This is a genomic window from Amycolatopsis sp. NPDC058278 (genome assembly GCF_042881395.1).
Taxonomy (GTDB): Bacteria; Actinomycetota; Actinomycetes; order Mycobacteriales; family Pseudonocardiaceae; genus Amycolatopsis.
Genome location: NZ_JBHVXZ010000053.1, coordinates 1 through 56,372, shown reverse-complemented (window position 1 = coordinate 56,372; position 56,372 = coordinate 1). Strand labels below are relative to the sequence as shown.

Here is a 56,372-nt window from a genome sequence, read left to right as displayed (position 1 = left end):
GCTGTTCGGCCGCGTCCTGCCCGCCCACCTCGCGGAGCGCGCCACCCGCGGCGACGAGCTGCTCGACTAGCTCACTCGACTGGATCAGGAGCCTGGCCCGTGCCTTTCGACTCGACCGGCAAGATCTCGTTCGACCACATCTACACCGCGCCCGACCCGCGTCCGTTCTTCGGCACGCTGAAGCGCGTCGGCTACCACATCCCGCAGCTGGCGAAGCCGTACTTCGCGCGGCTGATCGCCGAGCACCCCGCCGAGCGGCCGACCGTGCTCGATGTCGGCTGCTCGTACGGCGTCAACGCGGCCTTGCAGCGCTGCGAAGCGACGATGGACGACCTCTATGCCCACTACACGGATCCGGCCGTGCGCGCGCTGGATCACGCGGCGCTGGTCGAAACGGACCGGGCGCGCGTCCGAAGTGGCAACCCGCGGTTCTACGGCCTGGACAGCTCGGCCCCGGCGCTCGAGTACGCGCTTTCCGCCGGGTTCCTCGACGAAGCGATCCACGCGGACCTCGAACGCGACGACCCGGACGGCACCCAGCAGAAGCTGCTGGACGACGTCGACCTCGTGATCTCGACCGGCTGCGTCGGGTACGTCACCGAGAAGACCCTCAACCGGGTCGCCCGCGGCGCGCGGCCGTGGATGGCGCACTTCGTGCTGCGGATGTTCTCCTACGAGCCGATCGCCGAAAGCCTGGCCGAGCTGGGGTACGAGACGACGAGCGTCGAAGGCGTCTTCCGGCAGCGGCAGTTCGCCTCCGCCGAGGAGCAGACGCAGATCCTGGACACGTTGAGCGCGGCCGGGGTCGACCCCACCGGACTGGAGTCCGACGGGTGGCTCTACGCGCAGCTGTATGTATCCCGTCCTGCAGGCTTCCCCGAACTGTGACATTCGGGGCTTCGCCCCGAGCCGGGGGCTTCGCCACCCGGACCCCCGCAAGAAGTTTGAGACTCCCCCGATCAAAAGGATGACCGTGAGCAGTCCGGAATGGTCCACCCGCACCTTCGGCAACGAGGACCGGCTCCCCCGCGTCCCCGTCCCCACCTTGGAGGACAGTGGCCGTCGCTTCCTCGAGTGGTGCGCTCCGCTGCTGACACCGGAGGAGCTGGCCGAGACCGAAGCCGCGGTCGCGGAGTTCCTGGCGGGGCCCGGGCCGGAGCTGCAGGTCCGGCTCGAGGAGTACGACCGCTCGCCGGGCGTGCGCAGCTGGCTCGACACGTTCTGGCCGTACCGCTACCTCGGCCGCCGGGACCGGATCGCGCTCAACGCCAACTTCTTCTTCCTGTTCCAGGACTCCCCGCTCGGCCAGGTGGAGCGCGCGGCCGAGCTGACGGCGTCCGCCGTGGACTACAAGCTGAAGCTGGACCGGGAACTCGTGCCGCCGGTGCTCCTGCGCGGCACGCCGCAGTCGATGGTGCAGCACAAGTACCTGTTCTCGGCGACGCGGATCCCGGGCGAGCTGCTCGACACCGCGCGCACGCGGTTCCCGTCGCCCGAGCGGCACATCGTCGTGTTCTCGAAGGGCACGCCGTTCCGGATGGACGTCCTCGCCGAAGACGGCCGGCCCCACTCGCCGGCGCAGCTGGCCGACGGGCTGCGCGCGATCCTCAAGGACGACCACGTCACCGACGTCCCGGCCGGGCCCCTCACGACGAAGGCACGCGCGGAGTGGGCCGCTTCGCGGGCCTCGCTGCTCGAAGCGGGCAACGCCGCCGCCTTGGAGACCATCGAGACCGCGTTGTTCTGCCTGTGCCTGGACGACTTCACGCCGGCGGACGCACTGGAAGCGGCCGACCGGCTGCTGTACGGCGACAACCGCTGGTACGACAAGGCCGTGTCGCTCATCGTGTTCGAGGACGGCACCGCGGGGATCAACGTCGAGCACTGCGAACTCGACGGCACGACGATCCTCGGCTTCACCGACGCGCTGTTGAGCGGTTCCCGCGAGGAGCGCGAGCCGGCCGACGGGGTCCCCGGCCACGAGGTCGTCGAGTTCACGCTGACCGACGCCCTCCGCGAAGACGCGCGCGCCGCCCGAGAAGCCTTCAAGGCCTACGCGGACGCGACGGCGACGGCGACCGTGTCGTTCGACTTCGGGGCGAACCGGGCCAAGGAGCTGGGGATGTCCCCGGACGCCTTCGCGCAGATGGCGTACCAACTGGCCCACCGCCGTGCGAAGGGCCTGACCGGCGCGACGTACGAATCGATCGCGACCCGGCAGTTCCAGAACGGCCGGACCGAGGCCATGCGGGTCGTGACACCGGAAGTCGTGCGCTTCGCCGATGTCATGACCTCCGACGCCTCCGCGGAAGAGAAGCGCGAAGCGTTCCGGGCCGCGGCGGCGAAGCACGTTGCCCGCGCGAAGGAGTGCCAGGCCGGGGACGCACCGGAGCAGCACCTGTGGGAGCTGCAGCTGATCGGGAAACGGCGTGGGGACACCGAAACCCCGGCGCTGTACACCTCGCCGGGCTGGCTGAAGATGCGCGACGACTACCTGAGCACCAGCTCGGCGCCGTCGGTCAACATCCGGTACTTCGGCTTCGGCTCGACCAGCCCGCAGTGCATCGGCATCGCCTACGTGCTGCTGCCGGACCGCTGGAACATCTACCTGAGCACGCCGAAGCACGTCTCGGCGGAGATGGACCGCTTCGCCCGCGAACTGACCCACGCGGTGGACGAACTGCAGGGACTACTGGCCTGAGAGGTTCGGAATGAGTCGGCGTGTCGTCTTTGCGTGACCGGTGCGTCGCCCTTTCACGCGGGCAAGGTGGCTTTCGAAGTCACGGTGCGCAGCGCGCCCCGCAGCAGCCGGGCGATCTGGGGAGACGTCCAGCCCGTGCGGGTGGCTAGTTCGGCCGTCGTGAGGTGGTCCACCGCCGTCGACCACAAGGCGAAGCGCTGGCGCGGCGGCAGCAGCGTCACTTCGTCGAGCAGCACCGCGTCCCGCAGTGCCGCGTCCAGCCGTGGCCGATCGATCCGCCGGCCCAGGTCCGCGCGCAGCTCCGTCAGGACGCGGGCGCGCACCTGCCGTCCGGCGTCCGCGACCGCCCGCGATTCGGTGGCATCCGGCTGTGCGCAAAGGATCCGGGTGCACAACGTGGCACTCGTCCGCCGGGAATGGCCGGTCTGGCAGGCGACCCGGTAGACCAGCGTCAGCATCCGGCCGGGCAGATCGACCTCCGCGGATTCCCACGCCGGCGCCGGGTCGGCCGTCGAGGGCCGGGAGTGGCTCCCGGCCGTCACCCGGTCACCTTCGGCCGCGCCGGATCCGCCGGCAGGTGCTCCAGCAACCAGACGAGTTCCGCGGCGTCGATGATCCCGGCGTCCGCGGCGCGGATCCAGGCGTCGGCCGCCCGCCGGCTGAACTCGCGGGTGATGAGGGGTTTCGTCGTGTTCTGGACGCTGGTCATCAGCTGCTCCGGGTGGGCGGGTGACGCGTGTTCGGCCACCGGGGTCCGGGGTTGCCGCGACGTGCTGCTCTTGAAGAATGGTAGGCCGACTTCCGCCGGGGAGCGATTCGGTGACCGATAGTCCGCCTCCGGCGGAAGTCGGGGCTGGTGCGCCCGACGTTTCGCCTCGCGGCCGGGTTCAGCCGAATGGGGCAATGATATCACTTTTTGGGGGTGGTGAGCCCGGAAGATTGGTCTCTTCGGCGTAGTTGATGTGACGCAAGGCCCTAGCTGTCACCCACGCTCGGACCGGATGCTGGGAACACGGAGAGCAACACGCAGAGGGCGTGTGGAGTTGCCACACTGCTTCCGCGCCGCTGGGGGCTCAGCCGCGCGTCGTGCTCGCCGCTTCCGAGTATCTCCGGCTCCTGACCGATTCCCCTGATTCACGAGTTCATGAAGGAGTCACCGTGGTCACCCAGCACTATCCGCGCGGTCCGGATCTGTTCGCCGGACTCGGTTCCGGCAAACGTCAGCAGGCCCGCAACGCCGAGGCGAACCGTCGCGTCGATCCGGTCTTCGTCGATCCGAGCGGGCGCCGGCGGCTGCTGGTTCGCGGTTCGGCCGGGGTACTGGCCGTCGCGGGGGTCGCGTTCATCGCCGGTACCGGGCTGTTGCTGGCCAACCAGCCGGCGACCTCCGCCTCCGCCGACGCCCGGGCGAATTCCGCACCGGGCGGCCTTCCGGCTGCCCCGGGTGCGGGGTACCAGCCGGCCGCCGGCCCGGGAGAGAAGCAGTCGCCGGGGACGGGCCGGAGCTCCGGGCCGCAGATCGCCATCCCGGCGAACGTGCTTCCCCTGTCCCCGGTGGCGAGCGGCAACGCGCCGGAGGGAAAGCAGCCCGCAGGCGGAGCGCAGAGCGGCACGAGCGGGCCCGCGGCCGCGGTGCACCAGCAGCCGGAGAACCCGGCAGCCGTCGGCCAGGCGCCGGTGAACCGGGCCGATCCCGTTCAGCCGGCGCGGCCGGTAGCGGTGGTTCCGCCGGTAGCGGTGGTTCCGCCCGTGGTCGTGCCGCCGCCCGCTCCGGCAGCGGTGGCGCCGGTCGTGTCCGTCGTCCCACCCGTGCTCGAGGTCGTCGGCGACGTGGTCGCACCCGTGACCGGGGCTGTCGGGTCGCTTCTCGGTAACCTGCTGTGACCGGGCGCCGGAGGTGGCGAGGCCGCCTCCGGCTGCCTTGGGTGTTCGCGGGCATCGCGGTGGCCCTGCTGTCGGTGATGCTCGTCATCGCGGGCCTGGCGAGCTCTCAGGTCAGCAACGACGCCAAGGCGCACGACCCGGTGGGCACCGCGTCGGTGCCCACCGCGGTGATCAACGGTGGCGCGGTGGTCGACGCGACCCGGTCGCCGGTGGCCTCGCGGGCACCGGCCGCCAAGACCATCGCCCTGACCTTCGACGACGGACCCGATCCGACCTGGACGCCCCAGATCCTCTCCATCCTGCGCAAGCACCAGGTGCCCGCGACGTTCTTCGTCGTCGGCTCGATGGCATCGCGCCATCCGGAACTCCTCCGCAGGATCCACGACTCCGGTTCGGAAATCGGGCTGCACACCTTCACCCACCCCGACCTGGTGGACGTCTCCCCGTGGCGGATGGACCGGGAGCTGGACCAGACGGAAATGGTGCTCGTCGGCAGCACCGGCCTGACGACCAACCTCTTCCGCCCGCCGTATTCCTCCGGCGTCTCCGCCGTCGACGATCTCGGCTACCGCACCGTGCAGTCCGCGGCCGCGCGCGGTTACCTCAGCGTCTTCACCGACACCGACAGCGACGACTGGGCCCGGCCGGGGGTCTCGGCGATCGTGCACAACGCCACGCCGCCCTCGGACGCGGGTTCGATCGTGCTGATGCACGACGCCGGCGGCGACCGGTCCGAGACGGTCGCGGCACTGGATCAGCTGATCCCGCGGCTGCAGGAGCAGGGCTACCACTTCACCACCGTCACCGCCTCGGTCGGGATGGCCCCGGCCAACCAGCCCGCCACCGCCCGGGACCGGGTGACCGGTGAGGTCCTGCTGGGCGCCATCGGCGTTTCCCTCGCCGTGGTCGCCTGGCTGCAGTGGATCCTGCTGGGCGTCGGCGTGCTGGTGATCGTCCGCCTGCTGCTGATGCTCTTCTACGCGGGCAGGCACGCCCGGCAGCGCCGCCATCCGCGCTGGAGCTGGGGACCACCGGTGACCGAACCGGTCTCGGTCGTCGTGCCCGCCTACAACGAGTCGGCCAACATCGAAGTGGCGCTGCGGTCCATCCTGGCCAGTGACCACCCGGTGGAGGTCGTGGTCGTCGACGACGGGTCCACCGACGGCACCGCCGATCTCGTCGAAGCGCTCGAGCTGCCCGGGGTACGGGTCCTCCGCCAGCGCAACCAGGGCAAGGCGGCCGCGCTGAACGCCGGGGTCGCGCAGGCCCGGCACGACCTCATCGTGATGGTCGACGGGGACACCGTGGTCGAGCCCGCCACCATCCGGCGCCTGGTGCAACCCTTCGCCCAGCCCGGGATCGGGGCGGTGTCGGGCAACGTGAAGATCGTCAACCGCGACACCTTCCTGACCAGGCTGCAGCACATCGAGTACGTCATCGGGTTCAGCGTGGACCGCCGCATGCACGACCTGACCGGGTCGATCTGCACGATTCCGGGCGCCGCGGGCGCGTTCCGGCGTGCCGCGATCGCCGATGCCGGCGGCGTGAGCTCGCTGACCCTGGCCGAGGACACCGATCTGACCATCGGGATCGGCCGTGCGGGCTGGCGGATGGCCTATGTGGACGACGCGGTCGCCTGGACCGAGGCCCCGGCGACCCTGCGGCAGCTGTGGCAGCAGCGGTTCCGCTGGACCTACGGCACGATGCAGTCGGTGTGGCGGCACCGCCGGGCGGTCCTCCAGCGGGGCACGGCGGGCCGCCTGGGCAGGTTCGGGCTCCTGCACGTCCTCGCGTTCCAGATCGTGCTGCCGGTGACCGCACCGCTGATCGACGTCTTCTTCGTCTACGGGCTGTTCTTCCTCGATCCCGGCACGACGCTCGTGCTTTGGCTGTCGGTGATGCTGCTGCAGAGCGCGGGCGCCGCGTACGCCTTCCACCTCGACGGCGAGCCGAAGAGCGCGCTGTGGCTGATCCCGATGCAGCAGCTGGTCTACCGCCAGCTGATGTACGTGGTCCTCATCCAGTCGCTGGGCGCGGCGGTGTCCGGAATTCTCGTGCGCTGGCAACGGATGCACCGCATCGGTGCCCTGCGGGCCACCGTGCGGGCCGAGGTGGCGCCCGCCGAGCCGGTCGAGCAACGGGTCGCTCCGGCCGCCGAACCCTCGCCGCCGGGGCGCCGGGACCGCTGGCTCGACAGCCTGCGCGCGGTCGCGCTGGTGCGGGTCGTGCTCTACCACGCCACGGGCTGGGGGTGGCTGAGCCTCGTCTTCCCGTCCATGGGCGTGATGTTCGCGCTCGGCGGCTCCCTCATGGTGAGCTCACTGCGCCGCACCCCCGCGGTGGACGTCGTCGGCCACCGCATCCGCCGGCTGCTGCCCCCGCTGTGGCTCTTCGGTCTGGTCGCGGTCGGGCTGATGCTCGCGCACGGCTGGGCCCAAGACACCGGCGACGTCGCCCTGAGCTGGCCGCGGATGGTGTTCTGGGTGTTCCCGATCCTGGACCCGCCGGGCAGTCTCTGGGGTGCGGACTTCACGGTGGCGCTGTGGTACCTCCGCGCCTACCTGTGGTTCGTGCTGCTCAGCCCGGTGCTGCTGCTCGCGTTCCGCCGCCGTCCGGTCGTCACCGTGCTCGCCCCGCTGGTCTTCGTCGCGGTGGACGCCGTACTGGGCTCCCCGCTGACCGATTCGGGGCCGGTCGGCGAGGGCGTGCTGGATTTCGTCACCTTCGGGGCGTGCTGGGTGCTGGGCTTCGCCCACCGGGAAGGGTTGCTTCGCCGGATCCACCCGGCCGTGCTGGCGGGACTGTTCGCCGCCGCGGTCGGACTGGGCGCCTGGTGGACGGCGGGGCACCCGCTGCCGGACGGGACGTTCGACCTCAGCGACATCCCGCTGGGGCAGGCGTTGATCTCCGCCGCCGCGATCCTCGTGTTCCTGCGGGTGTCGCCCCAGCTAGCCTGGCTCGACCGGGCGCCGGTGCTCGGCCGGCTGGTGACCCTGCTCAACGCGCGTGCGGTGACGATCTTCCTGTGGCACAACGTCGCCATCGACCTGTCCTATCCCGTCGACGACTGGCTCGGGTGGTCGTCCCAGCCGGTTCGGCTGGCGACAGCGGCGGTCCTCACGGTCGTGGCCGTGCTCGCCTTCGGCTGGGTCGAGGACCTGGCGGCCCGCCGTCCCCCGCAACTGCTTCCCGGTGCCCGCCGGAAGCCGGTCGTTCCCGCGGTCGTTCCGGCGGGCGTCTGACGATTCTCGTGGTGCCGGTCCTGTCTCGTTTAGTCCATGAGTCCGCAGGGAATCCAGGCGAAGTAGTGAACATGTGGTCGCCCCAGCCCCCGGCGCCATGACTGGGAAGGACTTCCATGGTTGCGTCTCCGGAGAGCGTCGACGTCGGCGTTCGCGCGAAGTCGCGAAACGACTTCGGTGATCTCGCTCGCCTGGTACGGCGAGAAGGTCTGCTGGACCGGCGGTATGGCTTCTACGCGGTGAAAATCAGCCTCACGGTGCTGGCGCTGGCCGGCGGGTGCGTGGCGTTCGCGATGCTGGGTGATTCGTGGTGGCAGCTGGCCACCGCGGTGTTCTTCGCGGTGCTGTTCGCCCAGATCGCGTTCCTCGGCCACGACGCCGGCCACAACCAGATCTTCCGGACCGGACGTGCCAACGACCGCGCCGGCTATGCCTTCGGCGGCCTCATCGGGATGAGTTACGGCTGGTGGATGGGCAAGCACAGCCGTCATCACGCCAACCCCAACCACGAAGGCGACGATCCCGACATCGACATCCCGCTGCTGGCCTTCACCCGGGGCCAGTCGGTCGAGAAGAGTGGATTCGTGCGCTGGACTTCGAAGCACCAGGCGGCACTGTTCTTCCCGTTGCTGCTGCTGGAAGGGCTGAGCCTGCACTGGGCAGGCATCCAAGCGGTGTGGCGCGGCGAAGTCAAAGCGCGTTGGCTCGAAGCGGGATTGCTGCTCGCGCACGTCGCCGTTTACCTCGGTGCGGTGTTCGTGGTGTTGTCCCCGCCGGTGGCGGTCGCGTTCATCGCGGTGCACCAGGGATTGTGGGGGGTCTACATGGGGTGCTCGTTCGCGCCGGGCCACAAGGGCATGCCCACCTTCACCGACAAGACACAGCTGGACTTCCTGCGCAAGCAGGTGCTCACCAGCCGCAACGTCCGCGGCGGCCCGTGGGTCGACTTCACGCTCGGCGGGTTGAACTACCAGATCGAGCACCACCTGTTCCCGAGCATGCCGCGCGCCAACCTGCGCCGCGCGCAGCCCCTCGTGCGCGCGTTCTGCGCCGACCACGGGATCGACTACGCTCAGTGCGGGCTGCTGAAGACCTACTACTACGTCCTGCAACACCTGCACGACGCGAGCGCGCCACTCCGCGCGAAGAGCGCACCCGCCCGGTAGCTTGCCGGGCTGAGGAGGTTCGGACCGCGCCCACGATCAGCGAACGAGCCTTCAAATGGGGAGTCGTGGGCCGGGCGGACGAGATGGTTCCGGCCCAGTCGGGCCGGCGGGCCTGCCGGCGAGGGGAGTGCGCCTGGCGTGGGCGAAACCGCGGCGGTCGTCGAAGATGTCGCGGCTCATCTCGGCGAGTTCCCGAACCCGGTAGGTCGACTGCTGGTGAGGATCTTGAAGTTCTTCATCCGGGACAGAACGTGCTCAACGCGAGCGCGGACCTCGGCGATGCCCGAGTCGCGGTGGACGGTGCAGTCGCGCGGCTGCCCGGCTGCGTATCGCCGGTGGCGATGACCAGCCGGGTTTCGGCGTCGATGGCCACCTGCACGTTGGTCGAGTAGCGGTGGTTCTTCGACGGTGTCGCCAGCCGACGCCCTCACCGGGTTACGAGACATCCCTGAGCAGGCGCCGCAACCAGGTCAGCCGGGCGGCGACGGCCGCCCGGCTGAGCGCCGCCTCGGGCACCAGCGCGTCGAAGCCGTGGAAGCCGCCCGGCCACACGTGCAGCTCGGCGTCGCCGCCCGCCTGCCAGATCCGGCTCGCGTACGCGACCACCTCGTCGCGGAACGTCTCGGCCGTGCCGACGTCCAGGAACGCCGGCGGCAGGCCGGAAAGGTCCTCGGCGCGGGCCGGTGCGGCGTAGGCCGGGACGTCACGGCGGTCACCCAGGTACGCCGTCCAGCCGACGTGGTTCGCCGTCCGGTCCCACAGGCCGCGGCCGTCGAGGTCGACGGCCGACGCCGAGTCGTTGCGGTCGTCGAGCATCGGGCAGATCAGCAGCTGCCCGATCGGGAGCGGGCCGCCGCGGTCGCGGGCCAGCAGGGTCGTCGCCGCGGCCAGGCCGCCGCCCGCGCTGATCCCGGCGATCACCGGGACGCCCAGCCGTTCGACCGTCCACAGCAGACCCGCGTAGCAGTCCTCGACGGCCGCCGGGTACGGGTGCTCCGGCGCCAGCCGGTACCCGGGCGAGACGACGGCGAGGCCCAGTTTGCCGGCCCAGCCCAGCAGGTTCGGCACGTCCGGGCCGAGGTGGCTGCCGACGATCAGGCCGCCGCCGTGCACGTGGTAGACGACGCCGGCCGGGGCCCGGTCCGCCGGGGTGACGACCAGCAGCGGCACATCGCCGGCGCGTTCCTCGCGGAAGGTGAATCCGGGGTGCGCGGCCGCCAGCTCTTCGACGGTCCGGAAGTCGGCCGCGACGACCTCGCGGCGCGCGGGGATGTCGGCGAGCGTCACCAGCGGGCTCCGGCCGGCGCGCAGCTCGTCGACGACCGCGGCCAGCTCCGGGTCGAACGGCGGCGGGGTCACGCCGTGGGGTCCGAGACGACGAGGACGAGCGAGCCCTCGAACGTCGGCTGCTCGCGCAGCTTGCCGTAGCGGCGTTCCCACGTGCCGTCGTCGAGGTCGTGCTGCAGTTCCGCGGCGAAGCGGTGGTGCACGCGGTCGTCGACGAAGCTCCACGCCGAGCACGACAGCCGCGCGCCCGGGTCGAGGAGGCGTTCGGGGCGGGCGTAGTAGGCCTCGTTGAAGCCGTCCGTGCAGTCGATCGGGATCGGCACGCCGACCACCGAGGTGTGCCCGCCGAGGCCGTCGGCGATGTCGTCGACCGACGGGTAGCGCCGGGCCTCGGTCTCGATCACTTCGGGCGCGTAGTCGAGCAGCCAGAAGCGGCGCAGCAGCTGAGGGTCGCAGGTCAGGATGGCGATCGGGCCGCGCGTGACGCGGCGCATCTCCTTGAGACCGGCCCACAGGTCGTTCCACTGGTGCACGCTGAACGTGCTCATCGCGCCCTCGAACGCCCGGTCCGGGAACGGCAGCTTCTCGGCCACGGCGTCGACCGCCGGCGACAGGCCCGCCGGGCGCTGCGCACGCATCGAGGCCGACGGCTCGACAGCCGTCACTTCGCGGTCTTCGGGTTCGTACGCGCCGGCGCCCGCGCCGACGTTCAGCACGGTCCGCGCGTCACCCAGCGCGTCGACGAGGTACTGGCCGATGCGGGGATCCGGCTTGCGGTAGTCGGTGTAGACCCCGCCGATGGCGCCGTAGTCGGCGTCCCCGGCGCTCCCGTCCGCACGTCGCTGGCTCATGTCCAGAAACTAGCAGCGGAACGCGGCTGCCCGGTCGTTGCTCCGCGGGAGGTAAGCGAGCGTCGGACATCCGGCGCAGCCGTCAATTCCTGTCGCAAACTTGCGTAAGTTCGTTCAACTATTGCGATTTCTTGTCCGGGATTCGTATGATCCCCGTCACAGAGGTCCCCACCTGCTGCGGAAAGGCCAGTGCCGCCCATGTCTCCCAGCTCTGTCTTCAGCGCGCCCGAATTCAGGTTCGGCGCCCTCGCCACGGCGGTGATCGCCGCCGCCGGACTCACGATCGCCGCCGGTCCCGCGGGAAACGCGGCCCCGGCCGCCGGCCGGGGCGCGACGGTTCCCTTCCTCGAACAAGAAGCCGAAACCGCCGCCACCAACGGTTCGGTCATCGGCCCGAACCGCGCCGCGGGCACCCTCGCCGGCGAAGCCTCCGGCCGGAAGGCCGTGACGCTGTCCGGCCAGGGCCAGTACGTCGAGTTCACCCTCACCGCACCGGCGAACTCGATCGACTTCCGGTACAGCGTCCCGGACTCCGCGAGCGGGACGATCTCGCTCTACGTCGGCGGTGCCCACAACCGGGACATCCCGCTGACGTCGAAGTGGGCCTGGTACTACGGCTCGTACCCCTTCACCAACAACCCGGGTGACGGTCACGCGCACCACTTCTACGACGAGGCCCGCGCACTGCTCGGCACGTCCTACCCGGCCGGGACGAAGATCAGGCTGCAGGCCGACGCGGGCGACGTCACGCCGGTCACCGTCGACCTCGCCGACTTCGAGCAGGTCGGCGCGGCCGCGACCCGGCCGGCGAACTCGGTGTCCGTCACCGACTACGGCGCCACCGCGGGCGACACGAGCGACGACGCCGCGGCGTTCGACGCGGCGGTCGCGGCGGCACGCAGCCAGGGCAAGGAAGCCTGGATCCCGTCCGGCACCTTCACCCTCGGCCACCACATCACGGTCGACCAGGTGACGATCCGCGGTGCCGGACCCTGGTACTCGGTGCTGACCGGCCCGCGCGCGGGCATCTTCGGCAAGGGCGAACCGGAGAGCTGCGGAACCCCGACGTATCCCGGCAATCCCGCCGTGCCCGGTGTCAGCAGCGCGGTGAAGCTCTACGACTTCGCGATCATCGGCCAGGTCGACGCCCGCGTCGACTGCGACCAGTCGAACGCGATCGGCGGCGCGCTGGGCGGTGGCTCGGTCGTGCAGAACCTGTGGCTGCAGCACACGAAGGTCGGGCTGTGGCTCGACGGGCCGTTCGACGGGCTCACCGTGACCGGCAACCGGATCCTCGACCAGACCGCCGACGGGCTGAACCTGCACCAGGGCATCAGCAACGTCACCGTGACGAACAACTTCCTGCGCAACACCGGCGACGACGGCCTGGCGATGTGGTCCGAGCACCAAGCCGACCACCACAACACGTTCTCCTTCAACACCGTGCTGCTGCCGATCCTGGCCAACAACATCGCGATCTACGGCGGGCACGACAACACCGTGTCCGACAACGTCGTCGCCGACAACCAGGACCAGGGCGGTGGTCTGCACGTCGCGAACCGGTTCAGCGCGGTGCCGCTGTCGGGCACCACGACGGTGGCGCGCAACACCGCGATCCGCACCGGCGTGCTCGACTCGAACTGGCAGTTCGGCGTCGGCGCGCTGTGGTTCGACGGCCGCGACTCGGCCATCACCGGCCGGATCGACGTCACCGGCAACGACCTGCTGGACAACAGCTACGAGGCGATCCAGTTCATCGACGGCGCCACCACGGACGTGCACTTCAGCGACATCCGGATCAGCGGCGCCGGCACGTTCGCCTGGCAGCTGCAGGCGAAGCCGTCGGGGTCGGTGAAGAACGTCGTCGCGACCGGGGTCGGCCGGGCGGGTGTCTACAACTGCATGGGGCCCGACGCGATGAGCGGCCTGGCCGACCAGGGCGGCAACTCGGGCTGGACCACGACCTACTGCGGCTCGTGGCCGGCACCCGTCTACGGCTCGGACAACGGCGGCACGACGACTCCGCCCACCACCACGCCGCCCACCACCACGCCGACCCAGCCGGGCGGGAACCTGGCGCTGCACAAGGCAGTCGGCGCGTCCGGCGCCCAAGGTGGTTTCCCGCCGGGCAACGCCGTCGACGGCGACGCGAACTCGTACTGGGAGAGCACGAACAACGCGTTCCCGCAGTCGCTGACCGTCGACTTCGGCAGCACGGTCACCGTCTCGCGGCTGGTGCTGAAGCTGCCGCCGTCCTCGGCGTGGGGCACCCGCACGCAGACGATCTCGGTCGACGGGGTCAAGGCCGCGGCGGGCTACACCTTCGCCCCGGCGTCCGGCAACACCGCGACCGTGACCTTCCCGGCGGCGTCGGTGCGCACCCTCCGGCTGACTTTCACCGGCAACACCGGCTGGCCCGCGGGTCAGCTGTCCGAGCTCGAAGCCTATTCGTCCTGAACCCCGTGAGAAAGGTGACGACGATGTCCCCCATTCCCCGGCGCCGCGCGGCGCTGCTGGCCGCGGCCCTCGCCGCGGCCGGCCTGACCGTGCTGGCCGGCGGCACCCCGGCGGCCGCGGCGACCTGTCCCACCACGGCGTCCGGCGGCGCGAGTGTGCCGTTCCGGACCGTCGAGGCCGAGTGCTCGGCGACCAACGGCTCGGCCGTCGGCCCCGACTACACGCAGGCCGGCTTGGCTTCGGAGGCCTCCGGGCGGCAGGCGGTCCGGATCGGCACCGGCCAGTACGTCGAGTTCACGCTGCCCGCGGCGGCCAACTCGATCAACGTCCACTACAGCGTGCCGGACGGCTCGTCCGGCCGCCTCACGGTGTCCGTCAACGGGACCAAGCTGGCGCTGCCCGTGACCGCGCACTATTCCTATGTGGACACCAGCTGGATCCCCGGCGCCAAGACGCACCACTTCTTCGACGACGCCCGGCTGCTGCTGGGCCAGAACCTGTCCGCCGGGGCGAAGGTGCGGGTGCAGGCCGACTCCGGTGACGTCGGCCAGGCGACCATCGACCTCGCCGACTTCGAGCAGGTCGGCGGCGTGGGCACGAAACCGGCGAACGCCCTGTCGGTCACCGACTACGGCGCCACCGCGAACGACTCCTCGGACGACACGCAGGCGTTCCGGAACGCGCTGGCGGCGGCGCGCTCGCAGGGCCGCGAGGTGTGGGTGCCGTCCGGGCGCTTCGAAATCTCCTCGGCGCTGCAGATCGACCAGACGACCGTCCGGGGCGCGGGCCAGTGGTACACCGTGCTGCACGGCAACAACATCTTCAACAACGGCGGCGCGTCCGGGAACATCAAGCTGTACGACTTCGCGGTCTTCGGTGACGTGACCGAGCGCAACGACGGCAGCCCGGACAACGCGTTCCACGGCGTCCTCGGCACCGGCTCCGTCGTGAGCGGCCTGTGGATCCAGGACACCAAGTGCGGGCTGTGGCTGATGAACGGCGCTTCTTCGAATCTCACCATCGAAAACAACCGCATCCTCGACACCCAGGCCGACGGCGTGAACTTCGACGGCGCCGTGACGAACTCGACGCTGCGCAACAACTACCTGCGCAACAACGGTGACGACGGGCTCGCGCTGTGGTCCAACGGCCAGGCCGACGCGGGCAACACCATCGCGAACAACACCGTCGTGCAGCCCAACCTGGCCAACGGCATCGCGCTGTACGGCGGGTCGAACAACACCGTGAGCGGCAACCTGGTCCAGGACACCAACGCCCTCGGCGGCGGCTACCTGGTGGCGAACCGGTTCAACTCGGTGCCGCTGTCGGGCACGGTCACGCTTTCGAACAACACCGCGCTGCGGGCCGGGGCGCTCGACCCGAACTGGCAGTTCGGCGTCGGCGCGCTGTGGTTCGACGCGCGCGACCAGGCGATCACCGGCGTCACCATCCGCGTCACCGGGTTCACCGCGATCCAGAGCCCGTACGAGGCCATCCAGTTCATCGACGGCAACGGCGCGGGCAAGCCGATCCAGGGCATCACCATCGACGGCGTCTCCGTGCAGGGCGTCGGCACCTTCGTGGCGCAAGCGCAGACGCAGGGGTCGGTGTCGATCAGCAACCTGACGGCGTCCGGCGTCGGCGTCACCGGGACGTACAACTGCCCCTACCCGGCGTCGATCCCCCGCATGACCTTCGGCGGGTCGGGCAACAACGGCTGGACCGGCACCTGGGGCGACTGCTCGACCTGGCCCGCGCCGAACTCGGGTCCGCCGCAGCCGCCGCGGCCCGGCACCGACCTCGCCCGCGGGAAGGCGATCAGCTCGTCGTCCCAGCAGGGCGGGTTCCCGCCGTCGAACGCCAACGACGGCGACGCCAACAGCTACTGGGAGAGCGCCAACAACGCGTTCCCGCAGACGCTGACGGTGGACCTGGGCACGGCGTCGTCGATCAACAAGGTGACGCTTCGCCTGCCGCCGTCCTCGGCCTGGGGCGCGCGCACCCAGACGGTGACGATCTCCGGCAGCACCGACGGCGGCTCGTACACGACGCTGGTGGGGTCGCGCGGCTACTCGTTCGACCCGGCGTCCGGCAACACGGCCTCGGTGTCCTTCGCGACGACGTCCCAGCGGTTCGTGCGGCTGACCTTCACCGGCAACACGGGCTGGCCCGCCGGCCAGGCGGCCGGATTCGAGGTGGCGGCGGCCTGATGTGACGAAACCGCACGGCGGCTCGACGGTTCCGCACGGGAACCGCCGGGCCGCCGGGCGCTGCATTAGTCTCGCCGGAACGATCATCCCGGGGAGGGCCCGTGCCGCGTCTGCTGCTCGTCGAGGACGACGAACCGCTGGCCGAAGCGCTTTCGCTGGCGTTGCGCGCGTTGGGCCACGACGTCGTCCACGCTCCTACCGGCGAGCACGCGCTGACCGCGCTGGGCGACGCCGAGTTCGTCCTCCTCGACGTCATGCTGCCCGGTATCGACGGCTTCGAGGTCTGCCGCCGCATCCGCGCCCGCAGCCGGCTGCCGATCGTGCTGCTGACCGCCCGCGGCGACCCGATCGACGTCGTCGCCGGGCTCGAGTGCGGCGCCGACGACTACGTGGTCAAGCCGGCCGAGCCGCGCGTGCTCGACGCGCGGATCAAGGCGATCGGCCGCCGCGCGCAGCCGGCCGTGCCGGAAGCCGGCCTGTTCCGGGTGGGCGAGCTGGCGATCGACGCCGCCGCGATGAGCGTCACCCGCGCCGGCGAGGAACTCGCGCTGACCGCCACGGAGATCCGGCTGCTCGTCGAGTTCGCCGAGCACCCGAACCAGGTGCTGAGCCGCCAGGTGCTGCTCAAGCGCGTCTGGGACTACGGCTACGTCGGCGACTCGCGGATCGTCGACGCGGCGGTCGCGCGGCTGCGGGCGAAGGTGGAGGACGATCCGGCGAATCCGGTGCTGCTGCGGACGGTCCGCGGCCTGGGCTACCGCCTGGTGACGAAGTGAGGCTCCCGGCCATCAGCCTGCGGACCCGGATCGTCGCGGCGATCGTCGGCGTGACCACGACGGCGACGGCGGTCATGGCGTATTCGGCATACCAGGTGCAAGCGGACGAGGCGTTGAGCCGGTTCGCTGTGTCGGCCGTGGCCAATTCCGGCGCCGACCGGCAGATCCTCCTGCAGTTCTCGAAAGTGGGCAGCGCCGGGTGGCTCGACGACGTCGCCCACCGCCTCGGCCTCGACCCGGATTGGGCGCTGGTGACCGAACGGCCCGGTGGGTCCGTCGAAGTCGTGCGCAGCGCCGTCGGTCCCGGCAACCTGCTGCCCGCGACCATCCCGGCGCCGGACAAGCTCGAGATGCTGAGCGCCGTCCGGGACGAGCTGTTCCGCCAGCGGAGGCCCGAGCAGTTCGGGACCGCCTACTCCAGAGTGCCGCAGACCGGCCGGAAGGTGTTCGTGGTCAACGCGAATCTCCCCGTCCCCGGCTACCACCTCGTCCAGTTCTTCGACTTCAGCCAGTTCGACGACGATCTGACCGAGCTGCGCTGGAAGCTGGTCCGCACCGCGGCCGGGGTGAGCGTGCTGGGGGCCGGCGCCGCGTTCCTGATCGGCCGCCGGATCCGCCGTCCCATCAAGGCGCTGTCCGCGGCCGCCGACGAGCTGGGCAAGGGTGCGCTCGGCACGCGGGTCCCGGTCAAGGGCCGCGACGAGGTCGCCGCGCTCGCCGAGTCGTTCAACACGATGGCCGCCCGCCTCGGCGAATCCATCGAAGAGCTGCACGCGAAAGACCGCCAGCAGCGGCGGTTCGTCGCCGACGTGGCCCACGACCTGCGGACCCCGCTCGCCTCGATGATCGCCACCGTCGACAGCCTCGACCACGCCGAGCCCGCCACCCGCACCCGGGCCGCCGAGATCCTCGGCACCCAGGCGCGGCGGCTGGCGAAGCTCGTCGAAGACCTCCTCGAGATCGCCCGGTTCGACGCCGGGAAGGCCGACCTGCGGCTGGCGCCCGTCGACCTCGCCGACCTGGTCGCGGACGCCGCCGACGTCACCGGCGTCGAGGCCGCCGTGACGGCGAGCGGGGACGTCACGGTCGTCGCCGACCCGCGGCGGGTGCACACCGTGGTGGCGAACCTGCTGAGCAACGCCGTCCGGCACGGGGCCGCGCCGGTGACGGTCGCCCTCGACGGGACCGGCGAGGACGTCGTCGTGCGGGTCGCCGACGCCGGCCCCGGCGTCCCGGAAGACCTGCTGCCGCTCCTGTTCGACCGGTTCACCCGCGGCGACCACGCGCGTCAGGCGACCGAGGGCAGCGGGCTCGGGCTGGCGATCGCCCGGGAGAACGTGCTGGCGCACGGCGGATCGCTCACGGTGCACAACGACGGCGGGGCCGTGTTCACCGTGCGGTTGCCCCGGGGTGTCGAGAACGCCTGACCGGCGAAGGCGCTGACCGCCCGCCAGGACAGCTCACGCGGGTGCTGGGCGTCGAAGTACGGCAGCGGCAGGTGCGCGAGCAGCACCGCGGCCCCGATCAGCGGCAGCGGGCGCAGCTCCCGCGGCGGGCCCAGCCACAGCAGCACGGCGAAGTTGGTGACCAGCAGGAATCCCCATCGCGCCCAGTCCCAGCCCGCGAAGGCGAGCAACGCCGGAGCCGCGACGGCCGCGACCGCGAGCACGTCACGCCGCTGCACCAGGAAGCCGGCCACCACGACCACGAGGATCGGCGCCACGAGCAGCAGGACTTCGGTGATCGAATACAGCTGCCAGCTTTCGCTCTGGGTGCGTTCGAACAAGGCCAGTGCGTCGGATCGCCGGGTGAAGTCCGCGGTGGCCATCGCGGTCTCGAGCCGCGTGACCGCGCCCGCGCTCGACGCCGGGAGCGCGAGCACGGCGAGTTCCACCACGACCGGCGGCACGAGCAGCATCGCGGTGATCCGCACTGAGGACCGCCGCAGCAGCACGACCGCGAAGACCGGGAGGACGGTGAGCGCCGCGATCTCGTGGGTGAGCACCGCGGCCGTCATCAGCCCGGAGGCCACCGCGGGCCGGCGCGGCAGCTGCCACAAAGCGGCGAACAGCAGCAGGTACAGCACCTGGTCGAAGTAGCCGGCCTCGTGGAAGAGGAAGCCGCCGGAGGGCAGCAGCAGCCAGCCGGCGACCAGGAGCTTCCGGCCCGGGTGCCGGGCGCGGGCGAACGCGACGGCCAGCACTCCGAGCACCGCGGCGAGGACGGCGAGCCCAGCGGCGGCGAACACCCAGTACGCGTAACCGGTCGCCAGTGCGAGCGGGTGGAGCAGGGTGCCGACGAGGAACCGGCGGTGGAAGCCGTCGGTCAGCGAGACGGCTTCCAGGGTCACGGCCCAGTCACCCGGCATGCGGAACCCGCGGTAGGCGGCCAGCAGGAGAGCGAGCGCCGCGAGCGTGGTCAGGCCACGAGACGTGGTGGTGCGGTCGAGGGTGGTGGTCACGTCGGCCAAGCTAGGAACGGGATGTGCGTGCGCGATGACCGTGGACCACCAGGTCCGCACCGGTTTCGCACGTCGTGCTTTTGCACTGGATTGCGGTAAAGTTTCAGCCATGACGCGTCGTCTTGCCGAAGTCGCCCGCCAGGTCGGGGTCAGCGAAGCCACGGTCAGCCGGGTGCTCAACGGCCGGTCCGGGGTGTCCGCGAGCACCCGCGCCGCCGTGCTCACCGCGCTGGACGTGATGGGGTACGAGCGGCCCACCCAACTGCGGGGCGAGCGGGCCCGGCTGGTCGGGCTGGTGCTGCCGGAGCTGCAGAACCCGATCTTCCCGGCGCTGGCCGAGATCATGGGCAACGCCCTCGCCCAGCAGGGGTTCACGCCGGTGCTCTGCACGCGGACGGCGGGCGGGGTGTCCGAAGCGGAGTACGTCGAGCTGCTCCTGCAGCAGCAGGTGTCGGGCGTGGTGTTCGCCGGCGGCCTGTACGCGCAGGCGGACGCGATCCACTCCCACTACCACCACCTCGTCGAGCGACGGCTGCCGACGGTGCTGATCAACGCGGCGGTCGACCACCTCGGGCTGCCCCAAGTCTCGTGCGACGACGCGGTGGCCGTCGAGCAGGTCGTCGGGCACCTGAGCTCGCTCGGGCACGAGAAGATCGGCCTCGTCCTCGGCCCGTCCGACCACGTTCCGTCGCGGCGGAAGCTGGAGGCGTTCCGCTCCTACGCGGCCAAACTCGGGCTGCCGGTCCTGGAGGAGCTGATCGAGCACGGGATGTTTTCGATCGAGGGCGGCCACGCGGCGGCGGCCCGCCTGTACCCCCGCGGCGCGACGGCGGTGCTCTGCGCCAGCGACCTGCTGGCCCTCGGCGCGATCCGCGCGGCCCGCCGGCAGGGCCTGTCGGTGCCGGAGGACGTTTCGGTGGTCGGCTACGACGACTCGGCCCTGATGAACTGCACCGACCCGCCCCTGACGACCACCCGCCAGCCGATCGAGGCGATGGGCCGAGCGGTGGTGGAACTGCTGGTCAAGCGCATCAACGGCGGCGAGGTGGCGGCCGAAGAGCTGTTGTTCGCGCCGGAACTGGTGGTCCGCGGGTCCACGGCCCGCCGCATCGCCTGACCCCCGCGATCCGAGAGGCGCGACGGCCCCGAGCCGTCGCGCCTTTTTCGTGCCCGCGCTCTGTTCGTAAGTTGCAAAATCTCGTCTGGTTATTGCGGCCATCGCGTCTCCCACTTTAGAGTGACCGCAATCACGTGACAGCCGTCGCGACCCGAGAAGAGGCTTGAGATGAGCAGTACCTGGTCCCGAACCGTCTCCCGCCGAACGTTGTGCCTGCTCGCCGCCGGTGGTCTCGCCCTCGGGGTGGCCGCCTGCGGGGACGGTGACTCCGGCGCCCCAGCCGGCGGCAAGGTCAAGATCACCGTCACCGGTCAGCCGCCGACCAGCCAGCCCTTCGAGCGCAGCGTCTTCGACGCCGACGTCAAGGAGTTCGAGGCGGCGCACCCGAACATCGACATCGATCCGCACGAAGGCTTCATGGACCCCAAGACGTTCTCCGCGAAGCTCGCCGGCGGGCAGCTCGAAGACGTCTACTACGTCTACTTCACCGACCCGGCGCAGATCATCGCCCGCCACCAAGCCGCCGACATCACCGAAGCCGCGAAGAGCGTCCCGCACCTCAACGACCTCAAGCCGGAACTCCTGGACAACTTCCGGGGCGCCGACGGCAAGCTGTACGGCCTGCCGACCATGAACTACACGATGGGCCTGCTCTACAGCCGCCCGCTGTTCCAGAAGGCCGGCCTCGACCCGGACAAGCCGCCGCAGACCTGGGACGAAGTCCGCGAAGCCGCGAAGAAGATCTCCGCGCTGGGCAACGGCGTCGTCGGGTACGCCGACTACAGCAAGAACAACCAGGGTGGCTGGCACATGACCGGCTGGCTCTACTCGATGGGCGGCGACATCGCCCGCAAGGACGGCGACAAGTGGGTCGCCGACTTCGCCGACGAAAAGGGCAAGCAGGCCCTCCAGTACCTGCACGACATGCGCTGGACCGACAACTCCATGGGCGCCAAGCAGCTGCTCGAAGCCCAGGACGTCCAGCGGATGATGGGCGCCGGCCAGCTCGGCATGTACATGGCCGCCCCGGACAACGTCCCGGTGCTGGTCAAGCAGTTCAACGGCAAGTACGAGGACTACGGCATCGCGGGCATGCCCGGCGGCCAGGGCACCCTGCTCGGCGGCGAGGGCTACATGCTCAACCCGAAGGCGTCCCCGGAGAAGATCAAGGCCGGCCTCGAGTGGATCCAGTGGAAGTACCTCAACCCGGACCGCTTCGAAAAGCACATCCAGCAGTACGTCGAGGGCAAGCAGCCGGTCGGCCTGCCCGCCGAGCCCACCCCCGACGTCTGGCAGGGCACGGTCCGCGACCAGCAGCTGGCGCTGAAGGCCAAGTACGCCAACGTCCCCGCCGCGAACTACAAGTCCTATGTGGACACCACGAGCAAGATCAAGGGCAGCATCGAGCCGCCGAACGCGCAGCAGATCTACGCCGCGCTCGACAGCGTCATGCAGGCGGTGCTCACGGACCAGAACGCGAACATCGACCAGCAGCTGGCGTTGGCGTCCTCGAAGGTCAACAGTGTCCTCGCCCAGGTCAAGTAGCCTGCTCGCCTGGCCCGCGGCGAAACCGTCGCGGGCCGGGCGCCCGGCCGCAACTCAGGTGAACCGGAGCAGGCTGCGTCGCAAGCTCAAGGAGAACCTCACCGCGTACGGCCTGCTCTGCGCCGCCCTCGTGGTGTTCGCGCTGTTTTCCTGGTACCCGATCGTGCGCGGTGTCCTGCTGAGCTTCCAGCAGGTCGACTTCGTCAACGCGCCGACGTGGGTCGGGTTCGGCAACTTCGAGCGGCTCTTCGCGGACCCGCTGTTCGGCGTCGCCTGGCGCAACACGCTGCTGTTCACCGGGCTCGCCCTGGTCTTCGGCTTCGCCGTCCCGTTCTTGACGGCCGTGCTGCTGAACGAACTCCGCCACGCGAAGGCGTTCTTCCGCCTCGCCGTGTACCTGCCGGTGATGCTGCCGCCGGTGGTGACGGCGCTGATGTGGAAGTGGTTCTACGACCCGGGTCCCGGCCTGTTCAACTCCGCGCTCGGCGCGGCCGGCCTGCCCGGCGGCCAGTGGCTCGACTCGAACGACACGGCGATGCTGTCGCTGGTGTTCGTCTCGACGTGGGCCAACATGGGCAGCACCACGCTCATCTACCTGGCCGCACTCGGCACGATCCCCGGCGAGCTCTACGAAGCCGCGGAGCTCGACGGCGCCGGGTTGTGGAAACGGCTGCGGCACGTGACGTTCCCGCAGACGCGGTTCGTCCTGCTGGTGCTCCTGCTGCTGCAGATCGTCGCGACCATGCAGGTGTTCACCGAGCCGTACGTGATGACCGGCGGCGGCCCGGACGACTCGACGGTGACCGTGCTCCTGCTGCTCTACCGCTACGCCTTCGTCTACAACGACTTCGGCTCGGCGAGCGCGATGAGCCTGCTGCTGTTCGTGGCGCTCGGCGTGTTCTCGGCGTGGTACGTCCGGCTGACGAGGAAGGCGGACCAGTCATGAGGACCCTCGTCTCCCCCGGCGCACTGCGCAGCCCGCGCGGCAAGGTCGTCTACGGCGTCGTCTTCGCCGGCACGCTCGCGGTGTTCGTGCTGGCGTTCATGTTCCCGCTGTACTGGGTCGTCACCGGCGCGATGAAGTCACCGCAGGAGCTGGCGCAGACACCGGCGACGCTCGTCCCGCACGAGTGGCACCCGGAGACCTTCGCCGACGCGTGGGACCAGCTGAGCCTGGGCAAGTACTTCCTCAACACGCTGATCGTCGCCGGCGGCGCGTGGCTGGCGCAGCTGGCCATCGACGTCCCGGCCGCGTTCGCGCTGTCGAAGCTGCGGCCGAAGTTCGGCAACGTCGTGCTCGGGTTCATGCTGGCGACGCTGATGCTGCCCGCCACCGCGTTGCTCGTCCCGACGTACGTGACGGTGACGGACCTGCCGCTGCTGCACCTCAACCTGATCAACTCACCGGCCGCGATCTGGCTGCCCGCGGCGGCGAACGCGTTCAACATCTACCTGCTGAAACGGTTCTTCGACCAGATCCCGGACGAGCTGATCGAAGCGGCTCGCCTGGACGGGGCCGGGCCGGTGCGCACGCTCTGGCGGATCATCCTGCCGATTTCGCGGCCGATCCTGGCCGTCGTGTCGATCCTCGCGGTGGTCACCGCGTGGAAGGACTTCATCTGGCCGCTGCTGGTGTTCCCGGACACCGGAAAGCAGACGCTCTCGGTGATGCTGCAGCGGGTGGCGATCGACATGCCGCTCAACGTGCTCGTCGCCGGGATGGTGCTGGCCAGCCTGCCGATGGTGGCGCTGTTCCTGGCCTTCCAGCGGCAGATCCTCGCCGGGCTGACCGCCGGCGGCCTCAAGGGCTGAGCCGGGTTTTCACGACGACTAGGAGGGCACTTTCGTGACCGACAAGACCGGCTGGTGGCGGAGCGCGGCGATCTACCAGGTCTACATCCGCAGCTTCGCGGACGGCAACGGCGACGGCGTCGGCGACCTCGCCGGCGTCCGCGCCCGGCTGGACCACCTGGCCGACCTGGGCATCGACGCGATCTGGTTCACGCCGTGGTACCCGTCGCCGATGGACGACGGCGGCTACGACGTCGCCGACTTCCGGGACATCGAGCCGCTGTTCGGCACCCTCGCCGAGGCGGAGGACCTGATCGCCGAGGCCCACACCCGGGGTATCCGGGTGATCATCGACATCGTGCCCAATCACTGCTCCGACGAGCACCGCTGGTTCCAGGCCGCGCTCGCGGCCGGCCCGGGATCGCCGGAGCGGCAGCGGTTCTGGTTCCGGCCCGGCCGCGGCCCGGACGGCAGCGAGCCGCCGAACAACTGGAAGTCGCGCTTCGGCGGATCGGCATGGACACGCGTGCCGGACGGCGAGTGGTACCTGCACCTCTACAGCTCGCGCCAGCCGGATTTCAACTGGGACAACCCGGAGATCCGCACGGAGTTCGAGGACGTGCTGCGCTTCTGGTTCGACCGCGGCGTGGACGGTTTCCGCATCGACGTCGCCGACGGCCTGGTCAAGGACCCGCACCTGCCCGACGTCGACGACGGCGACGAGACGCCGTTCTCCGACCAGGAAGGGCTGCACGAGATCTACCGGTCGTGGCGCAAGATCGCCGACAGCTACGGCGGCGAGCGCGTGCTGGTCGGCGAAATGTGGCTGCCGGACATGTCGCGGGCCGCGCGCTACCTGCGCCGCGACGAGCTGCATTCGGCGTTCAACTTCGACTTCCTGGTCTGCCCGTGGGACAGCAAGCGCTTCCGCGACGTCATCGACCGGACGCTGAGGGCGCACGAGGAGGTCGGCGCGCCGGCCGCGTGGGTGCTGTCGAACCACGACGTCACGCGGCACGTCACGCGCTACGGCCGTGAGGGCGACACGGGGTTCAGCTTCGCGAACCGGCTGCACGAGCTGCCGGTGGACCGCGAGCTGGGCACCCGGCGGGCCCGGGCGGCGGCGCTGCTGACGCTGGCCCTGCCCGGCGGGCTGTACGTCTACCAGGGCGAGGAGCTGGGGCTCTGGGAGGTCCTCGACATCCCCGACGAGCTGCGCCAGGACCCGGTGTGGGCCCGCACGAACGGCACCGACCCCGGCCGTGACGGCTGCCGCGTCCCGATCCCGTGGTCGGGCTCGGAAGCGCCGTTCGGCTTCGGTGCCGGGGGCGCGTGGCTCCCCCAGCCCGCCGAGTGGCGGGACTACACGGCGGAAGCGGAGGCGGCGGACCCGGCGTCGATGCTGTCGCTGTACCGGAACGGGCTGCGGCTCCGGCGGGATCTCCCCACCGGTTCGCCGGAGTGGCTCGACCTCGGCGAAGGGGTGCTGGCGTTCCGGCTCGGGCCGGGGTTCACGTTCGCGCTGAACTTCTCGGACGCGCCGGTCCCGCTCCCCGCCGGGGAGATCCTGCTGGCCAGCGGGCCGGCCGGCAGCGAACTGCCGACCGACACCGCTGTCTGGCTGAAGTCCTAGGCGGTCAGCTGCAGGACGTCTACGCCGCGGGCGTTGTCCGCGACGTAGACGTACTTGCCGTGCCAGTACGGCGCCCACGCGCTCGCGTCGGCCGGGCGGTAGTAGGCGATCTGCCGGGGGTTCGTCGGGTCGCTGACGTCGAGGAACCGCGTGCCCTGCGCGTAGAACGACTGCACCAGGATCCTGCCGCGGACGTCGAAGTAGTGCGCGGAGCAGTCGTCGGACGCCGGGTCGCTGCCCTCCTGGCCGTTGACGCCCCAGGTGCCGACGCTTTCCAGCCGGAACGGCTTCTCCGGCGTCGAACGCCAGCCTTCGCCGTGGTAGGAGCCCTTCAAGGACGAAATCGTCAGGACGCCGTCGCCCGCGCAGCCGTCGACGAAGTTCTCCTCCGTCGCGTAGATCAGGTCCTGGCCGCGCCAAGCACCGTCGCCGATGCGGTGGCCGGCCGGGTGGAAGCTGTTGTGCATGAACCGCGAGGGCGCCGCGGTCTCGGCGATGCCGCCGCCGGCGTACGGGACCGGCTCGTGCGCGGTCGCGCGGCGGACCTTGTTCGTCAGCGGGTCGCGGTGGATCCCGGACGTCCAGTAGCCGCGGACGCCGCCGCGCCCGGACACCCAGGCCACGCCGTCGGCGTCGACCTGCACGTCGTGCACGTAGTCGGTCTTGCCGTCGTTGCGGGCCAGCTCGATCGGCCGCGGGTCGACCTTCGGGTGCTTCGGGTCGCGGATGTCGGTGACCCAGATCGGCCGCCCGCCCCAGTCCGCCGGCTGGTTGTCGGCCTTCGCCGGGCCGCCGGTCCACAGGTAGCGGCAGCCGTCGACGCAGCTGGTGGTGTGGCCGGCCGGCACCTGCACGTAGCTGAGGATCGCCGGGGCCTCGGGCTTCGAGACGTCGACGACGTAGATCCCGGACTCGCCGGTGTGCGTGGTGCCGCCGTACGCCCGCGGGTCGCGGGAGAGGAACACCAGCTTGCGGTTCTGGTCGACCTCGGTGTCCTCGGTCTCCCACAGCCCGGGCAGGCTGACCTGCCCGACCAGCTTCGGCGCGGCCGGGTTCTTCGTCAGGTCGTACACCTTGAGCCCGAACTCGCCGGACACGACCATGACGTCGCGGCGGCCGTAGTCGAGGAAGTTGATCGAAATGGCGCCGGCGGCGTCGGGCACGTTGCCGACGGCCTTGACGTTCTTGACCGCCCCGGGGTCGCCCAGCGTGCGGGCGGCCGGGACCGCGGGTTTGTCGTCCTCGCCGCAGGCGGCGGCCGGTAGCCCGGTCGCGACCAGCGTGGCGCTGACGGTGACGGCGGCGAAGCACGACCGCAACCAGGTGCGCACGCGAAACCTCCCAGAACGCCGGCGAGCGTGACCCATCGAACGGTACGACGGAGATCAACCGGACACAACCGTCTTTCGTTGCCTTCCGACTGGTAGGAACGGCGCATGCGCCTGCTCGCCCTGTTCGCCGTCCTCGTCCTCGCCGTCACGGGCTGTACCGGCTCCGGCCCGGCTCGGCCCGGGGTGCTGTCCGTCGGCATCCGGGAGCCCGCGACGCTGCTGCCGGCCGACCTCGCCGACCAGGCGGGCCGGCTGGTGACGAGCGCGCTGTGGACTCCGCTCGCCGACTACGACGCGGCGTCCGGGAAGGTCACCCCGCGGGCGGCGGCGTCGATCGAGAGCGCCGACCGGGTGCACTGGACGGTCAAGCTGCGGCCGGCGACGTTCCACGACGGTTCCCCGGTCACCGCACAATCCTATGTGGACACCTGGCGGGCGATCGCCTCCGCGCACTGGGTCTCGTCCCCGGTGCTGACGAAGCTCCTGCGGGCCCGGGAGATCAAGGCGGCGGCTCCGGACACGATCGCGCTGACCCTCGACCGGCCGTCCGGCCAGGTGCCCGCGCTGCTCTCCGCGCCGGGCCTGGTGCCGCTGCCGGCGCCGGTGCTCGCCTCCCGGGACTGGGACGGGTTCGCGAAGGCCCCGGTCGGCAACGGACCGTACCGGCTCGACGGCGGCTGGAAGCCGGGTTCGGGCGGCACCCTCAAGCGCGTCGGCGCCGGGAAGGCCGAGGAGATCGAGCTGCGGGTCGGCGAACCGGCGGCCCAGTACGACGCGGTCAAGGCGGGCACGCTCGACCTCGCGACCGAGGTCCCCGGCGAGCGGCACGAGGCCATGCACGGCGAATTCGCCGACCACCACGCGTCCTGGGCCCTGCCCGAGGCGGGCTACCTCGCGTTCCCGGTGGCGAACCCCCGGTTCGCCGACGCGACGGTCCGCCACGGCTTCGCCCTCGGCGTCGACCGCGCGGCGCTGGAGGCCGGCCCGCTCGCGCACCAGGTCGACCCGGCCAAGGCGATGCTGCCACCGTCGGCCGCCCCGGGCGAGCGCTCGGGCACCTGCCGCCCGTGCACCTTCGACGCGGCGGCCGGCAAGGCCCTGCTGAAGCAGGCGGCCTTCCCCGGTGGCGCCACCGTCTACTTCGGACCGGGTGCGGAGGCGTGGACGCGCACCCTGGTGGTCGGGTTGCACAAGGCGCTGGACGTTTCCGTGACGGCACAGGCGGCCCCGCGCACGGACCAGCTCGACGGCCCGTCCACCGTGGACGTCAAGCAGGCGACCGGCAGCCCGTACGAGCTGCTGTCCGAGCTGGCCACGGCGTCGGGGTACACCGACGACGTCTTCCGCCAGAACCTGGCGCTGGCCGACGCGGCGGCCACCCCGGAGGAGGCGGGCGAGCTGTACCGGCTGGCGGAGAACCAGCTGCTGCGGGACCTGCCGGTGGCGCCGCTGTGGTCGGGCCACGGCCACGCGGTCTGGGGGTCCCGGGTCCACGACGTCACGGCAACGCCGTTCACCGGCCCGGTGCTGGCGGGGATCGGCGTCTCGTGAGCTGGGCGCCCGCGCCGCTGCCCGAGGTGGCCGAGCTGTTCGCCCACGTCCGAGCGCCGTGGTGGATCGCCGGCGGGTACGCGATCGAGCTGGCGGTGGGCCGGCCGTTCCGCGCGCACGCCGACGTCGACGTCCTGCTGCTCCGGCGCGACCAGCGCGCGATCCAGGAGGCACTGCCGTCGTGGGAGTGGTGGGCGGCGGACCCGCCGGGCACCCTGCGGCCCTGGGCACCGGGCGAGGTACTGGGCGACGACGTCGACGACGTGTGGTGCCGCCCGTCGGCGTCCGCGCCGTGGCGGATCCAGTTCATGCTCGACGAGACGCGGGGTGCCGAGTGGGTCTCCCGCCGGAACCCCGCCGTGCGGCGGGAAACCACGCAGCTGGGCGGTGTTTCGCCCGAGGGCCTCCCTTATCTGGTGCCGGAGGTGCAGCTGTTCGCCAAGGCCCACGACACCCGCCCCAAGGACGAGCAGGACTTCGCCGCCGCTTTGCCGGTGCTCGGCGCGGCACAGCGGCGTTGGCTCGCGGAGGCGCTCGAAACGACCTACGGCCCGCACCCCTGGCTCGGCCGCCTCTAGACGGTGGCGTGCTTGACGAGGGTCTCGATGAACGCACTGGTCAGCGGGTCCGGGGCCGCGCGGGTGTAGGCCGTCAGCGTGCGGCGGACCGGCGTGCTCGGCCGCAGGACCCGGCCGTCGAACCGGGCCGGCAGGACGTTCGCCGGGACCAGCGCGGGACCCAGGCCCGCGGCCGCGAGGATCGGTGCGGCCGCCGTCTGCTCGGTGCGGACGGCCGCGCGGGGGCGGAAGCCCGCCGCCGCGCAGGCCGCGTCGACCAGCTCGGCCAGGCCGTTGCCGGGGGCGTAGTGCACCCACGCGCAGCCGGCGAGCGTCGCCAAGTCGACTTCGCCGGTGCTGTCGTCCTCGCGGGCGCCGTCCGCGGGCAGCACGACGACGAACTCCTCCACCCCCAGCTCACGCACCGGGCCCGCCCAGTCGCCGGGGCGCGGGCCGAGCGCGACGTCGGCCTCGCCCGCGGCCATCGCCTCGCGCAGTTCGCCGGCGTGCCGGAACTCGATCAGCCGGACGTCGACCTCGGGCCGGTCGCGCCGCCAGACGCGCAACGCGGGCGGCAGCACGCCGAGGCTCACCGAATACACCGTGGCGACCTGCAGCTCACCCGCCGTCGTCCCGGACGCGAGCCGGGCCGCGCAGCGCGCGCGTTCGGCGTCGGCCAGCGCCGCTCGCGCGTGCGGCAGCATCGCCCGGCCCATCGGCGTGAGCCGGACCGCCCGGGGCAGCCGCTCCAGCAGCGGCCCGCCGAGACTGCGCTCGAGCGCCCGCATCTGGTGCGACAACGCCGGTTGTGTCACGTGCAACTGCTCGGCGGCGCGGGTGAACGAGCCGGTGTCGACCACCGTGACCAGGTACTCGAGCTGCCGCAGGCTTGTCATGAACTCAGCTTATCGACTTGGTGACAAGCAAGCCTTGGACTTATCCATCCACCGAGGCCAGCCTGAAAGACATGGAACGCAAGAGAGCTCTGGTCGCCGGGGCGAACGGGATCATCGGCAAGAACCTCGTCGAACACCTGCGGGCCGACGGTGGCTGGGACGTCGTCGGCCTGTCCCGGCGGGGCGGCCCGGGAGCGATCGCCGTCGACCTCCTCGACGCGGCCGACACCCAGGCCAAGATCGGGGCGCTGACCGGCGTCACGCACCTCTTCTACGCGGCGTACCAAGACCGGCCGACGTGGGCGGAACTCGTCCCGCCGAACCTGGCGATGCTGACGAACCTCGTCGACGCGGTGGCGCCCGGCCTGCAGCACGTCAGCCTGATGCAGGGCTACAAGGTCTACGGCGCGCACCTCGGCCCGTTCAAGACCCCGGCGCGCGAGACGGACGCCGGGCACATGCCGCCGGAGTTCAACGTCGACCAGCAGCGGTTCCTCGAGCGGCGTGCGGGCGACTGGACGTGGTCGGCGATCCGGCCGTCGGTGGTCGGCGGCACCGCGCTGGGGAACCCGATGAACCTGGCGCTGGTGATCGCGGTGTACGCGTCGATTTCGAAGGAACTCGGGCTGCCGCTGCGGTTCCCCGGCAAGCCCGGCGCGTACGACAGCCTGCTGGAGATGACCGACGCGGGCCTTCTGGCGTCGGCGACGGTCTGGGCGACGGGGCACCAGGGCGCCTTCAACATCGCGAACGGCGACCTGTTCCGCTGGCGCGAACTCTGGCCGAAACTGGCGGCGTACTTCGGCTTGGAAGCCGCGCCACCGCTGCGGATGTCGCTGGTGGACGTCATGGCGGACAAGGGTCCACTGTGGACGTCCATGGCCGCGGAGCACGGGCTCTCGGCGTCCTATGCGGACGTTTCGTCGTCGTGGGCGTTCGGCGACTTCGTCTTCGGCTGGGATTACGACATGTTCGCGGACACGTCGAAGGCGCGGCGAGCGGGTTTCCACGAGTACGTCGAAACCGAGCAGATGTTCTACCGGCTGTTCGACGAGTTCCGGAAGGCGCGGGTGATCCCCTGAAAGCGGGTCCGTAGTCGTCCATGCCGGCACAGACCCCCTGACCATGCCGGCATGGACACCCCCCTGACGTCGTTCAGCCTACGGACGGCGGCCGGCCGCCTTCTATCCGTTATCCGCCGAACGGTCCGCGGATTCCGGCTTGCCGGCACGGCCCGGATCGGCGGTGCGGGACGGCAGCTGCCCGTACGCCTCGCGGTAGTAGGCGGCGAACCGGCTCAGGTGCGTGAAGCCCCAGCGGGTCGCCACCTCGGCGACCGTTCCCGACGCGGAACCGTCCGCGATCCGGAGCAGGTCTTGGTGCACCCGGTCGAGCCGGACGCGCCGGAGGTAGGCCGCCGGGGTGGTCCCGAAGTCGGCGCGGAAACGGTCCTGGAGGGTGCGGGGGCTGACCCGCGCCGCCGCGGCCATGTCGGCGACCGACACCGGCTCGCCCACGTGTGCCTCGCAGTACGCCATGGCTCGTCGCACGGCCCGCGGCAGCGCCGGATGGGCGTGGGCGGGCAGCGCGGCGAAATGGTCGTGCGGCTGAAGGTCCACCAGGCCGTGCACGAGGACCTGTTCGAAGTGCGCGGCGGCCAGTGGTGACCGGGCCGCCAGCGGTGACGCGGTGAACTGCGCGAAGGCTCGCACGGTCGCCTGCCACGCGGCCACCGCCGGGTCGCCGTCGGCGAGGGCGGGGGCGAACCGCAGGGCGGTGGCGGGCGGTTCGCCGGTCTGCGCGGCGACGGCGTCGTCCACCGCCGCCCGCGGCAGGAACAGGATGAGGGTGTCCGACCCGGCCGGCAGGGACATCCCCAGGGTCATCCCGGGTCCGGCGATCGAGCACGACGCGGCGACCTCGCGGCCCGCCACCCGCACCGAACCCTCCCCGGCGAGCGGGAGGTGGACGTTGTAGAAGTCGGGCAGCTCGCCCGCCGTGACCTCCACCGGGACACCCCACCCCAGCTCGTACAGCGCCAGCCCCTGCCGGTGCAGCCGGCGGAAGCGGCCGGGCGCCCGGTCCCCCCGGCCGACGCGCAGCCCGTGGGGCGAGAACTCCCGGGTCACCGCCTCGTCCAGCGCCTCGACGTCGTCCCCTTCGAACAGCAGGTGCTGCATCTCGTCTCCCCCCGGAGTACGGCCGGTGCTAGCCGCGGCCGATGAACGGCATGGTCGTCGCGGTGACGGTGAGGAACTGGACGTTGGCGCCGAGCGGCAGCCCGGCCATGTACCGCACGGCGTCGGCCACGTGCCGGACGTCGAAGGTCGGTTCGGCGACGACCCGGCCGTCGGCCTGCGGGATGCCGGCCGCCATCCGCTCGGTCATTTCGGTGGCGGCGTTGCCGATGTCGATCTGCCCGCAGGCGACGTCCCAGGCCCGGCCGTCCAGCGAAATCGACCGCGTCAGCCCGGTGACGGCGTGCTTGGTCGCGGTGTAGGCGACGCCGGCGGGCCGCGGCACGTGGGCGGAGATCGAGCCGTTGTTGACGATCCGGCCGCCCCGCGGGTCCTGGTCCCTCATCAGCCGCACGGCTTGGCGCGCGCAGAGGAACATCCCGGTGAGGTTGACGTCGACGGTCCGCTTCCAGTCCTCGACGGACAGATCGGCGACGGTCCCGCCCGCCGAGACGCCGGCGTTGTTGAAGAGGAGGTCGAGCCGCCCCCACCGATCACGCACGGCGGCGAAGAGCGCCTCGACGGCCTGCTCGTCGGAAACGTCGGTCGGCACGGCGAGCGCGTTCTCGAACCCCTCGGCGGTTTCCGCGAGAGCACCGGCGCGCCGCCCGGCCAAGGCGACTTGGTAGCCGTCTTCCAGGAGCGCCCGGGCCACGGCCCGCCCGATGCCCGAACCCGCTCCGGTGACCACCGCCGTCTGCACCATGGTCCGACCCTAACGAAAAAGGGCCCGGCGTGTGCCGGGCCCTTTTACGGAAGGTCGTTACTTCGCCGCCACGCCCAGCGCCTCGAGCGCCGGGCCGGCCATGATCACGCCGTTGCCGGTCACCGTGTCGAAACCGGGCGTGCCGAGGTCGATCGACGAGGACACCAGGGCCGTGCGGATCTGCGCCGGGGTCGCCGTCGGCTTGCCCGACAGCAGCAGCGCCGCGATGGCCGCCGCGTGCGGGGCCGCCGCCGATGTCCCGAAGAACGGCTGGAAGCCCGTCACCGAGGTCGCGACGCCGTCGGCCGCGGTGATGTCCGGCTTGTCGCGGACCGTCCCCCCGGTCGAGGACACGTTGCCCGGGGTGATCGCCGTGCCGTCGGCGTTGTAGAACAGGCGGCGCTTGCCGTCGGAGGAGAAGCGCTCCCACTTGCTCGACGCCGTGTACAGGCCGGGGTACGGGCCGGCCGGGTTCGCCGGGTCACCGGTCTCCAGGGGACGGGTGAACGCGCCCGCCGCCGGCGCCGCCGCCACGCTGAACGCGTTGACCGCGGCCGAGTGGCCGTTCGTGACGCCGTTCGTGCTGAACGCCTTGAGCGCGCCCGAAGCCACGAACCGGCCGCGGATCACGTTCAGCGCGATGAAGCGGTCGGCGCCGCTGTACTTGACGACGGCGACCTTGTAGCCGGAGCCGGTGGCCGGCACGTTCGCGATCTCGTACGGGTTCTGCGCGCCGGACTGCCCGTTCTCGCTGGAGGCCACGACACTGCCCGCGGAGTTCAGGATGAACAGGTCGTAGTCGTTGGCGGACTTGCCCCACGGGTCGGACCAGAACAGCGTCACCGGGCGGCCGAGCGAGCTCGCCGAGAGCGCGTCGAAGTTCTGGGTGGTGCTGCCCGGGTCGAAGTCGTGCGGGGTGCCGGTGACGCCGCTGATCTTCGACGACGAGGCCCGGAAGTCGCCCTCGTAGTAGCCGCTGGTGCCGTCGGTGGCGTTGCCCGAGTTGCCGGCCGAGGAGAAGTAGAGCGCGCCGGCCGCGGTCACGTCGTTGACCGCCTGCGCGACCTGCGTGTCCTGGAACGGCGATTCGTCGAAGTAGGAGACGTCGTCGACGATGATCTGGCAGTTGCCGGTGCTGCGCAGCGCGCGGATGTTCGCGGCGAAGCTCGCTTCGCTGGTGAACGCGGTCGCGAAACCGAGGGTCGCGTCGGGCGCGAGGTCGTGGATGATCTCGAGCATCGCGGTGCCCTCGTCGCCGCTGCCCTGCTGGCCGGACAGGACGTCCACCGCGGGCAGTTCGCCGGCGGCCTGCGACTTCGCCAGGGAGTCGACGCCGTCGGAGAGCACGCAGACCTTCACCCCGGAGCCGCTGACGCCGTAGGTGGTGCGGGCGGCGTCGGCACCGTGCGCCTTGTCCCCTTCGGAAACCTGCGTCGCGGCGGCGGCCTGCGCGGCAGCGGTTCGCCGGGCCGTGCTGAAGTCGCGGTTGCCCGGCTCGCTCCAGGTGGTGGCCTGGGCGGCGGGCTTCACCTCGGCGACGTCGGCCCGGCCGGCGATCGCGTCCAGGGCGGACAGCGGGAGGTCGGCGCGGACGGCGCCGTCCGGCGCGGCGTAGCGGACCGTGCCGCCCGCCGCCTTGACGGCGTTCGCGACGGCCTTCCCGTGCGCGGCGATGTCGACCGAGACGGTGCCGGCGTTGCTGACGCCGACGCCGGAGCGGTATTCGGGGAGCTTCGCGGCCAGCGACCGGTCGGCCCGCAACCGCTTCTCGACGACCAGCTGGCTCGACTGCTTGCGCTCCGCGGGGCTCAGGCTCTTCTTGATGCTCTGCAGTGCGCTGATGCCCGCCTCGGTGCGCGCGGCCGCCGCATCCACCACGGACGGCTGCGCCGCCGAGACCCCCGTCGTCAGCAACAGCGCGCCGACCGTCAGCGGAACCGCGTGCGCGGCGACCCGGCTGAATCTCACCATCGATGTCTCCCTGTGGTACTCGGCCACCCGACCGAATGACACCCGACCGGGTGTAATGGGGAGAATCTAAGGAGCGACCGACCCGGATTCCAGCGACCAAAGTCGGGAACGGCCGGCGGTCCACATACTGGGACCAGCTCACTCAAGAAACGTGAGAACTATTTTTCCGCGGCCGTGTCCGGTTTCGATTTCCCGATGTGCGGCCGCGGCCTCGGTGTACGGGTAGGCCCGGCGCACGAGGAAGCGCAAGTCGCCCTTGGCGTAGAGCGCCGCCAGCTCGGCGAGCCGCGCGGCCGAGCGCCCGGACTTCGAGACGAGCACGCCGAGTCCGGCGGCCCGGCCGTGCTCGACGAGGGTGAGGATCCGATCCCGCGCCTTCACCAGTTCGAGTGAGAGGTCGAGCGCTTCTCCGCCGGCCCCGTCGAGCACGACGTCGATGCCCTGCGGCGCGGCGGCCACCACGCGGTCTTTCAGTCCTTCGCCGTAGACGACCGGAGTCGCGCCCAGTCCGCGCACGTAGTCCTGGTTGGCTTCGCTCGCGGTGCCGACCACCCGGGCGCCCCGCAGCTTCGCGAGCTGCACGGCGGCGGTGCCGACCGCCCCGGCGGCACCGTGGATGAGCAGCGTCTCCCCGGCACGCAGGTTCAGCGCGTCCAGGGCGATCGACGCGGTCTGCGTGCCGGCGCTGAACCCACCGGCGACCTCCCACGGCATTTCCGGCGGCTTCGGCGTGACGTCGGTGGCGGGGACGACGACGTACTCGGCGGCGGCCCGCACGGCGGTGAAGCCGAGAACTTCGGTACCGGCCTCGAGTTCGCCCTCGTCGACGACGCCGGCGAACTCGTTCCCGGGCACGCGCGGCCAGGAGAGTGCCAGACCGGGCGGTTCCCACCCGGCCCGCACGGCGGCATCGTACGGCTGCACCCCGGCGGCCTTGACCCGCACGCGAACCTCCCCCGGCCCGGCGTGCGGCTCCGGCAGGTCGAGGACGCGGAGCACTTCGGGACCGCCGGATTCGGTGAACGCCACGGCTTTCATGGCGCCAGTCTGATACTTTGAGTTACCTTGAGGTCAAGACGGTCAGTTCCGGCCACCCGGCCGACCACCGGGCGGCATTCCGTTCGTAGACCTCCCGCGGCGCGAGTACCGGGTTCGGCCGGACGACCATGGCGAAGAGGTCGTCGAGCCCGTGCGGTGCGTGGAAGTGCCACGAGCCGTCGCGCGCGAGCCGCACCCCGACGCATGAGCAGACGGCCGGAAAGGCGTCGATCGCCGCCTCGGTGCTCGCGAAGGGCGGGCAGGGCGTGCCGAACTTCGCTTCGTACCAGAGGTGCACGCGGGCTTCGTTGCGCACTTCGACGTCGGCCGGGAGGTCTTCGCACGCGGCAGCGACCGACCGGATGACGCGGTCCTCCGCTTCCCGGCTCAGGTCCGCGGAGTCGTGGTAGAACAGGTCGTAGTCCTGGATGCCGTAGGTGGCTTCCCGGCCGGTCAGGACGTTCCACACGGTCTGCGCGACACACCCGGCGGTGAGGTACCAGCCCGGCAGGCCGAACCCGCGCGCCCGTCGCAGCAGTTCGACGAGGGTTTCGTTGCGTGACAGGGCGTCCCGCAGCCGGTCGAGGTCCGTCATCCCGTCATCGTAGGCTGGCGGGCATGGGCCAGATCGAGATCGTCCGCGCCGCGCCGGGCCAAGCCGGCACCCTGACCGCCCTCATGCACGCTTCCTCGGCCTACCGAGGCGAGTATTCGTCCATCTTGGACGGTTACGCCATCAGCCCCGGGTACATCGAGAGCAACCCGACCTTCACCGCCACGCGGGACGGCGAAATCCTCGGCTTCTACGCGCTGCTGGAAGCGGAACTCGACCTGCTCTTCGTCGCCGACCAGGCGCAGGGGCTCGGCATCGGCGCCCGCTTGATCGAGCACATGCTCGCCGAGGCCCGCTCGCGCGGCCTGGACAGCGTGCGCGTCGTTTCGCACCCGCCGGCGTTGCCGTTCTACGTCCGGATGGGTGCGCGGCGCACCGGCACGATCCCGGCGAAACCGCCGAAGATCCGCTGGGACCGGCCGGAACTCCGCTTCGACGTCCCTACATGTTGATCATGTGCCCCGCGAGGCCGTGGACCGCTTCCTTCACCGCTTCGCCCAGCGTCGGGTGGGCGTGGACGTTCCGGGCCACCTCGTGCACAGTCAGGTCCCACTGCTGGGCCAGCGTCAGCTCCGGCAGCAGCTCCGTCACGTCCGGGCCGATCAGGTGCCCGCCGATCAGTTCGCCGTGCTTGGCGTCGCTGATCAGCTTCACGAAGCCGCCCGGGTCGCCCAGGCCCTGGGCCTTGCCGTTGGCCGTGAAGGGGAACTTCGCCACCTGGACGTCGAAGCCCTTCTCGCGGGCCTGCTCCTCCGTCCAGCCGAAGCTGGCGATCTGGGGCTGGCAGTACGTCGCGCGCGGGATCATCGGGAAGTCGAGCTCCATCGTCTCCGCGCCCGCGATCGTCTCCGCCGCCACCACGCCCATCGACTCCGACGCGTGCGCCAGCATCAGTTTCGCCGTCACGTCGCCGATCGCGAAGATGTGCTCGACGTTCGTGCGGCCGCGGCCGTCCACGGCGATCGCGCCCCGGTCGGTCAGGGCCACCCCCGTCTTGTCCAGGCCGTAGCCCTCCACGCGCGGCTGGAAGCCGATCGCCTGCATGACCTTGTCGGCCTCGAGGACCTGCTCGCCGTTCTTCTCCGACGACACCGTCACGCGCACGGACGAGCCCGAGTCGTCGATCGACTCGACGCGGGTCGAGGTCAGCACCTTGATGCCGAGCTTGCGGTACCGGCGCGCCAGCTCCGCCGACACCTCGGCGTCCTCCAGCGGCACCATCCGGTCGAGGAACTCGACGATCGTGACGTCGACGCCGTAGTTGTGCAGCACGTAGGCGAATTCGACGCCGATCGCGCCCGCGCCCGCGATCACGATGCTCGACGGCAGCTCGCTCGACAGGATCTGCTCTTCGTAGGTCACCACGCGCTCGCTGCGCGAAGTCCCCGGCAGCAGCCGCGTCGTCGCACCCGTCGCGATGATGCAGTGGCCGAACGTGATCTGCTCGCCGTTCACCTCGAGGGTGTGGTCGTCGAGGAAGGTGCCGTGCCCGTCGAACTCGGTGATCTTGTTCTTCTTCATCAGGAAGTGCACGCCCTTGACGCGCCCGTCGGCGACCTTCCGGCTCCGCTCGTACGCGGCCGTGTAGTCGACCTTGATCGGGCTGTCGGAGGAGATGCCGAAGGCCTTCGCCTCCTGCGTCACCACGTGCGCCAGCTCGGCGTTGCGCAGCAGCGCCTTCGACGGGATGCACCCGACGTTCAGGCAGACGCCACCCCAGTACTTCTCCTCGACCACCGCGGCGCTCAGCCCCAGCTGGGACGCGCGGATCGCCGCGACGTAGCCGCCCACCCCGGCCCCCAGCACGACGACATCAAAGTGTTGTGCACTCATGCCTCGAAACTACCCTTCGGGGCGCTGTTCAGCGGGGTGACCCGGGCCTCACGTGGCGAAGAGCCCGCGCAACGCCTCGACCACCTCCTCCGGCCGTTCCTCGGGCAGGAAGTGCCCGAAGAACTCCGACGGCGCCGCGCCGAGCAGCCGCTCCGGCAGCGGCGGCGGGTGGGCGAGCAGGAAGAGGTGGAACGCGAACACCCCGCCAGGTGACTCACCGCCGAGGGGTGGTCGAGCGCCGCGCGGAACGCCACCAGCGCGCCCCGGTCGTGCCCGGCCGGCGCGAACCGTTCGTACCCCAGCGCGCGGGCCAGCGCGACGACGTCCGCGGCCATGCGCCGCTTCGAGTAGTCACCCGGCGGCTTGTCGCTGCCGCCGTAGCCGCGCAGGTCGGGGCAGATCACCCGGTGGTCGCGCGCCAGCGACCCGGCCACGTGCCGCCAAGCGAGGTGGGTCTGCGGGAAGCCGTGCAGCAGCACCACCGGTGGCCCGGCGCCGCCGTGCGCGACGCCGGGGTGCGCGTCCCCGACGGGAATCCGCTCGCAGGAAAACCCGGAGATCGTCATGCCGGCAGGTTCTCACCCACCACCGATAGTTTTCAGGCAGCGACCGACGGCTCCGCGCCGCGGATCGACACCAGCAGCTCGGTGATCGCGGCCATGATCCGCGCCGTCGCCTCCTCCAGCACCGCGCGGGTCAGTTCGCGGCCGACGAGGTCGGAGAGGTCGACCGGCGGCCCGGCGACCAGCTCCACGGTCTTGCGCGGCAGCCCGCGCGGCAGCTTCGCCGTCGACGGCAGCAGGTGATGGGTCCCCCAGTTGGCCACCGGGATCACCGGGGCCCCGGTCTCCAGCGCCGCCCGCACGACGCCGGTCTTGCCGCGCATCGGCCAGCCGTCCGGGTCGTTCGAGAAGGTGCCTTCGGGGAAGATCGCGACGCACTCGCCCGCCCGCACGGACGCCACCAGGTCGCGGTAGGCCTCCGCGGCCGTCGCCGCGCCGCGGTAGACCGGGATGTGGCGTCCCGAACGCATCACGCGGCCGACCACCGGCAGCTTCCACAGCGACGCCTTCGCCAGGTAACGCGGGACGCGGCCGGCGGCGAGGCAGAACGCGGTGAGCGTCGTCGGATCGGCGAACGACAGGTGGTTCGACGCCACCAGCACGCCGCCGGTCTTCGGGATGTGCCGCGCGCCCCGGACGCGGAAGCGGGTGGTCTGGACGAGGAACTGCCAGACCACCTCGATGGCGAAGCTGTACCAGGCGCCACGGCCGGCGCGGGCGAAGCGCCGGCCGTAGGCGATCATCCGGCGCCGGGTGAGCAGCTCACCTTCGAAGTCCAGGGCGGTCCAGCGGTCCATGGGTGTCATTCGTAGCCCACGACCGGCCGGATCGGCCCGCGCCCGCGCCGAACGCGGCGCAGATCACAGCAGGAATTTCACTGGCGCTCGAGCACCACGACGGGGATCTCACGGTCGGTCTTCTTGGCGTACTCGTTGTAGTCCGGCCAGACCGCGGCGAGCTTCTCCCACAGCTTCGCGCGCTCCTCGCCCTCGGCCGTGCGGGCGCGGGCGGTGAACTTGTCCGCCTTGACCTGCACGCCGACCTCGGGGTGCTCGACGAGGTTGAAGTACCAGCCGGGGTGGTTCGGCGCGCCGCCCTTGGAGGCCACGATCACCGGGTTTCCGTCGACTTCCTGGTAGATCAGGGCGAACTTGCGCTCCTGCCCGGTCTTGCGGCCCTTGGTGGTCAAGACCAGCGTCGGGACGCCTTCCTGCCAGTCGTGGCCGACCTCGCCGTCGGTCTCCTCGTAGCGGCGGACGTGCTCGTCACCGAACAGCATGCGTGATTCCTTTCGTGGTCGGTCAGTCGTGGCGGGCTCACCACTTGAGAGTTCTCCTGGTTTGCAACACACACGCTACGAGCGATCTTCCCGCCGGCTTTCACTCGTTCGGGGGAGGTCCCCCGAGCAGCGGCTTCTCCGGACGCACCCTCCTCCCAGTAGATTGCACCGACCGAGCACGCGGAGACACTCGAGACCGATCTTGGAGGAGCCAGCCATGAAGGCCCGGCCGCACGTGACACTGGAAGACGTGGCACGCAGCGCGAACGTCTCGCTCGCGACCGCGTCGCGGGTGCTCAACGGCACCGCGTCCGTCCGCGCCGACCTGCGGGAGCGGGTGTCCGCCGCCGCGGCCGAGCTGGCCTACGCCCCCAACGCGCACGCACAGGCCCTGGCCGGCGGCACCCACCGCACGGTCGGCGTGATCTGCCACGACGTCAGCGACCCGTACTTCGCGGCCATCGCGGGCGGGGTGATGCGGGTGGCCACCGACAACGGGCTGCTCGTCATGCTCGCCGGCACGTTCCGCGACCCGGACCGCGAAGTCGCCTACGTCTCGACGCTGCGCGCGCAGCGGGCCGCGGCCATCCTGCTCATCGGCTCGGCCTTCGAGGACCGGGCGTGGGAACGCGCGATGGCCGCCGAGCTGGAGCCCTACCGCCGCGGCGGCGGCCAGGTCGCGGCGGTCAGCCGGCACCGCGGGCTCAAGATCGACACCGTGCAGCCGGACAACAAGGGCGGCGCCGCGGCGCTGGCGAAGGAACTGGTCGGCCTCGGCCACAAGCGGTTCGCCGTGCTGGCCGGGCCGCGGCGGCTGAGCACGGTGATCGACCGGCTGGCCGGCTTTTCCGCCGAGCTCGCCTCGCACGGCATCGAACTGCGCGAAGACGACGTCGTCGAGGCCGCGTTCAGCCGCGACGGCGGCTACGAGGCGACGAAGCGGCTGCTCGCCGGCCGCAAGCGCAAGCTGCCGACCTGCCTGTTCGCCGTCACCGACGTGATGGCGATCGGCGCACTGACGGCGTTGCGCGAGGAAGGCCTGTCCGTGCCCGGCGACATCTCGGTGGCCGGCTTCGACGACATCCCGGTGGTCCGCGACCTGGCCCCGGCGCTGACCACGGTGCGGCTGCCGCTGGAAGAGCTCGGCGAACGCGCGATGGACATGGCGATCAAGGGCTCCGCGGGTGGCCGGCCGCGGACGATCCGGCTGTCCGGCGAAGTCGTCCTGCGCGAAAGCACCGGACGCCCCAAGCGCTGACCCCACCGGGCCTTGTCGCGGCGCGGCACAGGCCCTACCGTGGGTTGAGAAAGCGCTTTCTGACCCTTCCGGAGGTCCTCGATGCTCGTGCTCCCGGCCCCCGGCGGCGAGCTGCTGAACTGGTCGCCGTCCGGGCCACGGCCCCCCGCTCCCCCGAAAACGCCGCAGCCGCCGACGACGTCACGCGTCGCCTACGCCGCCGCGCACGTCGTCGCGGACGCGCTGGCCGACGAGCCCTACGCCGTGGACTGGGACACGACGCTGGCCTTCCGCGAGCACCTCTGGTCGTGCGGGCTGGGCGTCGCGGAGGCGATGGACACCGCGCAGCGCGGCATGGGCCTCGACTGGGCGACGACGCAGGAGCTGGTGTCCCGCACCGGCGCGGTCGCGGCCGGGCGGCGCTGGTGCGCCGGGGTCGGCACCGACCAGCTGCCGCCGGGACCGGCCACCGTGGCGTCCATTGTGGACGCCTGGCGCGAGCAGCTCGACCTGGTCTCCCGCGCGGGCGCGGTCCCGGTGGTGATGGCCAGCCGCGCGCTGGCCGCGGCGGCGGCGGGTCCGGACGACTACCACGCGGCGTACGGGAAGCTGCTGTCCGAGGCGGGCGGGCCGGTCCTGCTGCACTGGCTGGGCGAGCAGTTCGACCCGGCGCTGGCCGGCTACTGGGGCCACCACGACGTCCGCGCCGCCGCCCGCGAGCTGGCGGCGCTCTGCGCCGAGCACGCCGCCACGATCGCCGGGGTGAAGGTCTCGGTGCTCGACGCCGAGGTCGAGGTCGAATTCCGCCGGGCTCTCCCGGACGGCGTCGCCTGCTACACCGGCGACGACTTCAACTACCCCGAGCTGATCGCCGGGGACGCCGAAGGCCACAGCGAAGCGCTGCTCGGCATCTTCGACCCGCTCGCCCCGGTGGCCGCGGCCGCGCTGCGGCGTCTGGGCGACGGCGACCGGGCCGGGTTCCACGCCCTGCTCGACCCCACCGTGCCGCTGGCCAGGGAGATCTTCCGCGCGCCGACCCGGCACTACAAGACGGGTGTCGTGTTCCTGGCGCACCTCAACGGCCACCAGGACCACTTCCGGATGATCGCCGGCCAGGAATCCGCGCGCACGATCACCCACCTGGCGACGCTGCTGCGGCTCGCCGACGAGGCCGGCGTGCTGGCCGACCCCGACCTGGCCGAGGCCCGGATGCGGCCGCTGCTGCAGGCCGCGGGGGTCGTGTGATGGACCCCCGGCTGAGCCTCAACCAGATCACCACGAAGTCCTGGTCGCTGCCCGAGGCGGTGGCCGGCTGCGCCGAGGCGGGTGTCGGCTGGATCGGGCTGTGGCGCGACAAGGTCGCCGAGACCGGCGTCGACGAAGCCGCGCGGCTGCTCAAGGAGCACGGGGTGCGGGTTTCGTCGTTGTGCCGCGGTGGGTTCTTCACCGGCGTGACACCGGAAGGGTCCCCTGTGGACGGTGTGGCGCAGACCCGGGAGGCGATCGACGAAGCCGCCGCGCTCGGCGCCGACGTGCTCGTGCTGGTGGTGGGCGGGATCGCGGGCAACGACCTCGCCGCGTCCCGGCAGCGGGTCGCCGACGCGGTCGGCGAGCTCGCGCCCTACGCCGGGGAGCGCGGGGTCCGGCTCGGGCTGGAGCCGCTGCACCCGATGCAGTGCGCGGAGCGGTCGGTGCTGTCCACTGTGGAGCAAGCACTGGCGATTGCGGTGGAGCACCCGGCCGAGCAGGTCGGCGTGATCGTGGACGAGTTCCACGTCTGGTGGGACCCGCGGATCGAGGAGTCGATCGCCGCGGCCGCCGGCCGGATCGCCGGGTTCCACGTGTGCGACGTCCTCGTGCCGCTCCCGGACCCCCTGCTGGGCCGAGCCCTGCCCGGCGACGGCCCGATCGCCCACCGCCACCTGCGCGCGGCCGTCGAAGCCGCGGGCTACACCGGGCCGATCGAGGTCGAGGTGTTCAACGCGGACCTGTGGGCCCGGCCGGGCGCGGAGGTGCTCGCCGAGACGGTTGCGGCGTTCGAGCGACACGTGGCCTGATCCGGTCCGCCTGGCGGTACGCTGGTTCCACCAGGCGGACGGGGTCGCTCATGAAGGCAGACGAAGACGGATCGGTCCGGAGCGTGCTCCGCGCGTTCGACGTGCTCGCGCTCTTCACCGAACACCGCCGGACCTGGGCGGTCAAGGACCTCACCACGGCCAGCGGCCTGGCGAAGACCACCGTGCTGCGGCTGGTCGCCACCTGCGAACAGCGCGGCCTGCTGTGGACACGGCCGGACGGGCGGATCACCGTCGGGCCCGGGATGCTGCGGTGGGCGCAGCTGGCGAACACCGCTTGGCAGCTGCCCGAGCCCGTCCGCCAGGTGCTGCGCGAGCTGGCCCGGGAATGCCGGGAGACGGTGAACCTCTACGTGCGCAGCACCTCCGTGCTCGTCTGCGTGGCCCAGCAGGAGGGGCCGCTGGCCATCCGGCACGTCGGCCGCGTCGGCGACGAACTGCCGCTCGGCTTCGGGGCCGCCGGGCGGGTCCTCGACGGGGCCGAGGGCGCCGCGGTCGGCCACGGTGAGCCGGAAGCCGGCGCGTCCAGCGTCGCCGCGCCGGTGCACGATGGCGACGGACGGCTGCTGGCGGCCCTCGCGATCACCGGGCCCAGCAGCCGGTTCGGGCCCGCCGAGGTCGCCGCGTTCACCGAAGCCCTCGCCGCCGCTTCCGTGCGGATATCGCAGATCGGCCTCGCGACGCGCGCGGAATAGGCCACAGCCGTCCGGAATCCGGGGTGCGATTGGTTAGGCTTCCGGCATGCCGAACCTGCTGGTGGTGGAAGACGACGCGGCGATCGGCAGCGTGCTCGAATCGACCCTGCGACTGCACGGTCACCAGGTGTGCTGGCGCCGCGACGGGCGGACCGCCCTGCAAGCCGCCGAACCCGGCGATTTCGACCTCGTGCTGCTCGACCTCGGCCTGCCCGACCTGGACGGCGTCGAGGTGTGCCGCCGCCTGCGGGCCGCGCTGCCCGCCGCGGTGCTGGTCATCCTCACCGCGCGGCAGGAGGAGATGGACGTCGTCGTCGGCCTCGACGCCGGGGCCGACGACTACCTCACCAAGCCGATCCGGCTGGGCGAACTGCTGGCCCGGGTGCGGGCGCACCTGCGGCGCGGCGCGCCGGCCGGGGCGCGGCCCCCGGTGACCATCGGCGGGCTGACCGTCGACATCGCCGGCCGCCGCGCCGTCCTCGGCGGGCGTGAAGTGGTGCTGCGCGCCAAGGAGTTCGACCTGCTGGCCCGGCTCGCCGAGCAGCCCGGCGTCGCGGTCAGCCGGGAGACGCTGATGTCCGAGGTCTGGGACGCGCACTGGTACGGCTCGACGAAGACGCTGGACGTGCACATCGCGGCGGTGCGCCGCAAGCTCTCGGCGGCCGCCGGGCCGGACGACGAGGTGCCGCGGATCGCGACCCTGCGCGGGCACGGCTACCGGCTGGAAGACCCGGCGCGCACCGCCGCCGAAGGGTAGCCGTGCGCCGCCGGATCATTTCGCTCACGGTGCTGGCCGCCCTGGTCTCGACCGTGCTGTTCGCGCTGCCGCTGGGCATCGCCGCGACGCGGTACTACCGCGACGACAGCACCACCGAGCTGGAACGGGCCGCGGACACGGTCGCGCTCGCCGTCTCGCACGCGCTGGACGCCGGGCTGGCGCCCGAGGTACCCCCGCCCGGCGACGAGGACGACGACGCCGACCTCGAGGTGGGGGTCTACAGCCGGGACGGGCGGCTGCTCGCCGGGCACGGCCCGGCCGCCGCCGGCCCGATCGAGCGGCAGGCGGCGAGCGCCACGGTGGACGTCGTCACCGGCAGCGAAGGGGACGATCTGGTGCTGGCCGTGCCGGTGCTCAGCGGGTCCCAGGTCACCGGGGTCGTCCGCGCCGCGATGCCGCAGTCCACGCTGACCGTGCGGATCGCGCTCACCCTGCACGGCATGGCCCTGCTGGCGGCGGCGGCGATCGGGGCGAGCTGGCTGCTGGCCCGGCGGTACACGAAGCGGCTCGTCCAGCCCCTGGAGGAGCTGGCCGCCGCGGCCGGGCGGCTCGGCGACGGCGACTTCAGCGTCCGCTCGCCACGCGCCGGCATCCCCGAGATCGACCAGGTCGGCGAGACCCTGGACGCGACCGCGGCCCGGATCGGCGAGACGCTGGAACGCGAGCGCGCGTTCTCCGCGGAGGCGTCGCACCAGCTGCGCACGCCGCTGACCGGGCTGCGCCTGCAGCTCGAAGCCGCGCTGGAGACACCGGCGGCGGACCCGTACGCCGCCATCCGCGCCGGCATCGCCTCCGCCGACCGGCTGGAACGCACCATCGAAGACCTCCTGGCGCTGAGCCGGGAGCGCCTGGGGCAGCGGGCCGAGCTGAACCTCGGCCGGCTCCTCGACGAGCTCCGGCAGGCCGGCGAAGCCCTGCTCGGACCGCAGGGGCGGAGTCTGCGGATCCTCCTCGAGGACCCACCCTCGACGCACGCGGCGGCCGCGGCGGTCCGGCAGGTCCTCGGCGTGCTCCTGGACAACGCGGCGACGCACGGGCGCGGCGCGGTCACGGTGCTGGCCCGCGACGCCGGTGACGCACTCGCCATCGACGTCGCCGACGAAGGGCCGGACCTCGGCGAGACGGACCCGTTCGCGACCACGCCCCGCGGCCACGGCATCGGCCTGCGCCTGGCCCGCGGCCTCGCCGAAGCCGAAGGCGGCCGCCTCCGGCTGAGCCGCCCCGACCCGCCCACGTTCACCCTCCTGCTGCCCGCCGCTCCGGCGTGACGAACCAGGCAGCACGCGGGCGGCCCGGTCACATCGGGAAGACGGCCCGGAAGGCGGCCGAGATCGGTTCGAGGCCGGCCACCAAGCGGGCGAGTTCGCCCGGGGTGAGGGCGTTGTAGGGGGCTTCCGCGAGCCGGTCGGTCAGTGCCTCGACCCGGTCCTTGGTGGCCCGGCCGGCCTCGGTGAGCCAGCCGTCGGCGCCGACGAGGCCGCGGGCGCGCATGCCGTCGATGACCGCGGCCAGCTGCGCGGCGGGGAGGTGCCAGACCCGGCCGAAGTCCTTTGCCGGCAGGTCGACGGAGAGGGCGTGGAGGACGTGAGCCTCCGTCCCGCCGATGCCCTCGGCCACCAGCGCGACGATGTGGCCGTCGCCGCGGTGCTCGCGCAGCAGGGTGGCCGCGTGCCACAGCCGGGCCACCGGCTCCTGCGGGACCGGGACTGCGCGCAAGGCGGCGTAGAGCGCGCGGCCCTCCACCGGTGCGCTGGTCGCCGCCTTCAGCAGGAGGTCGCCGGCGCGCGCGACACCGGGGTCGTCGGCGAGGGCACCGAGGATCCGCCGCATCCCCGCGACGCAGCCCCGCTCCCGGGCGGCCAGCGCCGCCTCGGGCGTGGTCAGGTCCCAGACGCGCGGGAGGTGCCGGGCCACCTCACCCGGGGCGAAGTTGTAGAAGATCGCGTGGACGACCTCGGCCGGCACCGACCGGCCGAGCGGCGCGGCCCGGCCGGCGAAGTAGGCGTCCCACACGTTGCGCAGGCCGAGCGCCAGCAGGGCCTCGTCCGACTCGTCGGCGAAGTAGGGCACCAAGCCGATCGGCTCGACCAGGTCGTACATGCGGCGGGCGACGGGCTCGGACATCTTCATCCCCTGTGGATCCCGGCGGCGCCCTCGTGGCGGCCGCTCACCCCCTCCACGAACGGCTTCCCCGGGATCCGACACCGCAGGATCAAGCCACTCGGAAGAAGAAACGAATCGCCGCGATCTGCCGCTGCTGTGCAATGAATCACCTGTGATTCATCTGTACGAGCAATGTTCTCCTGTTTTGCGCTCCGGAAACGACCGTTACCGTCGTCGGCATGACTCTGCGAGCCGCGACGGTGCGGCGGAAACCGGTCGCCGACCTGGTCGCCGAAGGTGATCATGGCACGTTGAAGCGGTCGCTCGGCCTCGGGCAGCTCACCATGCTCAGCATCGGGGCGACGCTGGGCAGCGGCATCTTCGTCGTGCTCGGCGAAGCCGTCCCGGTGGCCGGCCCGGCGGTGGTGCTCTCCTTCGTGCTCGCCGGCGTCACGGCGTTGTTCTCGGCGCTGTCCTACGCCGAGCTCGCCGGGATGATCCCGCTGTCCGGTTCGTCCTACTCCTACACCTACGCCACGCTCGGCGAGCTCGTCGCCTGGGTCTGCGGGTGGTGCCTGGTGCTCGAATACGGCGTCTCGGTCGCTTCGGTCGCCGTCGGCTGGGGGCAGTACCTCAACGAGCTGCTGCGGCTGGCCTTCGGCTTCGCCATCCCCGACGCGCTGAGCCAGCCTCCGGGCTCGGGCGGGGTCGTCAACGTGCCCGCCATCCTCGTCGTCGTCCTCGCGATGCTCCTGCTGCTGTCCGGCGCCAAGGAGAGCGCGCGGGCCAACGCGGTCATGGTCGTGGTCAAGATCGCCACGCTGGTGCTGTTCTGCGCGATCGCCTTCAGCGCGGTGCAGGCGAAGAACTTCACCCCGTTCCTGCCGCTCGGGCTGGCCGGGCTGAGCGCCGGCGGTGCCAAGCTGTTCTTCTCCTACATCGGCTTCGACGCGGCCTCGACCGCCGGAGAGGAGGCGAAGAACCCGCAACGCGACCTGCCGCGCGCGATCCTGCTCTCGCTCGGCATCGTCACCGTGCTGTACTGCCTGGTCGCGGTGGCCGCGGTCGGCGCCCTGCCGTGGCAGCAGTTCGACGGCCAGGAGGCCGCGCTTTCGCACGTGCTCGACGTCGTCTCGGACAACCCGTTCTGGGCCGGCCTGCTGGCCGTCGGCGCGATCGTGGCGATCTCCAGCGTCGTGCTGACCGTCCTCTACGGACAGACACGGATCCTGTTCGCGATGTCCCGCGACGGCCTCGTCCCGGCCGCGCTGTCCAAAGTGGACGCGAAGACCGGCTCCCCGCGGATCAACACCCTGGTCGTCTCGGCCTTCGTCGCGGTCCTGGCCGCCTTCATCCCGCTGGGCAAGCTGGCCGACGCCACCAGCATCGGGACGCTGTTCGCGTTCGGCCTGGTCAACGTCGCGGTCCTGCTGCTCCGCAAGCGCCAGCCCGACCGCCCGCGCTCGTTCCGCGTCCCGCTTTCGCCGGTGACGCCGGTCCTGGGCGTGCTCTGCTGCGGGTACATGATGCTCAGCCTCGACGGCGCCACCTGGCTGGTCTTCGGCGCCTGGATGGTCCTGGGCCTGCTGATCTACTTCGGCTACGGGATCCGGAAGTCGAGGCTGGCATGAGGGTCGCCATCCACCAGGGCCCGCTCGGCGAGCTGCCCCGGATCGACGCCGACCTCGTGGTCACCGCGGAGATGATCACGACGGGCTACCACATCGGCGCACGCACGCACGAGCTCGCCGAACCCGCCGACGGGCCCACGGCGGCCCGGATGTCCGCGCTGGCGCGGCAACGGGGCACCGCACTGGCGTACGGCTACCCGGAAACCGACGGCGAGCACGTCTACAACAGCGTCCAGCTCGTCGACGCGACCGGCCGCCGGCTCGCGAACTACCGCAAGACGCACCTCTTCGGTGACCTCGACAAAGCGTGGTTCACCCCCGGCGACGAAGCCGTGGTGCAGGCCGAGCTCGGCGGTGTCCGGGTCGGGCTGCTCATCTGCTACGACGTCGAATTCCCGGAGCTGGTCCGCGCGCACGCGCTCGCCGGCACCGAGCTGCTGGTCGTGCCGACGGCGCTGATGAGCCCGTACGAGCTGGTCGCCGACACGCTCGTGCCCGCGCGGGCCTACGAAAGCCAGCTGTTCGTCGCCTACGCGAACCGCTGCGACACCGAGCGCGAGCTGACCTACTGCGGTCGGTCGTGCGTCGTGGCCCCGACCGGCGAGGTGCTGGCCCGCGCCGGATCCGGGCCCGGGGTGATCGCCGCCGACGTCACGCGGGAGGCACTGGCCGCGTCCCGCCTGGAGAACACCCACCTGGCCGACCGACGGCCCGAACTGTACCGGGGAACCACCGCATGACCTCCGCCGTCCCGACCGCGATCCACCACGACGAACCGGCGGGCCGCCCGATCACGATGTTCGGCCCGGACTTCCCGTTCGCCTACGACGACTACCTCGCCCACCCCGCCGGCCTCGGCTCGCTGCCCGCCGAGCGGCACGGCACCGAGGTGGCGGTGATCGGCGGCGGCCTCTCCGGCATCGTCACCGCGTACGAGCTCATGAAGCTGGGCCTGCGGCCGGTGGTGTACGAAGTCGCCGAGCTCGGCGGCCGGCTGCGGACCGTGCGGTTCCCCGGCTGCCCGGACGACCTCGTCGCCGAGATGGGCGCGATGCGCTTCCCGCCCGCGTCGACCGCGCTCTTCCACTACATCGACAAGGTGGGGCTCGAAACCACGCCGTTCCCGAACCCGCTGGCGCCGGGGACACCGAGCACGGTCGTCGATCTGAAGGGGCAGAGCCACTACGCGCGCACACCCGAGGAGCTACCCGCCGTCTTCCGCGAAGTCGCCGCGGCGTGGGACCGGACCCTGGCCGAGCACGCCTGTTTCGCCGAGATGCAGACGGCGATCCGCGACCGCGACGCGAAGACGATCAAGCGGCTGTGGAACGACCTCGTCCCGCGGCTGGACAACCAGACGTTCTACGGGTTCCTCTGCGACTCCCCCGCCTTCGCCTCCTTCCGCCACCGCGAAATCTTCGGCCAGGTCGGCTTCGGCACCGGCGGCTGGGACACCGACTTCCCGAACTCCATCCTGGAGATCCTGCGCGTCGTCTACACCGGAGCCGACGACGAGCACCGCAGCATCGTCGGCGGCAGCAGGCAGCTCCCGCTGCGGTTGTGGGAGCACGCCCCGCAAGACTCCGCTTTCTGGCCGGCGGGCACCAGCCTGAGCACCCTGCACGGCGGCCGTCCGCGACCCGGCGTCGCGCGGCTGCACCGCACCGCACCCGGCAACATCACCGTGACGGACACCGAAGGGCACATCCGGACGTTCCCGGCCGCGGTGTTCACCGCGCAGAGCTGGATGCTGCTGTCCAACATCGAGTGCGACGAAGCACTGTTCCCGATCGACCACTGGACGGCGATCGAGCGCACGCACTACATGGCGTCGTCGAAGGTGTTCGTGCCGGTCGACCGGCCGTTCTGGCTGGACCGCGACCCGGCGACCGGCCGCGACGCGATGAGCATGACGCTCACCGACCGGATGCCGCGCGGCACCTACCTGCTCGGTGACGACCCGGCCGCGCCCGCGGTGATCTGCCTGTCCTACACGTGGGCCGACGACTCGCTGAAGTGGCTGCCGCTCCCGGTGGGCGAGCGCGTCGAGGTGATGCTCCAGTCGCTGCGCGAGATCTACCCCGGCGTCGACGTCCGGCGGCACATCATCGGCGACCCGGTCACCGTGTCCTGGGAAGCCGAACCGCACTTCATGGGCGCGTTCAAGGCGAACCTGCCCGGCCACTACCGCTACCAGCAGCGGCTGTTCACGCACTTCGTGCAGGACGAGCTGCCGCCGCGGTACCGGGGCCTGTTCCTGGCGGGCGACGACATCTCGTGGACGGCGGGCTGGGCGGAGGGCGCGGTGCAGACGGCGCTCAACGCGGTGTGGGGCGTGCTGCACCACTTCGGCGGGGCAACCGATCCGGCGAACCCCGGGCCGGGTGACGGCTTCGCGGACATCGCGCCGATCACTCTCCCGGACTGACCGTGCCCCGATCGTGGGAGGACATCCGACATCGTGCTGACTACCCTGCCCGGCGCAACGGCCCGTGCGACGATGGGCGGATGAACACCGAGCCGGCGCCGAGATGGCGAAGACTGGAACCGGACGAACGGAAGGAACAGATCTACACCTGTGCGGCGCGGCTCTTCGGCGAGCGCCCGTATTCCGCAGTGTCCACTTCGGACATAGCCGCGGCGGCCGGCGTCGCGCGGGGGCTGATCAACCACTACTTCGGCACGAAACGCGAGCTGTACCTGGAAATCATCCGCCGCGCGCTGACCGTGCCGCGGCTGGCCGTCGAGATCCTCCCCGACGGGCCGCTCGATTTGCGCGCCGACGTCGCCATCGAGTGGTTCCTCGACATGGTCACCAGCCAGGAGCGGATGTGGCTGGCCGCGATCGCCCCCGAGGGCATCGGCCGCGACCTCGAGGTGGAGCGCATCCTCGAAGAAGCCGACCGCGAATCCGCCGACCGCGTCCTGGAGGCCGTCGGACTGTCCCGGGAGAGCGACCACGGGCCGGAGCTCAACGCCCTGGTGCGCGCGTTCGGCGGGATGGTGAAGGCGGCGGGCCGGGAGTGGCTCGTGCGCCGCTCGCTGACGCGCGACCAGGTGCACCTGCTGCTGTCGAAGTCACTGGTGACCCTGGTCGGCGAGATCTTCCCGGCCATCCAGGCCGAGCCGCCGCGCACCGGCCCCCCGGCGCCGCGGCAGGGCGACCCCGGGTAGACCGAAGCCCCCGGCGCCACGAGGGGGAGGAGGGCGCCAGGGGCTCCGGGTCTGTGGGCGAACCACCGACGCAGGCCCACGGTACGCCGCGGCACTGTCAAGTTGCTGTCAACCCGAGATGTCCGGATTACGAAGTTCATCCAGGCGGTGCGCGAGCCCGTCGAGGCACCGCCGAACGGCATAGTCGTAGAGCTGCGCGTAATAGCCCGAGGCGAGGTCCGGGTCGCCCATCAGGTCGTGCATCGCCGCACCCAGCTCGGCCATCCCGGGCAGGTCGGCCCGCTCGCGGTAGGTTGCGTACTCCTCGGTGTTGTCGATCCGGAGCGCGAGCGCGCCGTCGCGGTCGTCCTCCATCGCGACGAACTGGCACGCGGTCATCAGCAGCAGGTTGTAGGCCAGCACGCTTTCGCGGCCGAACCCGGCGGCCAGCAGCACGCCGACGCCCGCGTCGATGGTGCGCGTGGCCGCCTTGACGGACGGGCCGAACAGCGCCAGCCGCCGCGCGCACCCCGGATAGGTCCGCAGCACCGCGCGCAGGCCGGCCAGCAGCTCGGTGAACCACTCCTGCCACGGCAGCTGTTCCTCGGGCAGCTCCAAGAGCCCGACGACCCGGTCGACGACGGCGTTCACCACCGCGTCCCGGTCGCCGACGTGGTGGTAGATCACCGCCGGGTAGGCCTCGACCGAACGGGCGAGTTCTCGCAGGGTCCAGTTGTCCAGGCCGCGCTGGGCGGTGAGGGCCGTGGCCGCGCTGACGATGCAATCGGCTGTCAGCGCGGGCAGTCCCGCCGCGGCCCGCGACCGGGGGCGCTGTCCCGTGCCCGAGGATGAGGTCGGCATGGGGGGTAACGGTAACCGCACCGCCCGGGCCGGTGCCAGCTCCGCGCGGGTACGGCAGGATCGGGGTATGGCACGCGCACAGGCCAACGGTCTCGAGCTCGAGTACGACACTTTCGGCGATCCGGCGGCCCCGCCGCTGGTCCTGGTGATGGGCCTCGGCGCCCAGATGATCACCTGGGAGGACGGCTTCTGCGAATTGCTCGCCGGTCGCGGATTTTTCGTCGTGCGTTACGACAACCGGGACGTCGGGCTCTCCACCTGGCTCGACCACCTGCCCCCGCCGGACCTCGCCGCGCTGGCGGCCGGCGATTCGTCGACGGCGCCGTACACGCTGTCGGACATGGCCGACGACGCCGTCGGGCTGTTCGACGCGCTCGGCATCGACCGGGCGCACGTGGTCGGGGCGTCGATGGGCGGGATGATCGTGCAGCAGCTGGCCATCGACCACCCGGACCGGCTGCGGTCGATCACGTCGATCATGTCGACCACCGGCGACCGGGAAGTCGGGCAGGCCGAGCCGTGGGCGCTGGCGATGCTGACCCGGCCGCCGGCGTCGACGCGTGAGCAGGCGCTGGCCGACAGCGTCGAGGGCTACCGGCGGCTCGGCTCCCCCGGCTACCCGGACGACGAGGCGTTCCTGCTGGCCAAGGCGGCCCTGCACTACGACCGCGCCCGCCACCCGGTGGGCACGCTGCGCCACGCGGCGGCGGTCGTGGCGTCCGGCGACCGCACGGCCGGGCTGCGTTCGGTGCGGCTCCCGGCATTGGTCGTCCACGGCGACGCCGACCCGCTGATCAACGTGAGCGGCGGCAAGGCGACGGCCGAGGCGATCCCGGGCGCGGAGCTGGTGGTGATCCCGGGCATGGGGCACAACCTGCCGCGCGCGGTCTGGCCCGAGCTCGCCGACGCCATCGAGGGCGTAGCCGCGCGAGGTAAATGAATCGTAAAGATCCCGGAGCTCGGTGTAGAGAATGTGTCCTGGGCCACGGTCGTCGTCGTCCCCGGGACTGGACTGGACGGATGACAGAGGGCTTCGGATTTCCGTTCGGGTGCGTGGCCGCCGTCGCCGCGGTGATCGTGGCGGACCTGGCCGGGGCGACGGGCCATCCCTGGTACGCGCTGGTCACCCTGGGAGCGGTCGTCCTGGCTGTCGCCCACCGAAGTCCCCCTTTGGCGGCCACGGCGGTGGCGGTGGTCGCCTGGGCCCTCCACACGGGTTTCGTCCTCGGCCGCCTCGGCGAGCTCACCTTCGACGCGCCGGCCCGCCTCGCCGCGCTCGTCCTCGCCTCGGCCCTGGTCACCGGCCTCCTCGCCCGCGCCGCCGTGTCGACCTCCCCATCACGCGTGTCGACCTCCCCATCACGCGTGTCGTCCCTCCAGGTACGCGAGTCGTCCGTCCGGGTACGCGAGTCGTCCGTCCGGGTACTGCGAGCCCCGTGATGGAAGGGTCGACTCATGTGATTGAGGGGTCGACTCGCGTGATTGAAGGGACGACACGCGTACCTGGGGGGACGACACGTCAGCGGTGGGGACGGGTCGCGCGGCGGGCGGCCGCGGCCGCGATGATGCGGGGCAGGCCTGCCGGGTTGAGCGGGTCGATGCCCGTCAGGTCGCGGACGCGGCGGAGGCGGTAGTCGACCGTGTTGGGGTGGATGTGAAGCTGGGCCGCCGTGCGGCGGCGGTTCGTGTCCAGGGCCAGGTAGGCGTCCAGCGTTTCCACCAGCTCCGGGTGGGCTTCCAGGGGGTCCAACGCCGCCGCGAGGCGGTCGCGGGCCGCTCCCGGGCGGGTCAGCTGGTACTCGACCAGGACGTCGTCGAGGCGGTACAGCCCCGGCGGCCGGCCGAACCACCGCAGCACGTCCAGCACCTCGCCGGTCTGCGCGGCCACCGCCCGGACCTCCGCCGGCGCCGCCGGTTCCGCCGCCGCCAGCACGGTCACCCCCGCCGCGCGCCCGGCCGCGGCCAGCACCGCGTGCCACTCCGGCATCGAGGTCAGCCGGCCCGCGACCGGGAGCAGGACGAGCCCGCCCGGGCCGTCCAGGGACGCCAGCACACCCTCACCGCACGCCTGCTCGAACGCCGCCAGGAACCGGCGGAGCTTGCGGCGGACGGCGATCTCGGCGTCCACCCCCGGCGACTCCTCGTCGGCGTGGGGCCCGAGTTCGACGCTCAGCACGACGTACCGCGCGGGCAGCGCGATCCCGGCGCTGCGGGCGACGACGTCGACCGGGCCGCCGTCGACGAGCACCGACAGCAGCGTCCGGCGCGCGGTGTGCTCCTGCCCGACCTTCGTCCGCAGCTCCTCCAGGTACCCCCGCGTCACGGCGCCGGTGACCGTGCCGACGAACGCCAGCACCCGGTCCGCGACTTCGAGGAGATCGGCGACGTCCGCACTGCCCGACGAAGCGGAGCCGACGGCGAAGATCTCCCGCGCGCCGACGTGGTACGCGGTCAGCACGGCCTCCAGCGGAAAGCCCTCTTCCGCGCGGCGGACCGCGGACGCGCCGACCTGCCGCAGCTCAGCCGCGTTCAGCTCGCGATCCTCGCGCAGGCTGCGCGCGAACGCCCGCACCGCCTGCCGCGTGATGCCCGCGATGTCGCCGGCCAGTTCCTCCACCGGCAGCCGCCGGTAGTCCGCCACCTCGGCCTGGATCCGCGCGAGCACCCGGGCGATCAGCTCGGGCTCCTCCCGGGTGAGCCGCTCGTGCACGCGCTGCCCGCCGAGGGCGAGGTCCCCGCCGCACTTGTGCTCGGTCACAACCGATCCCCCCGTTCTCTGCCCGGATTCCCAGTCAATCCGGGCACGCGCAGTGCCGATGGTGTCACGGAGACCAACAATCAGCACTGCGTCAAGAGAACAGCGTGTCAAGGAGGACGGCGTGCGAGTGAGGACGACGGCGTTCATCGCGATCATGGTCATCGCGCTGACGGGCGCGACGGCGGGCACGGCGGCGGCGGGCACCGCCGGGGAATACGTGGCACTGGGGGATTCGGCGGCGGCCGGGCCGCTGATCCTGCCGCCCGACCTCTCCTCCCCCGGCTGCCTCCGCTCCCTGGCGGACTACCCGCACGTCGCCGCGAAAGAACTCGGCGTGCCGCTGAAGGACGTCACGTGCTCCGGCGCGACGACGGCGGACATGACCGCCCCGCAGCAGACGTCGTCCGGCGCGGTGCCGCCGCAGCTGGACGCGCTGAGCGAGCAGACCCGCACGGTGACCGTGACGATCGGCGGCAACGACATCGGCCTGGTCGGGGCCGCCACGAGCTGCATCAACCTGCTGCCCGGCATCAATCCCGACTGCGTCGACCGGTACACCGCCGGCGGCCACGACCAGCTGGCCGAGAAGATCGCCGCGTTCGAGCCCGTGTGGGGCGCGCTGCTCGATGCGATCCACGCGAAGGCGCCGAACGCCGACGTCTTCGTGGCCGGCTACGGCACCTACCTGCCGCACAACGGCTGCTGGCCGATCGCGCCGCTGACCCCGCGCGACGCGAACTACATCCAGGGCAGCGTCGACAAGACCAACGCCGCCCTCGCCCGGCAGGCCGCCGCGCACGACGCGCGCTACGTCGACGTCCGGACGGCCTCGATCGGGCACGACGTCTGCAAGCTGCCCGGCGTGAAGTGGTTCGAGAGCGTGATCCCGACGTCGGTCGCCGCGCCGCTGCACCCGAACGCGGACGGCATGGCCGCGATCGGCGGGCTGGTCGCGGCGGCGATCAGCGGCTGAAGTCCCAGCGGGCGGCACCGTGCGGCTCGGCGGTGGCGACGCCGATGGCCCGGTGCAGCGTGAGCCGGTACAGGTGCCACGGCGCCGGCCCGGCGCTCGCCGCCATGAACGGCGCGTTGAACCCGCCGTCCTCCACCGTCGCGGGCCAGCCGCCCTCGCGGTAGACGGCCGCCACCCGCTCCAGGACCTCGGGTTCGGCGACCCGGTGGGCCTCGCCTTCCATCGTGACGTCGAGGCCGCGCAGCCGCACCGACACGCTGCACGCCGGGTTCGCCGCCAGGTTGCGGGCCCGGCGGGTGCCGGGCCCGCTCACGAAGTACAGGGTGTGGTCCACCCAGATGGCGGCCACGCCCGGCGCGGGCCGCCCCCCCGCGGGGCGGGCCGTCCCCACCCAGAACGTCAGGTGGTACAA

The 56,372-nt window shown here is 71.7% G+C and carries 51 protein-coding genes and 1 pseudogene (1 of these 52 running past the window's edge); 32 read left to right on the top strand and 20 right to left on the bottom strand.

Annotated features, from left to right (window positions below):
- The 3 genes from ACFVYA_RS26450 to ACFVYA_RS26440 form a co-directional block, all read left to right on the top strand.
- Positions 1-70: the final stretch of an arpA protein gene (locus ACFVYA_RS26450; RefSeq protein ID WP_387048718.1), read on the top strand. Its footprint begins 785 nt before the window's first position; only the last 70 of its 855 coding nucleotides appear in the window; its start codon lies beyond the left edge, outside the window; it ends in the stop codon at positions 68-70.
- Between the two features lie 29 nt (positions 71-99).
- The gene (locus tag ACFVYA_RS26445) at positions 100-888 is read left to right on the top strand and encodes a class I SAM-dependent methyltransferase (protein WP_387048716.1); all 789 of its coding nucleotides are present in this window, start codon (positions 100-102) and stop codon (positions 886-888) included.
- Positions 889-967: 79 nt separating this feature from the next.
- Positions 968-2,701, top strand: a complete 1,734-nt coding sequence (locus ACFVYA_RS26440; protein ID WP_387048714.1) for a choline/carnitine O-acyltransferase — start codon at positions 968-970, stop codon at positions 2,699-2,701.
- 53 nt (positions 2,702-2,754) lie between these two features.
- On the opposite strand, the gene ACFVYA_RS26435 is transcribed toward ACFVYA_RS26440, so the two are convergent.
- Positions 2,755-3,243: a hypothetical protein gene (locus tag ACFVYA_RS26435; protein WP_387048712.1), complete on the bottom strand. Its 489-nt coding sequence runs from the start codon at positions 3,241-3,243 to the stop codon at positions 2,755-2,757.
- Complete coding sequence (locus ACFVYA_RS26430) at positions 3,240-3,410, bottom strand: hypothetical protein (RefSeq protein WP_387048710.1); 171 nt, start codon at positions 3,408-3,410, stop codon at positions 3,240-3,242. Before ACFVYA_RS26430 ends, ACFVYA_RS26435 begins: the two co-directional genes overlap by 4 nt.
- 449 nt (positions 3,411-3,859) lie before the next feature.
- Here ACFVYA_RS26430 and ACFVYA_RS26425 point away from each other — a divergent pair, with 449 nt between their 5' ends.
- The 3 genes from ACFVYA_RS26425 (at position 3,860) to ACFVYA_RS26415 (ending at position 8,993) form a co-directional block, all read left to right on the top strand.
- Positions 3,860-4,585 (top strand): hypothetical protein, encoded by a 726-nt coding sequence (locus ACFVYA_RS26425; RefSeq protein WP_387048708.1) that lies wholly within the window; start codon positions 3,860-3,862, stop codon positions 4,583-4,585.
- A gap of 41 nt (positions 4,586-4,626) precedes the next feature.
- Positions 4,627-7,827 carry a glycosyltransferase gene (locus ACFVYA_RS26420; RefSeq protein WP_387048706.1) on the top strand — a complete coding sequence of 1,067 codons (3,201 nt, stop codon included), beginning with the start codon at positions 4,627-4,629 and terminating at the stop codon, positions 7,825-7,827.
- A 116-nt stretch (positions 7,828-7,943) separates the two neighbouring features.
- Positions 7,944-8,993, top strand: coding sequence for a fatty acid desaturase family protein (locus ACFVYA_RS26415; protein WP_387048704.1), 1,050 nt, complete (start codon positions 7,944-7,946; stop codon positions 8,991-8,993).
- A 206-nt stretch (positions 8,994-9,199) separates the two neighbouring features.
- On the opposite strand, the pseudogene ACFVYA_RS26410 reads toward ACFVYA_RS26415, so the two are convergent.
- The 3 genes and pseudogenes from ACFVYA_RS26410 to ACFVYA_RS26400 all read right to left on the bottom strand — a co-directional run.
- Positions 9,200-9,414 (bottom strand): annotated as a pseudogene (locus tag ACFVYA_RS26410) (IS5/IS1182 family transposase); the annotation flags it as partial.
- Between the two features lie 14 nt (positions 9,415-9,428).
- Entirely contained in the window at positions 9,429-10,352 is a 924-nt protein-coding gene (locus ACFVYA_RS26405; protein ID WP_387048703.1) for an alpha/beta hydrolase, read from the bottom strand.
- Positions 10,349-11,131: a class I SAM-dependent methyltransferase gene (locus ACFVYA_RS26400; protein ID WP_387048701.1), complete on the bottom strand. Its 783-nt coding sequence runs from the start codon at positions 11,129-11,131 to the stop codon at positions 10,349-10,351. The genes ACFVYA_RS26405 and ACFVYA_RS26400 overlap by 4 nt, the downstream gene beginning before the upstream one ends.
- Positions 11,132-11,329: 198 nt before the next feature.
- Here ACFVYA_RS26400 and ACFVYA_RS26395 point away from each other — a divergent pair, with 198 nt between their 5' ends.
- The 9 genes from ACFVYA_RS26395 (at position 11,330) to ACFVYA_RS26355 (ending at position 25,121) form a co-directional block, all read left to right on the top strand.
- A complete protein-coding gene (locus tag ACFVYA_RS26395) occupies positions 11,330-13,588 on the top strand; it encodes a discoidin domain-containing protein (RefSeq protein ID WP_387048699.1) in 2,259 nt (752 codons plus the stop codon).
- A gap of 23 nt (positions 13,589-13,611) precedes the next feature.
- A complete protein-coding gene (locus ACFVYA_RS26390) occupies positions 13,612-15,798 on the top strand; it encodes a discoidin domain-containing protein (RefSeq protein ID WP_387048698.1) in 2,187 nt (728 codons plus the stop codon).
- 101 nt (positions 15,799-15,899) lie between these two features.
- Positions 15,900-16,574, top strand: a complete 675-nt coding sequence (locus tag ACFVYA_RS26385) for a winged helix-turn-helix domain-containing protein (RefSeq protein WP_387048697.1) — start codon at positions 15,900-15,902, stop codon at positions 16,572-16,574.
- Positions 16,571-18,001 (top strand): sensor histidine kinase, encoded by a 1,431-nt coding sequence (locus ACFVYA_RS26380; protein ID WP_387048696.1) that lies wholly within the window; start codon positions 16,571-16,573, stop codon positions 17,999-18,001. Before ACFVYA_RS26385 ends, ACFVYA_RS26380 begins: the two co-directional genes overlap by 4 nt.
- A 1,143-nt stretch (positions 18,002-19,144) precedes the next feature.
- Positions 19,145-20,152, top strand: coding sequence for a LacI family DNA-binding transcriptional regulator (locus ACFVYA_RS26375; protein WP_387048695.1), 1,008 nt, complete (start codon positions 19,145-19,147; stop codon positions 20,150-20,152).
- A gap of 168 nt (positions 20,153-20,320) precedes the next feature.
- Complete coding sequence (locus ACFVYA_RS26370) at positions 20,321-21,697, top strand: ABC transporter substrate-binding protein (protein WP_387048693.1); 1,377 nt, start codon at positions 20,321-20,323, stop codon at positions 21,695-21,697.
- Positions 21,675-22,643, top strand: coding sequence for a carbohydrate ABC transporter permease (locus ACFVYA_RS26365; RefSeq protein WP_387048692.1), 969 nt, complete (start codon positions 21,675-21,677; stop codon positions 22,641-22,643). The genes ACFVYA_RS26370 and ACFVYA_RS26365 overlap by 23 nt, the downstream gene beginning before the upstream one ends.
- Complete coding sequence (locus ACFVYA_RS26360) at positions 22,640-23,509, top strand: carbohydrate ABC transporter permease (protein WP_387048690.1); 870 nt, start codon at positions 22,640-22,642, stop codon at positions 23,507-23,509. The genes ACFVYA_RS26365 and ACFVYA_RS26360 overlap by 4 nt, the downstream gene beginning before the upstream one ends.
- Before the next feature lie 34 nt (positions 23,510-23,543).
- Entirely contained in the window at positions 23,544-25,121 is a 1,578-nt protein-coding gene (locus ACFVYA_RS26355) for a glycoside hydrolase family 13 protein (protein ID WP_387048688.1), read from the top strand.
- Here ACFVYA_RS26355 and ACFVYA_RS26350 read toward each other — a convergent pair.
- A complete protein-coding gene (locus tag ACFVYA_RS26350; RefSeq protein ID WP_387048686.1) occupies positions 25,118-26,452 on the bottom strand; it encodes an LVIVD repeat-containing protein in 1,335 nt (444 codons plus the stop codon). The two genes, ACFVYA_RS26355 and ACFVYA_RS26350, sit on opposite strands and share 4 nt — an antisense overlap.
- A gap of 105 nt (positions 26,453-26,557) precedes the next feature.
- On the opposite strand from ACFVYA_RS26350, the gene ACFVYA_RS26345 reads away from it, so the two are divergent.
- Positions 26,558-28,003: an ABC transporter substrate-binding protein gene (locus ACFVYA_RS26345; protein ID WP_387048684.1), complete on the top strand. Its 1,446-nt coding sequence runs from the start codon at positions 26,558-26,560 to the stop codon at positions 28,001-28,003.
- Positions 28,000-28,581 (top strand): nucleotidyltransferase domain-containing protein, encoded by a 582-nt coding sequence (locus ACFVYA_RS26340; protein ID WP_387048682.1) that lies wholly within the window; start codon positions 28,000-28,002, stop codon positions 28,579-28,581. Before ACFVYA_RS26345 ends, ACFVYA_RS26340 begins: the two co-directional genes overlap by 4 nt.
- Here ACFVYA_RS26340 and ACFVYA_RS26335 read toward each other — a convergent pair.
- On the bottom strand, positions 28,578-29,456 hold the full coding sequence (locus ACFVYA_RS26335) for a LysR substrate-binding domain-containing protein (protein ID WP_387048681.1): 879 nt from the start codon (positions 29,454-29,456) through the stop codon (positions 28,578-28,580). The two genes, ACFVYA_RS26340 and ACFVYA_RS26335, sit on opposite strands and share 4 nt — an antisense overlap.
- A gap of 71 nt (positions 29,457-29,527) precedes the next feature.
- On the opposite strand from ACFVYA_RS26335, the gene ACFVYA_RS26330 reads away from it, so the two are divergent.
- Positions 29,528-30,538: an SDR family oxidoreductase gene (locus ACFVYA_RS26330; RefSeq protein ID WP_387048679.1), complete on the top strand. Its 1,011-nt coding sequence runs from the start codon at positions 29,528-29,530 to the stop codon at positions 30,536-30,538.
- 102 nt (positions 30,539-30,640) lie between these two features.
- Here ACFVYA_RS26330 and ACFVYA_RS26325 read toward each other — a convergent pair whose 3' ends face one another.
- From ACFVYA_RS26325 to ACFVYA_RS26305, 5 genes are all read right to left on the bottom strand, one after another.
- The gene (locus ACFVYA_RS26325) at positions 30,641-31,636 is read right to left on the bottom strand and encodes an AraC family transcriptional regulator (RefSeq protein WP_387048677.1); all 996 of its coding nucleotides are present in this window, start codon (positions 31,634-31,636) and stop codon (positions 30,641-30,643) included.
- A 28-nt stretch (positions 31,637-31,664) separates the two neighbouring features.
- On the bottom strand, positions 31,665-32,399 hold the full coding sequence (locus ACFVYA_RS26320; RefSeq protein ID WP_387048676.1) for an SDR family oxidoreductase: 735 nt from the start codon (positions 32,397-32,399) through the stop codon (positions 31,665-31,667).
- A gap of 57 nt (positions 32,400-32,456) precedes the next feature.
- Positions 32,457-34,370, bottom strand: coding sequence for a S8 family serine peptidase (locus ACFVYA_RS26315; protein ID WP_387048674.1), 1,914 nt, complete (start codon positions 34,368-34,370; stop codon positions 32,457-32,459).
- Positions 34,371-34,508: 138 nt separating this feature from the next.
- Complete coding sequence (locus ACFVYA_RS26310) at positions 34,509-35,408, bottom strand: NADP-dependent oxidoreductase (protein WP_387048673.1); 900 nt, start codon at positions 35,406-35,408, stop codon at positions 34,509-34,511.
- A gap of 22 nt (positions 35,409-35,430) precedes the next feature.
- Positions 35,431-36,003 carry a nucleotidyltransferase family protein gene (locus ACFVYA_RS26305; RefSeq protein WP_387048671.1) on the bottom strand — a complete coding sequence of 191 codons (573 nt, stop codon included), beginning with the start codon at positions 36,001-36,003 and terminating at the stop codon, positions 35,431-35,433.
- Positions 36,004-36,026: 23 nt separating this feature from the next.
- Between ACFVYA_RS26305 and ACFVYA_RS26300 the strand changes: the two genes are divergently transcribed.
- Positions 36,027-36,473 carry a GNAT family N-acetyltransferase gene (locus ACFVYA_RS26300; RefSeq protein ID WP_387048669.1) on the top strand — a complete coding sequence of 149 codons (447 nt, stop codon included), beginning with the start codon at positions 36,027-36,029 and terminating at the stop codon, positions 36,471-36,473.
- On the opposite strand, the gene lpdA is transcribed toward ACFVYA_RS26300, so the two are convergent.
- The 4 genes from lpdA to ACFVYA_RS26280 all read right to left on the bottom strand — a co-directional run bounded on the left by lpdA (position 36,463) and on the right by ACFVYA_RS26280 (position 39,696).
- Entirely contained in the window at positions 36,463-37,854 is a 1,392-nt protein-coding gene (gene lpdA, locus ACFVYA_RS26295; RefSeq protein ID WP_387048667.1) for a dihydrolipoyl dehydrogenase, read from the bottom strand. The genes ACFVYA_RS26300 and lpdA overlap by 11 nt on opposite strands.
- The gene (locus ACFVYA_RS26290) at positions 37,851-38,420 is read right to left on the bottom strand and encodes an alpha/beta fold hydrolase (RefSeq protein ID WP_387048666.1); all 570 of its coding nucleotides are present in this window, start codon (positions 38,418-38,420) and stop codon (positions 37,851-37,853) included. The genes lpdA and ACFVYA_RS26290 overlap by 4 nt, the downstream gene beginning before the upstream one ends.
- 32 nt (positions 38,421-38,452) lie before the next feature.
- Positions 38,453-39,214: a lysophospholipid acyltransferase family protein gene (locus tag ACFVYA_RS26285; protein WP_387048664.1), complete on the bottom strand. Its 762-nt coding sequence runs from the start codon at positions 39,212-39,214 to the stop codon at positions 38,453-38,455.
- 77 nt (positions 39,215-39,291) lie between these two features.
- On the bottom strand, positions 39,292-39,696 hold the full coding sequence (locus tag ACFVYA_RS26280; RefSeq protein WP_285985366.1) for a nitroreductase family deazaflavin-dependent oxidoreductase: 405 nt from the start codon (positions 39,694-39,696) through the stop codon (positions 39,292-39,294).
- A 217-nt stretch (positions 39,697-39,913) separates the two neighbouring features.
- Here ACFVYA_RS26280 and ACFVYA_RS26275 point away from each other — a divergent pair, with 217 nt between their 5' ends.
- From ACFVYA_RS26275 to ACFVYA_RS26250, 6 genes are all read left to right on the top strand, one after another.
- The gene (locus ACFVYA_RS26275) at positions 39,914-40,954 is read left to right on the top strand and encodes a LacI family DNA-binding transcriptional regulator (RefSeq protein WP_285985367.1); all 1,041 of its coding nucleotides are present in this window, start codon (positions 39,914-39,916) and stop codon (positions 40,952-40,954) included.
- Positions 40,955-41,035: 81 nt separating this feature from the next.
- On the top strand, positions 41,036-42,178 hold the full coding sequence (locus ACFVYA_RS26270; protein WP_387048661.1) for a DUF993 family protein: 1,143 nt from the start codon (positions 41,036-41,038) through the stop codon (positions 42,176-42,178).
- A complete protein-coding gene (locus ACFVYA_RS26265) occupies positions 42,178-42,990 on the top strand; it encodes a sugar phosphate isomerase/epimerase family protein (RefSeq protein WP_387048659.1) in 813 nt (270 codons plus the stop codon). The genes ACFVYA_RS26270 and ACFVYA_RS26265 overlap by 1 nt, the downstream gene beginning before the upstream one ends.
- A gap of 50 nt (positions 42,991-43,040) precedes the next feature.
- Positions 43,041-43,703: an IclR family transcriptional regulator gene (locus ACFVYA_RS26260; RefSeq protein WP_387048657.1), complete on the top strand. Its 663-nt coding sequence runs from the start codon at positions 43,041-43,043 to the stop codon at positions 43,701-43,703.
- Positions 43,704-43,749: 46 nt separating this feature from the next.
- Positions 43,750-44,460: a response regulator transcription factor gene (locus tag ACFVYA_RS26255; protein WP_285985371.1), complete on the top strand. Its 711-nt coding sequence runs from the start codon at positions 43,750-43,752 to the stop codon at positions 44,458-44,460.
- 2 nt (positions 44,461-44,462) lie between these two features.
- Entirely contained in the window at positions 44,463-45,749 is a 1,287-nt protein-coding gene (locus ACFVYA_RS26250; protein WP_387048655.1) for a histidine kinase dimerization/phospho-acceptor domain-containing protein, read from the top strand.
- Between the two features lie 28 nt (positions 45,750-45,777).
- Here the strand turns inward: ACFVYA_RS26250 and ACFVYA_RS26245 are convergent, their stop codons facing one another.
- Positions 45,778-46,611 (bottom strand): MarR family transcriptional regulator, encoded by an 834-nt coding sequence (locus ACFVYA_RS26245; RefSeq protein WP_387048653.1) that lies wholly within the window; start codon positions 46,609-46,611, stop codon positions 45,778-45,780.
- Positions 46,612-46,823: 212 nt separating this feature from the next.
- Between ACFVYA_RS26245 and ACFVYA_RS26240 the strand changes: the two genes are divergently transcribed.
- The 4 genes from ACFVYA_RS26240 to ACFVYA_RS26225 all read left to right on the top strand — a co-directional run bounded on the left by ACFVYA_RS26240 (position 46,824) and on the right by ACFVYA_RS26225 (position 51,389).
- Positions 46,824-48,215, top strand: coding sequence for an amino acid permease (locus tag ACFVYA_RS26240; RefSeq protein ID WP_387048652.1), 1,392 nt, complete (start codon positions 46,824-46,826; stop codon positions 48,213-48,215).
- Positions 48,212-48,955 carry a carbon-nitrogen hydrolase family protein gene (locus tag ACFVYA_RS26235; protein ID WP_387048650.1) on the top strand — a complete coding sequence of 248 codons (744 nt, stop codon included), beginning with the start codon at positions 48,212-48,214 and terminating at the stop codon, positions 48,953-48,955. Before ACFVYA_RS26240 ends, ACFVYA_RS26235 begins: the two co-directional genes overlap by 4 nt.
- Entirely contained in the window at positions 48,952-50,643 is a 1,692-nt protein-coding gene (locus ACFVYA_RS26230; RefSeq protein WP_387048649.1) for a flavin monoamine oxidase family protein, read from the top strand. The genes ACFVYA_RS26235 and ACFVYA_RS26230 overlap by 4 nt, the downstream gene beginning before the upstream one ends.
- A gap of 80 nt (positions 50,644-50,723) precedes the next feature.
- Entirely contained in the window at positions 50,724-51,389 is a 666-nt protein-coding gene (locus ACFVYA_RS26225) for a TetR/AcrR family transcriptional regulator (protein WP_285985377.1), read from the top strand.
- A 108-nt stretch (positions 51,390-51,497) separates the two neighbouring features.
- Here ACFVYA_RS26225 and ACFVYA_RS26220 read toward each other — a convergent pair whose 3' ends face one another.
- Positions 51,498-52,229, bottom strand: a complete 732-nt coding sequence (locus tag ACFVYA_RS26220) for a TetR/AcrR family transcriptional regulator (protein WP_285985378.1) — start codon at positions 52,227-52,229, stop codon at positions 51,498-51,500.
- A gap of 67 nt (positions 52,230-52,296) precedes the next feature.
- Between ACFVYA_RS26220 and ACFVYA_RS26215 the strand changes: the two genes are divergently transcribed.
- Entirely contained in the window at positions 52,297-53,169 is an 873-nt protein-coding gene (locus tag ACFVYA_RS26215; RefSeq protein WP_387048647.1) for an alpha/beta fold hydrolase, read from the top strand.
- Between the two features lie 80 nt (positions 53,170-53,249).
- Positions 53,250-53,669, top strand: coding sequence for a hypothetical protein (locus ACFVYA_RS26210; protein WP_387048645.1), 420 nt, complete (start codon positions 53,250-53,252; stop codon positions 53,667-53,669).
- Between the two features lie 79 nt (positions 53,670-53,748).
- On the opposite strand, the gene ACFVYA_RS26205 is transcribed toward ACFVYA_RS26210, so the two are convergent.
- Positions 53,749-54,987, bottom strand: coding sequence for a PucR family transcriptional regulator (locus tag ACFVYA_RS26205; protein ID WP_387048643.1), 1,239 nt, complete (start codon positions 54,985-54,987; stop codon positions 53,749-53,751).
- 127 nt (positions 54,988-55,114) lie between these two features.
- Between ACFVYA_RS26205 and ACFVYA_RS26200 the strand changes: the two genes are divergently transcribed.
- On the top strand, positions 55,115-55,960 hold the full coding sequence (locus ACFVYA_RS26200; protein WP_387048728.1) for an SGNH/GDSL hydrolase family protein: 846 nt from the start codon (positions 55,115-55,117) through the stop codon (positions 55,958-55,960).
- Here ACFVYA_RS26200 and ACFVYA_RS26195 read toward each other — a convergent pair.
- On the bottom strand, positions 55,950-56,372 hold a 423-nt coding region (locus tag ACFVYA_RS26195), incomplete at its 5' end, for a pyridoxamine 5'-phosphate oxidase family protein (RefSeq protein WP_387048641.1). The two genes, ACFVYA_RS26200 and ACFVYA_RS26195, sit on opposite strands and share 11 nt — an antisense overlap.

Excerpts from the sequence above, each read along its gene's own strand:
- ACFVYA_RS26440 (WP_387048714.1), top strand. The coding sequence starts at position 968 with ATGACCGTGAGCAGTCCGGAATGGTCCACCCGCACCTTCGGCAACGAG.
- ACFVYA_RS26430 (WP_387048710.1), bottom strand. The coding sequence starts at position 3,410 with ATGACCAGCGTCCAGAACACGACGAAACCCCTCATCACCCGCGAGTTC.
- ACFVYA_RS26415 (WP_387048704.1), top strand. The coding sequence starts at position 7,944 with ATGGTTGCGTCTCCGGAGAGCGTCGACGTCGGCGTTCGCGCGAAGTCG.
- ACFVYA_RS26400 (WP_387048701.1), bottom strand. The coding sequence starts at position 11,131 with ATGAGCCAGCGACGTGCGGACGGGAGCGCCGGGGACGCCGACTACGGC.
- ACFVYA_RS26395 (WP_387048699.1), top strand. The coding sequence starts at position 11,330 with ATGTCTCCCAGCTCTGTCTTCAGCGCGCCCGAATTCAGGTTCGGCGCC.
- ACFVYA_RS26390 (WP_387048698.1), top strand. The coding sequence starts at position 13,612 with ATGTCCCCCATTCCCCGGCGCCGCGCGGCGCTGCTGGCCGCGGCCCTC.
- ACFVYA_RS26375 (WP_387048695.1), top strand. The coding sequence starts at position 19,145 with ATGACGCGTCGTCTTGCCGAAGTCGCCCGCCAGGTCGGGGTCAGCGAA.
- ACFVYA_RS26370 (WP_387048693.1), top strand. The coding sequence starts at position 20,321 with ATGAGCAGTACCTGGTCCCGAACCGTCTCCCGCCGAACGTTGTGCCTG.
- ACFVYA_RS26360 (WP_387048690.1), top strand. The coding sequence starts at position 22,640 with ATGAGGACCCTCGTCTCCCCCGGCGCACTGCGCAGCCCGCGCGGCAAG.
- ACFVYA_RS26345 (WP_387048684.1), top strand. The coding sequence starts at position 26,558 with ATGCGCCTGCTCGCCCTGTTCGCCGTCCTCGTCCTCGCCGTCACGGGC.
- ACFVYA_RS26335 (WP_387048681.1), bottom strand. The coding sequence starts at position 29,456 with ATGACAAGCCTGCGGCAGCTCGAGTACCTGGTCACGGTGGTCGACACC.
- ACFVYA_RS26330 (WP_387048679.1), top strand. The coding sequence starts at position 29,528 with ATGGAACGCAAGAGAGCTCTGGTCGCCGGGGCGAACGGGATCATCGGC.
- ACFVYA_RS26325 (WP_387048677.1), bottom strand. The coding sequence starts at position 31,636 with ATGCAGCACCTGCTGTTCGAAGGGGACGACGTCGAGGCGCTGGACGAG.
- ACFVYA_RS26320 (WP_387048676.1), bottom strand. The coding sequence starts at position 32,399 with ATGGTGCAGACGGCGGTGGTCACCGGAGCGGGTTCGGGCATCGGGCGG.
- ACFVYA_RS26315 (WP_387048674.1), bottom strand. The coding sequence starts at position 34,370 with ATGGTGAGATTCAGCCGGGTCGCCGCGCACGCGGTTCCGCTGACGGTC.
- ACFVYA_RS26310 (WP_387048673.1), bottom strand. The coding sequence starts at position 35,408 with ATGAAAGCCGTGGCGTTCACCGAATCCGGCGGTCCCGAAGTGCTCCGC.
- ACFVYA_RS26305 (WP_387048671.1), bottom strand. The coding sequence starts at position 36,003 with ATGACGGACCTCGACCGGCTGCGGGACGCCCTGTCACGCAACGAAACC.
- ACFVYA_RS26300 (WP_387048669.1), top strand. The coding sequence starts at position 36,027 with ATGGGCCAGATCGAGATCGTCCGCGCCGCGCCGGGCCAAGCCGGCACC.
- lpdA (WP_387048667.1), bottom strand. The coding sequence starts at position 37,854 with ATGAGTGCACAACACTTTGATGTCGTCGTGCTGGGGGCCGGGGTGGGC.
- ACFVYA_RS26290 (WP_387048666.1), bottom strand. The coding sequence starts at position 38,420 with ATGACGATCTCCGGGTTTTCCTGCGAGCGGATTCCCGTCGGGGACGCG.
- ACFVYA_RS26285 (WP_387048664.1), bottom strand. The coding sequence starts at position 39,214 with ATGGACCGCTGGACCGCCCTGGACTTCGAAGGTGAGCTGCTCACCCGG.
- ACFVYA_RS26280 (WP_285985366.1), bottom strand. The coding sequence starts at position 39,696 with ATGCTGTTCGGTGACGAGCACGTCCGCCGCTACGAGGAGACCGACGGC.
- ACFVYA_RS26275 (WP_285985367.1), top strand. The coding sequence starts at position 39,914 with ATGAAGGCCCGGCCGCACGTGACACTGGAAGACGTGGCACGCAGCGCG.
- ACFVYA_RS26270 (WP_387048661.1), top strand. The coding sequence starts at position 41,036 with ATGCTCGTGCTCCCGGCCCCCGGCGGCGAGCTGCTGAACTGGTCGCCG.
- ACFVYA_RS26265 (WP_387048659.1), top strand. The coding sequence starts at position 42,178 with ATGGACCCCCGGCTGAGCCTCAACCAGATCACCACGAAGTCCTGGTCG.
- ACFVYA_RS26260 (WP_387048657.1), top strand. The coding sequence starts at position 43,041 with ATGAAGGCAGACGAAGACGGATCGGTCCGGAGCGTGCTCCGCGCGTTC.
- ACFVYA_RS26255 (WP_285985371.1), top strand. The coding sequence starts at position 43,750 with ATGCCGAACCTGCTGGTGGTGGAAGACGACGCGGCGATCGGCAGCGTG.
- ACFVYA_RS26245 (WP_387048653.1), bottom strand. The coding sequence starts at position 46,611 with ATGAAGATGTCCGAGCCCGTCGCCCGCCGCATGTACGACCTGGTCGAG.
- ACFVYA_RS26240 (WP_387048652.1), top strand. The coding sequence starts at position 46,824 with ATGACTCTGCGAGCCGCGACGGTGCGGCGGAAACCGGTCGCCGACCTG.
- ACFVYA_RS26235 (WP_387048650.1), top strand. The coding sequence starts at position 48,212 with ATGAGGGTCGCCATCCACCAGGGCCCGCTCGGCGAGCTGCCCCGGATC.
- ACFVYA_RS26230 (WP_387048649.1), top strand. The coding sequence starts at position 48,952 with ATGACCTCCGCCGTCCCGACCGCGATCCACCACGACGAACCGGCGGGC.
- ACFVYA_RS26225 (WP_285985377.1), top strand. The coding sequence starts at position 50,724 with ATGAACACCGAGCCGGCGCCGAGATGGCGAAGACTGGAACCGGACGAA.
- ACFVYA_RS26220 (WP_285985378.1), bottom strand. The coding sequence starts at position 52,229 with ATGCCGACCTCATCCTCGGGCACGGGACAGCGCCCCCGGTCGCGGGCC.
- ACFVYA_RS26215 (WP_387048647.1), top strand. The coding sequence starts at position 52,297 with ATGGCACGCGCACAGGCCAACGGTCTCGAGCTCGAGTACGACACTTTC.
- ACFVYA_RS26210 (WP_387048645.1), top strand. The coding sequence starts at position 53,250 with ATGACAGAGGGCTTCGGATTTCCGTTCGGGTGCGTGGCCGCCGTCGCC.